The following is a 56,021-nucleotide window of genomic DNA, read 5'->3' as shown; positions in this document are numbered from 1 at the left end:
CGTCCGGCGTCGGAGGTGACGCCGTCAGCGGGTCTCCGGCCTTCGGCAACCGGAGGTGTGTCCGTGCAGCTCATCCACGGACTGCACTGCTATTCATCATTGAGCTGTGGTCGAGCGCGCGGGCGCCCTCACTTCATCGTGTGCAGAATGGTGAGGAGCTCAGCCCTGGCGCTGCTTGTGGCGCGGATTCTTGCAGATCACACGGATCACGCCGTTGCGGCGGATCACTTTGCAGTCAGTGCAGATCTGCTTCACGCTGGGGTGAACCTTCATGACTTTCCTCTTTACTTGTAGCGGTAGACGATACGTCCACGGTTGAGGTCATACGGGCTCATCTCCACCACGACCCGGTCCTCGGGAAGGATCCGGATGTAGTGCTGGCGCATCTTGCCCGAGATCGTGGCAAGCACCACGTGGTCGTTCTCCAGACGCACACGGAACATCGCGTTGGGAAGGGCCTCGGTCACCCGGCCCTCCACCTCGATCACACCTTCTTTTTTACCCATATGCTCCACACCGTTCGCGACTCCCCCGTCTGGTGCCCGCGCGAGGCCGACGGCGCCCGCATATCTGACCGAGGACGGCGCGACGCACCGTCTGGCCCGTGATCATGAGGAATGATGCCGCCGCGCACATGTGCGGGCCGGGAGAATCTGGTTCTGTTTCTGACAGACGCCGCTGAGCCTCGCCGACCTGAGGACCGGGAGCGCATGACGCCCGCCGGTCTGCGGGCACGGCTGAACCACAGAGACAACCAGCAGTCAATCCTACCTGACGCGGGTCGGCCCGGCAATTCAATGGAATCTGAGGGCCTCTGCCACGTGCCCAGCTGATGTCTCGGGTGCCAGGAAGCAGGGCCGGATCAGCTGAGGGGAACGGGGGTGATGCCCAGCGGCTCCAGTTCGGAGGCGCCGCCGTCGGCAGCGGTGAGGACCCAGATCCCGCCCTCATGCCGGGCCACCGAGTGCTCCCACTGGCTGGCACGGCTGCCGTCGTCGGTCACCACGGTCCAGTCGTCGTCGAGCACCCGGGTCTCGATTCCCCCACGGGTCAGCATCGGTTCGATGGCCAGCGCGAGCCCGGGCCTGATCTTCGTGCCCTTCATACCGGTGGCATAGTTGAAGACATCGGGCGGCAGATGCATGGCGGAACCGATCCCGTGGCCGACGTAGTCCTCCAGGATGCCGAGCCGCTCCCCCGGCTGGGAGACCACGTACTCCTCGACGGCCTCCCCGATCTCCCCCACATGTCGGGCGACGGCGAACGCTGCGATCCCCCGCCACATCGCCTGGCGAGTGATCTCCGAAAGGCGCTCGTCCCCGGCGTCGGCGGTGCCCTCGGCAGAGGAGCCCAGGATCACGGTGCGCGCCGAGTCGGAATGCCAGCCATCGATGATGCAGCCGCCGTCGATCTTCAGCACATCCCCGGGCTGCAGGACTCGGCCACCGGGTATCCCGTGCACCACCTCGTCATTGACCGAGGCACAGATGTGCGCGGGGAACCCGTGGTAGTTCAGGAAGTTGGGCTTCGCCTCGTGGGCGGCCAGCACCTCGGCGAAGATCGCATCCAGCTCCGCCGTGGTCCGCCCCGGCTCTGCGGCAGCGACGGCGGCATCGAGCGCCTCACACAGCACGGATCCGGCGGCGTCCATCGACGCGAGCTGCTCCGGGGTCTTCAGCTCCACCCGGGGACGCGAAAACATCAGGAGCGGATCGCTTCCATGATGCGGCTGTTGACCTCATCGATGGCGCCGAGGCCGTCCACCTGACGCAGCAGCCCACGGGAGTCGTACGCGGAGATCATCGGCGCGGTCTCGGTCTGGAAGAGCTCGAGACGACGGCGGATGGCGTCCTCATCGGCGTCGTCCTCACGGCCTTCGATCTCGGCACGCCTCTTCAGCCGCTGGGTCAGCTCCTCGCGGTCGGCGGTGAGCTCCAGGACGACGTCGAGCTCCACGCCCAGGCGAGAGAGCATCTCGTCCAGGGCGGTGACCTGGGTGCGGTTGCGTGGGTAGCCGTCCAGCAGGAAGCCCTCCTGCGCGTCCTCCCAGGAGAGGCGGTCCTCCACCATGCGGTTGGTCACCGAGTCCGGGACCAGCTCACCGGCGTCGACGTACTTCTGAGCCTCCTGGCCCAGCTCCGTCTGGCCCTTGATGTTGGCACGGAAGATGTCACCGGTGGAGATGGCCACGATGCCAAGCTCCTCGGAGATCCTCTTCGACTGGGTTCCCTTGCCCGACCCCGCGGGTCCGACGATCAGCATTCTCGTCATCGCAGCAGCCCTTCGTAGTTCCTCTGTTCCATCTGAGCGTTGATCTGCTTCACGGTGGTCAGACCCACACCCACCATGATGAGGATGGAGGTTCCACCGAACGGGAAGTTCTGGTTGGCCCCGATCAGCACGAAGGCGATGAGCGGGATCAGGGCGATGAAGCCCAGGTACAGCGAACCAGGGAAGGTGATGCGCGAGATCACGTAGGCCAGATAGCCCTCCGTGGGCCGACCGGCCCGGATGCCCGGGATGAAGCCGCCGTACTTGCGCATGTTCTCGGCAACCTCGTTCGGGTTGAACGTGATCGTCACGTAGAAGTAGGTGAAGCCGATGGTCAGCAGGAAGAAGACCGCCATGTAGACGGGGTGGGTGCCGCCGGAGAAGTAGGTCTGCACCAGGTTCGAGAACCAGCCGGGCTCCTCCCCCGGAGCAGGCTGGTTGAACTGCAGATACACCGAGGGGAGCATCAGCACCGAGGAGGAGAAGATGACCGGGATGACGCCGGCCATGTTGACCTTGATCGGGATGTAGGTCGAGGTGCCGCCCACGGTGCGGCGGCCGACCTGACGCTTGGCGTACTGGACCGGCACGCGGCGCTGGGACTGCTCGACGAAGACGACCGCCGTGATGGTCACCAGTCCGATCAGCATCACGATGGCGAACGTCCGCCAGCCCTGGACGGTCCAGATCTCGCCCATCGCGCCCGGGAAGCCGGCGGCGATGGAGACGAAGATGAGGATCGACATGCCGTTGCCGACACCGCGCTCGGTGATCTGCTCACCGAGCCACATGATCAGGGCCACGCCGGAGGTCATCACCAGGATCATCAGGACGATCACCCACAGGGAGTCGTCCGGGATGATCGGGATGTCGCATCCGAGCAGAGCGCCGGAACGCGCCGTGGCAACCAGCGTGGTGGCATTGAGCGTGGCGAGACCGATGGTCAGATAGCGGGTGTACTGGGTCAGCTTCGCCTGGCCCTGCGCACCTTCGCGCTGGAGGTTCTCGAACCGTGGGATGACCACCCGCAGCAGCTGCACGATGATGGCCGCAGTAATGTAGGGCATGATGCCCAGCGCGAAGACTGACACCTGAAGCATCGCACCGCCGGAGAACATGTTCACGAAGGAGTACACGCCTCCTTCGGTGGTGCCCAGCTCAAGGCACTGCTGGACGGCGCCGTAGTCCACCCCGGGGGCCGGGACGAAGGCTCCGATGCGGTAGATCGTGATGATCCCGATCGTGAACCAGATCTTACGGCGCAGGTCGGGCGTCTTGAACACCCTGGCTAGTGCGCTGAACAAGCGTCCTCCTGTGGATGGTGCCTCGGCATGGCGACAGTGCGAAGCCACCGGGGTCCGGCGGCCACACAAGTAGCCATACTAACGTCACATGCGGGGCCTGCGAGAATCCTGCCCGAACCTCAGCCCGTCACCGGGCGCTCCCGGGCGGCTTCAGCGAGGCAGAACGATGCAGGGGCTGACGATGCACGACGGCCCCCGTCGCACGCGACGGGGGCCGTCATACATCAGCGTCGAGCCGTTCAGCCCTGAGCCGGACGAAGGTCCAGCTTCTCGACCGAACCTCCGGCCGTGGTGATCTTCTCCTCGGCGGAGGCGGAGAAGGCGTGAGCCTTCACCTGCACCGCGGCGGAGATCTCACCGGAGCCGAGGACCTTCACGGGGCGGCCCTTCTTGGCCGCACCCTTGGAGATGAGGATCTCCGGAGTCACCTCGCCGCCCTCGGGGAAGAGCTCCCCGAGGGTGGACAGGTTCACCGGAGAGAACTCGACCCGGTTGGGGTTCTTGAATCCGCGCAGCTTCGGAAGGCGCATGTGCAGCGGAAGCTGCCCACCCTCGAAGCCGGCACGGACCTGATAACGGGCCTTGGTGCCCTTGGTGCCGCGACCTGCCGTCTTGCCCTTGGAGGCCTCACCACGACCCACACGAGTGCGGGCCTTCTTGGAGCCGGGGGCCGGACGCAGGTCGTGGACCTTGAGGACGTCGGACCCGGCAGCGTTGTTCTCTGCCATCACTTGGCCTCCTCGACATTCACGAGATGCTTCACACTGTTCAGCATGCCCACGGTGACGGCGTCGGCGTCTCGGACCACAGTGTGGCCGATCCGCTTCAGGCCCAGCGAACGCACGGTGTCACGGTGCTTCGGCGTGGCGCCGATGGTGGACTTCTTCTGGGTGATCTCCAGCTTACGGTCGCCGGGGACCAGGTTCTTGGCGGTGGTGTAGTTGACAGTCACCCTCATGCACCTGCCTTCTGCGCACGGGCCTCGCGGTCCGCCTCCATGGTGCGGAGCATCGGGGCCGGTGCAACCTCGTCGAGGGCCTTGCCGCGGCGTGCCGCCACGGCCTGGGGCTCCTCGAGCTGCTTCAGCGCGTCGATAGTGCCGTGCACGATGTTGATCGCGTTCACCGAGCCCATGGACTTGGTGAGCACGTCGTGGATGCCTGCGCACTCCAGCACGGCACGGACCGGACCACCGGCGATCACACCGGTACCCGGGGATGCCGGACGCAGCAGCACGACGCCGGCTGCGTCCTCACCGGTGACCAGGTGCGGGATGGTGGAGCCGACGCGCGGAACGCGGAAGAAGTTCTTCTTGGCCTCCTCCACGCCCTTCTGGATCGCGGCGGGCACCTCCTTGGCCTTGCCGTAGCCGACGCCGACCATGCCGTCACCGTCGCCGACGACGACCAGGGCGGTGAAGCTGAAGCGACGACCACCCTTGACGACCTTGGAGACGCGGTTGATGGTCACGACGCGCTCGAGGAACTTGTCCCGATCATCGTCGCGGGCGCCGCGGCCTCGGCCCTCGCCGCGACCACGCCCACGGCCACCACGGCCGCCGCGCTCGTCACGACCGCCTCGACCGGAGCCCTTGTCAGCGGCCTGCTGGGTCTCGCCGGCCTGCGGCTGCTGAGCAGCCTGGGCGGCGTTCTCGTTGGCCTCAGTCACAGATGAGTCCTTCACAGTGTTGTCGGTGTTCTCACTCACAGCTTCAGACCACCCTCCCGAGCCCCGTCAGCGACGGCGGCCACGCGACCGTGGTACTTGTTGCCGCCGCGGTCGAAGACCACAGCGCCGATGCCGGCGGCCTGGGCGCGCTCGGCGATCAGCTCGCCGACCTTCTTCGCCTTGGCGGTCTTGTCACCGTCGAAGCTGCGCAGGTCCGCCTCCATCGTCGTGGCGGAGACCAGCGTGCGGCTGCGGGCGTCGTCGACGACCTGAGCCACCATGTGGCGGGCGGAACGGGTGACCACCAGGCGCGGACGCTCGGCGGACCCGCTGATCTTCTTGCGCAGGCGGAGGTGGCGACGGCCGCGGGCAGCGGACTTCGACTTGCCCTTGATACCAATAGCCATGCGTTACTTACCTGCCTTTCCGGCCTTGCGGCGAATCTGCTCGCCCTCGTAGCGCACGCCTTTGCCCTTGTACGGGTCAGGCTTGCGCAGCTTGCGGATGTTGGCGGCGACTTCGCCGACCTGCTGCTTGTCGATGCCGGAGACCGCGAGCTTGGTGGCACCCTCGACCTGGAAGGTGATGCCCACGGGGGCCGTCACCTGGATCGGGTGCGAGTAGCCCAGGGCGAACTCGAGGTCCGAGCCCTTGGCCTGCACCCGGTAGCCGGTGCCGACGATCTCAAGCTTCTTGATGTAGCCCTCGGTCACACCGATGATCATGTTGTTGATCAAAGTGCGGGTCAGGCCGTGCAGCGAGCGGGATTCGCGCTCATCGTCGGGGCGGGTCACCGTGATGGTGCCCTCCTCAACGGTGACGCCGATGCCCTCGGAGAGGGTGCGGTGGAGCTCGCCCTTGGAGCCCTTCACGGAGATCTCACGGCCATCGAGGGAGACCTCGACGCCGGCAGGGATGGTGATCGGAAGACGACCGATGCGTGACATTGTGCTTCGACTCCTTCCGGTTACCAGACGTAGGCGAGGACTTCCCCGCCGACGCCCTTCTTGGCAGCCTGCCGGTCCGTGAGCAGACCGGAAGAGGTGGACAGGATCGCGATGCCCAGACCGCCCAGCACGTGCGGGAGGTTGTTGGACTTCGCATACACCCGGAGGCCGGGCTTGGAGATGCGGCGCAGGCCGGCGATCGAACGCTCACGGTTCGGGCCGAACTTGAGGTCGATGGCCAGGGTCTTTCCGACCTCGGCCTCCTCCTCGCGCCATTCGGTGATGTAACCCTCGGCCTTGAGGATGTCGGCCACCCGCACCTTCAGCTTGGAGCTGGGCATGGAGACCTGGTCGTGGTAGGCCGAGTTCGCGTTGCGCAGACGCGTCAGCATGTCTGCGACTGGATCAGTCATTGTCATGTGGGGCGTGTGCCCTTCCTCACCGCGGTTTCCGATCTCCGAAGGAACTCGTCGAACCCGGACCGGCCGGGTGCGATGGAACCTCTGGTGAAAGGACCTGCGGCGTAGTGTTTACTGTTCGGTCTTGAAGGGGAAGCCGAGCGCCTTCAGCAGCGCGCGACCCTCGTCATCGGTCTTGGCGGTGGTCACCACAGTGATGTCCATGCCTCGGGCGCGATCGATCGAGTCCTGATCGATCTCGTGGAACACCGCCTGCTCGGTCAGGCCGAACGTGTAGTTGCCGTTGCCGTCGAACTGCTTGGGGCTCAGGCCGCGGAAGTCACGGATGCGCGGCAGCGCCAGCGTGACGAGGCGGTCGATGAACTCCCACATGCGGTCCCCGCGCAGCGTGGTGTGTGTGCCGATCGGCTGGCCCTCACGCAGCTTGAACTGCGCGATGGACTTGCGGGCGCGAGTGACCTTCGGCTTCTGGCCGGTGATGTTGGTCAGGTCACGCACGGCACCGTCGATGAGCTTGGAGTCGCGTGCGGCTTCGCCGACACCCATGTTGACCACGACCTTGACCAGGCCGGGGACCTCCATGACGTTGCCGTAGCCGAACTCGACCTGCAGCGCGTCGCGGATCTCGGAGCGGTACTTGTTCTTCAGACGGGGGGTGATCTTCTTGGTCACGCTCTGCACCTCGGTCATCACAGGTCCTTTCCGGAGGCCTTGGCGTAGCGGACCCGCACAGTCTTGGTGCGGCCGTCACGCTCGACGGTCTCCTCCCGGTAGCCGACGCGGGTGGTCTTGCCCGTCTCCGGGTCCACCAGGGCGACGTTGGAGATGTGGATGGCGGCCTCGGACTCGACGATGCCGCCCTCGGTGTTGCCGAACTGGCCGGCACGGAGGTGACGCTTCATCCGGTTGACGCCCTCGACGACGACGCGCTCCTTCGCAGGGTGCACCTCGAGGACCTTGCCCTGCTTACCGCGGTCCTTGCCGCTGAGCACCTGGACGAGGTCGTCCTTCTTGATCTTTGCCATGGGTCAGAGCACCTCCGGCGCGAGAGAGACGATCTTCATGAACTTCTTGTCGCGCAGTTCACGACCCACCGGCCCGAAGATTCGGGTGCCGCGGGGCTCCGGAGTCTCACCCTTGAGGATGACGGCAGCATTCTCATCGAAGCTGATGTAGGAGCCGTCGTTGCGGCGGGTCTTCTTCTTGGAACGGACGAGCACAGCCTTGACGACGTCGCCCTTCTTGACGTTGCCGCCGGGGATGGCGTCCTTGACGGTGGCGACGAATGTGTCGCCGATGCCTGCGTAGCGGCGTCCGGAACCGCCGAGCACACGGATGACCAAGAGTTCCTTGGCACCGGTGTTGTCAGCGATCTTCAGCCGCGATTCCTGCTGGATCACGTGGATATCTCCTGTCGTCTCGCCGGTTCTCGTCGTCCATCCGACGAGCCTTGCGGAACTTCTTCGGGAACACTCCCCCGCCGCTTACCCCCGTGGTCTGTCGCGTCGAGCGCGACCTGTCACTGTCCACGGGGCCGAGGCGGCTCTGGGGGACATGCGCTTTCCTCGACTCCCCCGGCCGGATGGCCGGCGATGAGAGCCCGCGGGATGGATGGTCCCGCTATAAGGGCGCACAAGCTCAATATCATACCTGAAAACAGTTCGGGACCCAACTCACCGCGGTGAGTCGGGTCCCGAACGGTATGACGGCCCGAGGGCCGAGGCCCCCGCGCGGCCTTCCTGCGAGGGAAGGCGGGACGGAAAGTCGATCAGCTGCTGATCACTTGGCCTTCTCGATGATCCGCACCAGACGCCAGCGCTTGGTCGCCGAGAGCGGACGGGTCTCCGAGATCTGCACGGTGTCGCCGATGCCGGCCTCACCGTTCTCGTCGTGGGCCTTGAACTTCGAGTGCCGCTTCATGACCTTCCCGTACAGGGAGTGCTTCCGGCGGTCCTCGACCTCGACCACGATGGTCTTGTCCATCTTGTCGGACACGACGACACCGCGCAGGTTCTTGCGGTAGTTGCGCTCAGTGCCCTGTGCTTCTGTGGTGTTCTCGCTCATGATCAGTCCTCAGCCTTCTCTTCAGTGGACTCCGCCTCCGCGCCGACCACCTCGCGGATGCCCAGCTCACGCTCCCGAAGGACGGTGTAGATCCGGGCGATGTCGCGCTTGACGGCCTTCAGGCGGCTGGAGTTCTCCAGCTGACCGGTGGCGGACTGGAAGCGCAGGTTGAACAGCTCCTCCTTGGCGCTGCGCAGCTGCACAGCCAGCGAAGCGTCGTCCATGGTCGAGAGCTTCTCAACCGTCAGATCCTTCGATCCAACTGCCATCGTCACTCACCACTCTCTCGGCTGATCACGCGTGCCTTCATCGGCAGCTTGTGGATTGCCAGACGCAGGGCCTCTTTGGCCACCTCGTCGCTGACACCGGACAGCTCGAACATCACACGTCCGGGCTTGACATTGGCGACCCACCACTCGGGCGAACCCTTACCGGAGCCCATGCGGACCTCGGCAGGCTTCTTGGTGATCGGCTGGTCCGGGTAGATGTTGATCCACACCTTTCCGCCTCGCTTGATGTAGCGGGTCATCGCGATACGTGCCGACTCGATCTGGCGGTTGGTCACGTAGGCGTGGCTCAGGGCCTGGATGCCGTACTCGCCGAAAGCGAGTTCGGTGCCGCCCTTGGCCTGGCCGCGGCGCTTGGGCTTGTGCGGCTTGCGGTACTTGACTCGACGGGGCATCAGCATCAGCTCTGTCCTCCTTCTGCTGAAGACTCGGCAGTCTGGCCCTGCTGGTCACGGCTGCGACCGCCACGACGACGACGCTCACCGCCACCGGGGCCACCGCCACCGGGGCCTCCACGACCGCCGCGACCGCCCCGGCCCGAAGGCTGGGAGGCCTGCTGGGCCGCGAGCTCCTTGGCGGTCAGGTCACCCTTGTAGACCCAGACCTTGACGCCGATGCGACCGAAGGTGGTCTTGGCCTCGTGCCTGCCGAAGTCGATGTTGGCGCGCAGGGTGTGCAGGGGCACACGACCTTCGCGGTAGAACTCCGAACGCGACATCTCCGCACCGCCCAGACGGCCGGCGCACTGGATGCGGATGCCCTTGGCACCGGCACGCATGGCCGAGGAGATGGCCTTCTTCATCGCGCGGCGGAACGCCACACGCGAAGCAAGCTGCTCCGCCACACCCTGGGCGACCAGCTGAGCGTCAGTCTCGGGGTTCTTGACCTCGAGGATGTTCAGCTGGATCTGCTTCCCGCTGAGCTTCTCGAGCTCACCACGGATGCGGTCGGCCTCGGCACCCCGCCGGCCGATCACGATGCCCGGACGCGCAGTGTGGATGTCCACACGGACGCGGTCACGGGTGCGCTCGATCTCGACCTTGGAGATGCCGGCACGCTCGACGCTCTTGTTCAGCAGCTCCCGGATCTGGACATCTTCCTTCACGAAGTCCTTGTACCGCTGACCAGGCTTGCTGGAGTCGGCGTACCAGTGGGAGACGTGGTCAGTGGTGATGCCCAGACGGAAACCGTTGGGGTTGATCTTCTGTCCCACTACTGATCCCCACCTTTCTCTTCCGGACCGACCACGACGCTGACGTGGCTGGTGCGCTTGTTGATGCGGTAGGCCCGACCCTGGGCACGCGGACGGAACCGCTTCATGGTCGGTCCCTCGTCCACACGGGCCTCGGTGACGTAGTAGTCGTCCTCGTTGAAGGCGACACCGGCCTTGTCGGCGTGCTGGCGGGCGTTCGCCAGCGCGGACGCCACCACCTTGTACACCGGCTCAGAGGCAGCCTGCGGGGCGAACTGGAGAATCGCCAGCGCCTCGTTGGCCTGCTTGCCGCGGACAAGGTCGACGACGCGCCGGGCCTTCATAGGCGTCACACGCAGGTAGCGCGCAATTGCCTTGGCTTCCATTGCTTTCCTTCTCTCGTCTCTCGATAGAAGAGGCTCACGTTCACTCATCCCGATCAGGGGATCAGCGACGCTTGCCCTTCTTGTCGTCCTTCACATGGCCGCGGTACGTGCGGGTCAGAGCAAATTCGCCGAGCTTGTGCCCGACCATCGACTCGGTGATGAAGACCGGAATGTGCTTGCGCCCGTCATGCACGGCGATCGTGTGACCGAGCATGTCCGGGATGATCATGGAACGGCGGGACCAGGTCTTGATGACGTTCTTGGTGCCCTTTTCGTTCTCAGCGACCACCTTCAGATACAGGTGCTGATCAACGAAGGGGCCCTTCTTCAAGCTGCGTGGCATGTCTCCAGGCTCCTATCGCTTGTTCTTGTTACGACGGCGACGCACGATGAGCTTGTCGCTCTCCTTGTTGGGACGACGCGTGCGACCCTCGGGCTTACCGTTCGGGTTCACCGGGTGGCGACCGCCGGACGTCTTGCCCTCACCACCACCGTGCGGGTGGTCGACCGGGTTCATGACCACACCGCGGACGGTCGGGCGGACGCCCTTCCACCGGTTGCGGCCGGCCTTGCCCCAGTTGATGTTGGACTGCTCGGCGTTGCCGACCTGTCCGACAGTCGCACGGCAGCGGACGTCGACGTTGCGCACCTCGCCGGAGGGCAGTCGCAGCTGGGCGTACCGGCCCTCTCGGGCAACCAGCTGGATGGTGGCGCCGGCGGACCGGCCGAGCTTGGCACCGCCGCCGGGACGCAGCTCCACAGCGTGGATCACGGTACCCAGGGGGATGTTGCGCAGCGGCAGGTTGTTGCCAGGCTTGATGTCCGCGTTCGGGCCGGACTCGATGGCGGCGCCCTGCTCCAGCTTGGCCGGAGCCAGGATGTAGCGCTTGGTGCCGTCGGCGAAGTGCAGGAGCGCGATGCGGGCAGTGCGGTTCGGGTCGTACTCGATGTGCGCGACCTTGGCCGGGACGCCGTCCTTGTCCGCACGACGGAAGTCGATCAGACGGTACTGACGCTTGTGACCTCCACCCTTGTGACGAGTGGTGATCTTGCCCGAGCTGTTGCGGCCGCCGGTCTTGGACAGCGGGCGCAGCAGGGACTTCTCCGGGGTGTCCCGGGTGATCTCTGCGAAGTCGGCCACCGACGAGCCACGCTGGCCCGGGGTGGTCGGCTTGAGGTTACGGATAGCCATGTTCTACTTCCTCGATTAAGTGGTCTCCGCCGGGCTCAGCCCTGCGGACCTCCGAAGATGTCAATGTTCCCCTCTTTGAGGGACACGATCGCGCGCTTGGTCGCGTTGCGCTGGCCCCAGCCGAAGCGCGTGCGCTTCCGCTTGCCGGCGCGGTTGATCGTGTTCACGGAGTCGACCTTCACCGAGAAGATCTTCTCCACGGCGTACTTGATCTCCGACTTGGTGGCCTTCACATCGACGAGGAAGGTGTACTTCCCCTCATCGATCAGACCGTAGGACTTCTCCGAGACGACCGGTGCGATGACCACGTCCCGGGGGTCTTTCTCAGTCAGGACGCTCACTTGGACTCCTCCTTCTGGGCGCCCGCCTGCTGCGCGAGGAAGGCGTCGTAGCCGGCCTGGGTGAACACGACGTCATCGGAGACGACGACGTCGTAGGTGTTCAGCTGGTCCGAGTACAGCGTGTGGACCTGGGGCAGGTTGCGGGTCGACAGCGCCGCGACGTCGTCGCTGCGGTCGATCACGACCAGCCAGTTGCGGTTCTGACCGTCCAAGGCGGCCAGCGCCTCGCGGGCGGCCTTGGTGGACGGAGTCTCGGTGACCAGCGCGTCCACGACGTGGATCCGACCATTGCGCGCCCGGTTGGAGAGGACGCCGCGCAGTGCGGCGGCCTTCATCTTCTTCGGGGTGCGCTGCGCGTAGCTGCGCGGAGTCGGGCCGTGGACGATGCCGCCGCCGATCATGTGGGGAGCGATCATCGAGCCCTGACGGGCACGACCGGTCCCCTTCTGACGGAACGGCTTCGCGGTGGTGCCAGAGACTTCGGCGCGAGTCTTGACCTTGTGCGTGCCCTGACGGGCTGCGGCCTGCTGCGCGACGACGACCTGGTGGATCAACGAGACGTTGGTCTTGGCGTCGAAGACCTCGGCAGGGAGGTCGACGGAAACCTTGTTGGCCATGTGGATCATGCTCCCTTCACTGCCGTGCGGACCAGGACGACCTGGCCGCGGGCACCGGGCACGGCACCCTTGATGAGCAGCAGGTTCTTCTCGGCGTCCACCGCGTGGACGGTGAGGTTGTGCGTGGTGTGGCGCTCGTTGCCCATGCGACCGGCCATGCGCAGACCCTTGAAGACGCGGCCCGGAGTGGCGGCGCCACCGATGGAGCCCGGCTTGCGGTGGTTCTTGTGCGAACCGTGGGACGCACCGACACCGGCGAAGCCGTGACGCTTCATGACGCCGGCAAAGCCCTTGCCCTTGGTCTTGCCGATGACGTCGACCTTCTGGCCGGCGTCGAAGGCCTCGACGGACAGGTCCTGGCCGAGCTCGTAAGACGAGGAGTCGGTGGTGCGAATCTCGACGAGGTGACGACGCGGTGTCACACCGGCCTTGGCGAAGTGACCCGCCAGCGGCTTGGTGACCTTGCGCGGGTCGATCTGGCCGTAGCCGATCTGCACTGCGTTGTATCCGTCGGTCTCGTCGGTGCGGACCTGCGTGATGACATTGGAGTCGGCCTGGACGACAGTGACCGGGATGAGGTTGTTGTCCTCGTCCCAGACCTGGGTCATGCCGAGCTTCGTGCCCAGCAGCCCCTTGACGTTCAGTTCGACGCGGGAAATATTGGTCATAGTTCTCTCAGCACCTCCCTGCTTCAGAGCTTGATCTCGATATTGACGTCTGCAGGCAGGTCGAGACGCATCAACGAGTCAACCGCCTTGGGAGTGGGGTCGACGATGTCGATGAGGCGCTTGTGGGTGCGCATCTCGAAGTGCTCGCGGCTGTCCTTGTACTTGTGGGGAGAACGGATCACGGCGTACACGTTCTTCTCCGTGGGCAGCGGCACCGGGCCCACCACCGTCGCACCTGCGCGCGTGACCGTGTCAACGATCTTCCGGGCTGAGGTGTCGATGACCTCGTGGTCATACGACTTCAGCCGGATGCGGATTTTCTGTCCCGCCATGGCGTCTGCCTCTTTCTGGTCAGTGCTTCTTCGTCTGGTCTTCTCGCAGTCCACCGCTGCGGCAGAGCATGACGCTCCCAGAAAAGGCATCGCCCGCTCCTGTCTCAGACAGGCTCCGGCGGCACTCCCCTTCTGCAGTTGTGGACTGCGCATCAGGCAAAGCCGTGATGCACATCCCGGTCAGGCCGAACCCGTCGAGGAGACGGGCTGCTCGGCCTGTCGGGCTCCGACCCCCGCGGTCGGGCGTGTCGCTTTGATGGGCGGAGAACTCCGCACACAGCAGTACACACCGCGTGGGTCGGGCTGGACTACGAACAGATTGACAGCTCGACGGCACCCTGGGGCGCCGGGACTCGGGCTCCTCCTCCAGGCATGACCTGCGGCACTGCCGCTTGTCTGGACCTTCGGAGGGCGCACTCGTCCGTGAGCAACTTGTCCATCCTGACAGAAAAACCCTCGACACGCAAAACGAGAGCCCCCGACGTCCCTGGGGACGTCGGGGGCTCTCGTGCTCCCTCAGCATGCCGCCCGGTCGAGACCGGGTGCAGCCTGAGGATCAGCGGAGGTGATCAGCTCACTTCAGGATCTTGGTCACACGACCCGAACCCACGGTGCGGCCACCCTCACGGATGGCGAAGCCGAGGCCGTCCTCCATGGCGATGGGCTGGATCAGCTCGACGGACATCTCGGTGTTGTCACCGGGCATGACCATCTCGGTGCCCTCCGGCAGGGAGATCACACCGGTCACGTCAGTCGTACGGAAGTAGAACTGCGGACGGTAGTTGGTGTAGAAGGGGTTGTGGCGGCCGCCCTCATCCTTGGACAGGATGTAGACGTTCGCCTCGAAGTCGGTGTGCGGAGTGATCGAGCCGGGAGCAGCCACGACCTGGCCGCGCTCGACGTCGTCACGCTTCAGACCGCGGAGCAGCAGACCACAGTTCTCGCCGGCCCAGGCCTCGTCGAGCTGCTTGTGGAACATCTCGATTCCGGTGACCGTGGTCTTCTGCTTGTCACGGATGCCGACGATCTCGATCTCCGAGTTGATCTTCAGCGTGCCGCGCTCGGCACGGCCGGTGACCACGGTGCCACGACCGGTGATGGTGAAGACGTCCTCGATGGGCATCAGGAACGGCTTGTCCTTGTCACGCTCCGGCTCCGGGATGAACTCGTCGACGGCCTCCATGAGCTCCTCGACGGTCTTGACCCACTCGGCGTCGCCCTCGAGGGCCTTCAGGCCGGAGGTGCGGATGACCGGTGCGTTGTCGCCGTCGAAGTCCTGGTCGGACAGCAGCTCGCGGACCTCCATCTCGACCAGGTCCAGGAGCTCCTCGTCCTCGACCATGTCAGCCTTGTTGAGGGCGACCAGCAGTGCGGGGACGCCGACCTGGCGGGCCAGGAGGACGTGCTCACGGGTCTGCGCCATCGGGCCGTCGGTGGCGGCGACCACGAGGATCGCGCCGTCCATCTGAGCGGCACCGGTGATCATGTTCTTCACGTAGTCGGCGTGACCGGGAGCGTCGACGTGCGCGTAGTGACGCTTCTCAGTCTGGTACTCGACGTGCGAGACGTTGATCGTGATGCCGCGCTCGCGCTCCTCCGGAGCGTTGTCGATCGAGGCGAAGTCACGCTGCTCGTTCAGGTCCGGGTACTTGTCACCAAGCACCTTGGAGATGGCGGCAGTCAGCGTGGTCTTGCCGTGGTCGACGTGACCGATGGTGCCGATGTTGAGGTGCGGCTTGGTCCGCTCGAACTTTGCCTTGGCCACAGGTTCCTCCTATAGAACTTGTTAAGGTCAGAAGACTTGCTATCAGCCGCACATGGAACGAGGCTGAAACTCTCGCAAGTCTACTGGGGCGCATCGTATTTGGTGAAATTCTCCGGATGCCTGACGGGCCGGGCTGGCCTGCTCCCGTGAGGCCGCTGCGACGGCGGGACGAATCCGGAGCTCGTCCCGCCCCCGGCCCGATCCCCCGGCGGCCTGGACGGCCGCCGGGTTCACGGGCGGTGAGCTTCACGAGCGAGGGGTCACCTCACTCGCCGCGGTTCTTCTCGATGATCTCCTCGGACACGGCCTTCGGCACCTCTGCGTAGGAGTCGAAGGACATGGTGAAGACGGCACGGCCCTGGGTGCGTGAGCGCAGCTCGCCGATGTAGCCGAACATCTCGGACAGCGGCACCAGTGCCTTGATGACCTTCACGCCCGCCGCGTCGTCCATGGACTGGATCTGACCGCGGCGGGAGTTCAGGTCGCCGATGACGTCGCCCATGTACTCCTCGGGAGTACGGACCTCGACGGCCATCATCGGCTCGAGCAGCACCGGGTTGGCGCGGCGTGCACCTTCCTTGAAGACCTGGGAGCCGGCGAGCTTGAACGCCATCTCCGAGGAGTCGACGTCGTGGTAGGCGCCGTCCACCAGCTCCGCCTTGACACCGACCATCGGGTAGCCGGCGAGGATGCCGAGGCCCATCGCGTCCTGGATGCCTGCATCCACGGACGGGATGTACTCGCGCGGGATGCGACCACCGGTGACCAGGTTGGCGAACTCGTAGAGCTCGCCCTCCGAGGTGTCCAGCGGCTCGAAGTTGACGAGCACCTTGGCGAACTGACCCGAACCACCGGTCTGCTTCTTGTGGGTGTAGTCGACCTTCTCCACACGCTTCTTGATGGTCTCGCGGTAAGCCACCTGGGGCTTGCCCACGTTGGCCTCGACCTTGAACTCGCGCTTCATACGGTCCACCAGGATGTCCAGGTGGAGCTCGCCCATTCCACCGATCTCGGTCTGGCCGGTCTCGTCGTTCTGGTTCACGGTGAAGGTCGGGTCCTCGGCGGCCAGCTTCTGGATGGCCGTGGAGAGCTTCTCCTGGTCACCCTTCGACTTCGGCTCGATGGCCACGGAGATCACCGGCTCCGGGAAGGTCATCGACTCGAGCACGATCTGATCGTTCGGGTCGCAGAGCGTGTCGCCGGTGGTGGTGTCCTTGAGCCCGATGACCGCGTAGATGTGCCCGGCCTGGATCTCCTCGACCGGGTTCTCCTTGTTCGCGTGCATCTGGAAGAGCTTGCCGATGCGCTCCTTCTTGCCCTTCGTGGAGTTCACGATCTGAGCGCCGGCGGCCAGCTTGCCCGAGTAGACGCGGATGAACGTGAGCTGCCCGAAGAACGGGTGCGCCGCGATCTTGAAGGCCAGAGCGGAGAACGGCTCGTCCTTGCGCGGACGGCGCGTCAGGACCACGTCCTCGTTGTTCGGCTTGTGCCCCTCCATCGCCTCGACGTCTGCCGGAGTGGGCAGGTAGTCGATGACGGCGTCGAGCATAGGCTGCACACCGCGGTTCTTGAACGCGGAGCCGCAGAACACCGGGTAGGCGGCGCCGGCCACGGTGAGCTTGCGGATGCCTTCCTTGAGCTCGTCGATGGAGATCTCTTCACCGTCGAGATACTTGGTCATCAGCTCGTCGTCGGCCTCGGCGACCTGCTCGATGAGCTCGCTGCGGTACTGCTCAGCGCGCTCCTGGAGGTCCTCGGGGATCTCGTGGGTCTCGTACTCGGCACCCATGGTGACGTCACCCTTGGCATCGCCGGGCCAGACCAGAGCCTTCATCTGCAGCAGGTCGACGACGCCGACGAAGTCGCTCTCGGAGCCGATCGGCAGCTGCATCACCAGCGGAGTCGCGCCGAGGCGAGACTTGATGGTGTCGACGGTGAAGTAGAAGTCTGCGCCGAGCTTGTCCATCTTGTTGACGAAGCAGATGCGCGGCACGTTGTACTTGTCGGCCTGGCGCCAGACGGTCTCGGACTGCGGCTCGACGCCCTCCTTGCCGTCGAAGACGGCGACGGCGCCATCGAGCACACGCAGGGCACGCTCCACCTCGACGGTGAAGTCCACGTGGCCGGGGGTGTCGATGATGTTGATCTGGTTGTCGCCCCAGAAACAGGTCACCGCGGCGGAGGTGATCGTGATGCCGCGCTCTTTCTCCTGCTCCATCCAGTCCGTCGTGGACGCGCCGTCGTGAGTCTCACCGATCTTGTGGTTCATGCCGGTGTAGAACAGGATGCGTTCGGTCGTGGTGGTCTTACCGGCATCGATGTGCGCCATGATGCCGATGTTGCGGACCTTCTTCAGGTCAGTGAGCACGTCTTGTGCCACGGTGGATCCCCTTGTCCTCTCAGATCTCTCGATAAGCAGATCTCTCTCAAAAAGGCGGAGCCGTCAGCGGGGCTTCCGACTCCGATCAGCCTACGCGGGCCGCCCACGCCGGTGAAGCCTCGTCCCGCAGGACGATCTCATGACCGGACGCGGACGGGATACGTCGCGCAGGCAGGCGCTCACCAGCGGTAGTGGGCGAAGGCCTTGTTGGACTCTGCCATCTTGTGCGTGTCCTCACGGCGCTTCACTGCGGCACCGAGGCCGTTGGAGGCGTCGAGGATCTCGTTCATGAGACGCTCGGTCATCGTCTTCTCGCGACGATCCTTGGCATAGCCGACCAGCCAGCGCAGCGCCAGCGCGGTGGCACGGCCCGGCTTGACCTCCACCGGCACCTGGTAGGTGGCGCCGCCGACGCGGCGGGAGCGGACCTCCAGTGCCGGACGGACGTTGTCCATGGCCTTCTTGAGGACGCCCACGGCATCCTCGCCGGACTTCTTGTTGACGCCCTCGAGAGCGCCGTAGACGATGCGCTCCGCGGTGGACTTCTTGCCGTCGACGAGCACCTTGTTGATCAGCTGGGTGACCAGCGGGGAGCCGTGGACGGGGTCCTGGACGAGAGGGCGCTTGGGAGCGGGACCCTTACGAGGCATTACTTCTTCTCCTTCTTCGCGCCGTAGCGGCTGCGGGCCTGGCCGCGGCCCTTGACACCCTGGGTGTCGAGGGCGCCGCGGACGATCTTGTAGCGGACACCGGGGAGGTCCTTCACACGACCGCCGCGCACGAGCACGATCGAGTGCTCCTGCAGGTTGTGCCCCTCACCAGGGATGTAGGCGGTGACCTCGACGCCGCCGTTCAGGCGCACACGGGCGACCTTCCGGAGTGCAGAGTTCGGCTTCTTCGGGGTCGTGGTGTACACACGGGTGCAGACACCGCGACGCATCGGGCTTCCCTGCAGGGCAGGGGTCTTGTTCTTGGCAACCTTGGGAGTGCGCCCCTTGCGCACCAGCTGCTGAATAGTAGGCACTATGCGTTCTCCATACGTGGTTTTGGGCTTGACGCTCCGCGGACTCACCGCAGACCGGTCGAGCTGAGGGATGCTGAAGATCCCGCGTACGATCGGTTCTGACACGATCCGCGGGAAAGGCCCCTGGGCGTGCAAATATGTGGCATTCGTTGCGCAACCTCCCCGCAACCCGGACCAAGTCCCTCTGCCACACAGAAACAATCAAGGCAACGATACCAGCTGCCGCACGAAGTGGCTAAACGGGGCAGCCCAGGAGGCTGCGCCCCGCCCGGCCGGCACCCCAGGCGATCAACCCTCACCCACGTCCTCCTCGCCTTCCTCGCCGACCTCGTGATCCACGTCGTCCTCGCCGCGATCCGCAGGCTCGACGGTGATCACCACGCGTCGGTTCTCCGCCCGGCCACCCTCGGTCCCATTGTCCGCCCGGGGCACGTCCTCGCCGAAGCCCTGCGCGGACACCAGGTCCGAATCCATACCGCCGTGATCGGTCAGCCAGTCCACCACCGACTCGGCCCGCAGCTCCGAGAGCTGCTGATTGTCCTCATGGTCGACGGTGGCGACGTCGTCGGTGTGCCCCTCCACACGGACCACGTAGTCGTCGTTGCGGTCTGCGATCTCCGAGGCGATGGCCTCCAGATCAGCCTCGGCGCCGGCGCGGACCTCATGGTCGTCCGGATCGAAGAGCACATCGCCCTCGGTGATGTAGGAGACCTGCTCCTCACCCTCGGTGCGCTCGGTGTGCTCGGCGTCATCGAGCCGATAGGTCTCGAGCTTCTCGGTGGGGATCGAGACCGTGGGGATACTCAGGGTCTCAGCGGTGACGGTCGGCAGCGTCATCGTCGGGGAGCTCCAGCCGTCGCCGGAGCTTCCCCAACGCGTCTCTGACCACTGGGTCTCGGCCCACTGGTGCTCCGACCACCGATGCTCCGACCACCGATAGGCGGCCCAGACGTGGTCCCCGGGCTCGAGGTCGTCCTCGTCGGCCTGGCAGACCTCCTCGGCGACGACGCCCTCGATCTCGACGGCCGGCATCTCGACGGCCGGCTGCACGACCTCCTCCAGCACGGTGCCGTCGGGCAGCCGCACCTCAGGAAGCACGCGCTCCGGCAGCGTGACCGCGGGGACATAGGCGGCGGAGAGTTCGACCCGGGGCAGGCATGCGCCGGGAGCCGTGTGCGCCACGAGACAGCCGGCCTGCCCCACACGCTCCGGGATCAGCACGCCGGGGGCCCCGGGAATCTCAACCTCCTGACCGTCGACGTTGAGGGTCTGGGACGGCACCGGGTCATGTTCGACCTCCTCGACGACCACATCCTCGAGCATCGTGACCGTCCGCCCCTCCCCGGGCTCACAGCCTTCGATATCGATCGGGTCGCCCACGTCGGCGACCAGCAGCTCCGCCTCCTCGGCGCCTCCCCCCTCGCCGTCGACGCCGTCGTGGACGTCATCACCACCCGACTCCCCACCCCCACCCTCCTGCGGACGGGCCTCCGGCTCGCCCTCGACGCCCTGTCCAGCGGACCCTCCCACATCCTGCGTGGCGTCCTGCCGCTCGGCGGGCCGCTCCTCCTGCTGCCCGGTCGACACGCAGCCGGTGAGCAGGGTCAGCACCGCCATGACGGCGAGGCCCCGCCCCACCACAGCCGTCCTTTTCACGTCCCACATGATGCTCCGCTCCCCCTCTGCTCGACCGACGATCCGCAGGAATCCCTGACTGGATTCACTTTTGCAAATCATAGCACCGGAGTTGCTCCCGCAAAACCCCGGCGCTCACGCACGTCATGACGAGCTCTCATGGCCAGACCCTCATCTCTCGTGCGATCCGCCGCTGCCACCCTCCCGCGCTTCATCCATGACCTCTTCCGGAATCTCCCCCGGAACCTCCTGAGCACGTGAGCGACGACGCGCGCGGCGCCGGCGCACCAACCAGCGCACGACCACTGCCACGATGATCAGCACCGGCAGCCAGGGAAGCATCGCCCCGATGACCACCAGCACACCGTCGGCCGCGGCCACGAGGCCGGCCCAGCCCGACTGCAGCCCTCCGAGGAACCCCTCGGCGCGCACCACCGCAGCACGGCCGTCGAGGAACTCGAGCTGCAGGGTGGACATCTCCACCTGATCGCTGAGCCCTTGCCGCTGGGCGACCAGCGCCTCCAGCGAGGCCTGACGCTCACTGAGGCTCGACTCCGCTTGGAGCAGGTCCTCACTGGTGGTGGCCTGCTCCATGATCTCCAGCAGGCGCTCCACCGAGGTCTCCAGCGCCTCGATACGGGCATCCAGGTCCCGCGCGGTGCCCGTGACATCCTGGGCGCGCTCACTGAGGTCCTGCACATCCCCCAGCTCGGCGAGATCCTCGAGGACCTGCCACAGATGCTGGGCCGGGATCCGCAGTGTCAGCGTGGCACTGCCGAGGCGACCGTCGTCGTCGACCTGCTCCCGGCGAGACTCCACGTGCCCTCCCTGGCCTTCGACCTGGGCGATCACGTCGTCGACGGCCTCACGGACCTCGCGGACCTCCACCAGGGCAGAGGCGGTGGTGACGACCTCCCGACCCTCGACGTCGACATCAGCCGGGGGTCCATTCTCACCCGGCGCCGCCGGCGCTGCGCCCTCCACGCCCGCGCGGTCCCCCGCCTCGTGGTCACCTGACTCGTGGTCACCTGACTCGTGGTCGACCATGCCGTGCTCATCACCGCCGTCCGCGCAGCCCGCCAGCAGAAGTGCCGCCAGCATCGCTCCAGCGATCCAGCGCAGCCGCTGCACCCATGCCTCCATGGTCATCCCCTCCGGTCACCGCTCCAGATATTTGCTTTTGTGAAGCCATGATCGCAGGAAGGATCACCGAGGACAATCCCTGACGGCGATCTCCCTCCTCCCGGACCTGCCCTCGCAGGTCCGCCCGGGACGCACGAGAGCCCGGACCCCCATGGGATCCGGGCTCTCGTCTCACTGCTTCAGGCTCCAGGCGTCGGAACCGTCAGCCGCCGCAGGTCAGCGGAAGTCGACCTCGGTGTTGTAGTCATCCAGCGGGATGGCGTGGAACTCGCCCTCGCCCTCCGCACCGGCGTAGTCGAAGCTGGAGCCGTAGAGGCTCGGCCCGGTGAACAGGTTCGCCTTGGCTTCCTCCGTGGGCTCCACCGAGGACTGCGTGTAGCGGTCCAGACCGGTGCCGGCCGGGATGAGCTTACCGATGATCACGTTCTCCTTCAGGCCCAGCAGCGGGTCAGACTTGCCCTCCATCGCCGCCTGGGTCAGGACACGGGTGGTCTCCTGGAAGGATGCCGCCGACAGCCACGAGTCCGTGGCCAGCGACGCCTTCGTGATGCCCATCAGCTCGTCACGACCGGAGGCCGGCTGCTGACCCTCGGCGACGGCCTTCCGGTTCTCCCGCTGGAAGCGGAACCGGTCGGTCAGCTCACCGGGCAGCAGCGCGGTGCCGCCGGACTCGATGACGGTGATGCGGCGCAGCATCTGCCGGACGATGACCTCCACGTGCTTGTCGTGGATGCCCACACCCTGTGACTGGTAGACGTCCTGCACCTCGGAGACCAGGAACTTCTGCGCAGCCCGCGGGCCGAGCACACGAAGCACCTGCTTGGGGTCCACCGCGCCGGCCACCAGCTGCTGGCCGACCTCGACACGTTCCCCGTCCTCCACCAGCAGACGCGCACGGCGCAGCACCGGATAGGCCTGCTCCTCCGTGCCGTCGTCCGGGGTCAGCACCAGACGCAGCTGCTTCTCGGCGTCCTCGATGCTGACCCGCCCGGCAGTCTCCGCGATCGGTGCGACACCCTTGGGCGTACGGGCCTCGAAGAGCTCCTGGATTCGGGGCAGGCCCTGGGTGATGTCATCTGCGGACGCGATACCACCGGTGTGGAAGGTACGCATCGTCAGCTGCGTGCCAGGCTCACCGATCGACTGGGCCGCGATGATGCCCACGGCCTCACCGATGTCCACCGTCTTGCCGGTGGCCAGCGAGCGGCCGTAGCAGAGCGAGCAGGTGCCCACCGCCGACTCACAGGTCAGCACGGAGCGGACCTTGATCTCCGTGATGCCCGCCTCGAACAGCTTCCCGATGAGCACATCGCCGATGTCGGTGCCGGCCTCGGCCAGCACCGAGCCCTCGGTGTCCGCGACGTCGACTGCCAGAGTCCGTGCATAGGCGGAGTTCTCGACGGCCTCGTGCAGCCGCAGCTCCCCGTTCTCATCGGGCAGCGCGATCGGCACCGTGAGGCCGCGCGAGGTGCCGCAGTCCTCCTCGCGGACGATGACGTCCTGCGACACGTCCACCAGACGACGGGTCAGGTAGCCCGAGTTCGCCGTCTTCAGCGCCGTGTCGGCCAGACCCTTGCGGGCACCGTGGGTCGCGATGAAGTACTCGAGGACCGAGAGGCCTTCGCGGTACGAGGACTTGATCGGACGCGGGATGATGTCACCACGCGGGTTGGTCACCAGACCACGGATGCCGGCGATCTGCCGGACCTGCAGCCAGTTGCCTCGAGCACCTGAGGTCACCATCCGGTTGATGTTGTTCAGCGAGTCCATGCCGCTCTTCATCGCGGCGGCGACCTCGTCGGTCGCCTTGGACCAGATCTCCACCAGCTCGGCGTGACGCTCGTCGTCACCGATCAGACCCATGTCATGCTGCGACTGGACCTTCGCGGCCTGATCCTCGTAGGCGTCCATGATGGACTGCTTGTCCATGTCGGAGGTGATGTCCGAGATGGCCACGGTGACGCCGGAACGCGTCGACCAGTAGAAGCCGGCGTCCTTGAGGTTGTCCAGGGTCCGCGCCGTGGTGACGGTCGGGTACCGCTCAGCGAGATCGTTGATCAGCGAAGAGAGCTGACCCTTGTCCGCCACAGTGTCCTGCCACGGGTAGTCCGCCGGGAGGAGCTCGTTGAAGAGCACCTTGCCCAGAGTGGTCCCGATGGTGGCCGGCTGGCCCTCCTCCCAGCCCTCAGGTGCGGGGACCTCGGCCGAGGGGACGAAGCCCTCCACCGTGATCTTCACCGGAGCGTTGAGATGCAGCTCCTTGAGGTCCAGGGCCATCTGCGCCTCGCCCAGGGACGCGAACGCCCGTCCGGCACCGGCCTCGTCCTCGCGGACGGTGGTCAGGTGGTGCAGGCCGATGATCATGTCCTGCGAGGGCAGGGCCACCGGACGGCCGTCCGAAGGCTTCAGGATGTTGTTCGAGGACAGCATCAGGATGCGGGCCTCAGCCTGCGCCTCCGGGCTCAGCGGCAGGTGCACTGCCATCTGGTCACCGTCGAAGTCCGCGTTGAACGCGGCACAGACCAGCGGGTGCAGCTGCAGGGCCTTGCCCTCGACCAGCTGTGGCTCGAAGGCCTGGATGCCCAGACGGTGCAGCGTGGGAGCACGGTTCAGCAGCACGGGGTGCTCGGTGATGATCTCCTCGAGAACGTCCCACACCTGGGAGCGCTGGCGCTCCACCATCCGCTTCGCGGACTTGATGTTCTGGGCGTGGTTGAGGTCCACCAGGCGCTTCATCACGAACGGCTTGAACAGCTCCAGAGCCATCTGCTTGGGCAGACCGCACTCGTGCAGCTGCAGCTGCGGGCCCACCACGATGACCGAACGGCCCGAGTAGTCCACACGCTTGCCGAGCAGGTTCTGACGGAAGCGGCCCTGCTTGCCCTTGAGCATGTCGGACAGTGACTTCAGCGGACGGTTGCCCGGCCCGGTGACCGGACGCCCGCGACGGCCGTTGTCGAACAGCGAGTCCACAGCCTCCTGGAGCATGCGCTTCTCGTTGTTGACGATGATCTCGGGGGCACCGAGATCCAGCAGACGCTTCAGGCGGTTGTTGCGGTTGATCACGCGACGGTACAGGTCGTTGAGGTCGGAGGTCGCGAAGCGGCCGCCGTCCAGCTGGACCATCGGGCGGATCTCCGGCGGGATCACCGGCACGGCGTCGAGCACCATGCCGCGCGGGGTGTTGCCGGTGCCCAGGAACGCGTTGAGGACCTTCAGACGCTTCAGGGCGCGGGTCTTCCGCTGTCCCTTGCCGGTGCTGATGGTCTCACGCAGCTTCTCGGCCTCGGCCTCCATGTCGAAGGTCTCCAGGCGACGCTGGATCGCCTCGGCCCCCATGAAGCCCTCGAAGTACTGGCCGTAACGGGCACGCAGCTCGCGGAACAGCGCCTCATCGCCTTCGAGATCGGAGACCTTGAGGTTCTTGAAGCGGTCCCAGACCTTCTCGAGCTGCTCGATCTGGGCGTCGGCGCGCTTCCGGATCTGAGCCATCTGCTTGTCGGCGCCGTCGCGGGCCTTCTTCTTCTCAGCGGCCTTGGCACCCTCGCCCTCCAGACGCTCGAGGTCGTCCTCGAGGTCCTTCGCGACGGCGGCGATGTCGGAGTCGCGCTGATCGGCCAGGTGCTTGATCTCCTGGTCGTACTCGGCCTGCAGGTTAGGCAGGTCGTCATGACGGCGGTCGGCGTCCACGGTGGTGATCATGTAGGCAGCGAAGTAGATGACCTTCTCGAGGTCCTTCGGCGCCAGGTCCAGCAGGTAGCCCAGGCGGGACGGCACACCCTTGAAGTACCAGATGTGGGTCACCGGGGCGGCCAGCTGGATGTGGCCCATGCGGTCACGGCGGACCTTGGCACGGGTCACCTCGACGCCGCAGCGCTCACAGATGATCCCCTTGAAGCGCACGCGCTTGTACTTGCCGCAGTAGCACTCCCAGTCGCGGGAGGGACCGAAGATCTTCTCACAGAAGAGCCCGTCCTTCTCCGGCTTCAGGGTTCGGTAGTTGATGGTCTCCGGCTTCTTGACCTCACCGTGGGACCAGCTGCGGATGTCATCGCCGGTGGCCAGCGCGATGCGCATGGTGCCGAATGAGGATTCGTTGGACATAGTCCTGTATCTCTCTTTTCTCTCTCAAGATTCGTGACGAGATGACTGCTGCTGTCGCCGTCGGTCACCCGACGGCGACAGCGCGGATGAGGTTCAGACCTCTTCGACCGAGCTGGGCTCCGCACGGGAGAGGTCGATACCCAGCTCCTCGGCGGCGCTGAACCCGGATTCCTCCGCGTCACGCATCTCGATCGCGCTGCCGTCCGCGGAGAGGACCTCCACGTTGAGGCAGAGCGACTGCATCTCCTTGATCAGGACCTTGAACGACTCCGGAACGCCAGGCTCCGGGATGTTCTCGCCCTTGACGATGGCCTCGTAGACCTTCACTCGGCCGTGGATGTCATCGGACTTGATCGTCAGCAGCTCCTGCAGCGTGTAGGCCGAGCCGTACGCCTCCAGGGCCCAGACCTCCATCTCACCGAACCGCTGACCGCCGAACTGCGCCTTACCACCCAGCGGCTGCTGGGTGATCATCGAGTACGGACCCGTCGAACGCGCGTGGATCTTGTCGTCGACGAGGTGGTGCAGCTTCAGGATGTACATGTAGCCGACCGAGATGCCGTCCGGGAACGGCTCGCCGGAGCGACCGTCGAACAGCAGGGCCTTGCCGTCGGAGCCGACCAGACGCTCACCGTCGCGGGTGACGTTGGTGGAGGCGAGGATGCCGGTGAGCTCCTCGGCCTCGGCACCGTCGAACACCGGGGTCGCGACCTTGGTGGGGCCGGTCTCACGGGGCAGGTTCGGCAGGTTCTTCAACCAGTCCGGCTCGCCCTCGATCGTCCAGCCCTGCTTCGCCGCCCATCCCAGGTGCAGCTCCATGACCTGACCGATGTTCATACGGCCGGGCACACCCATCGGGTTCAGCACGACGTCGACCGGGGTGCCGTCCGCCAGGAACGGCATGTCCTCGACCGGGAGGATCTTGGAGATCACACCCTTGTTGCCGTGGCGTCCGGCGAGCTTGTCACCGTCGGTGATCTTGCGCTTCTGGGCCACGTACACGCGCACCAGCTGGTTCACGCCCGGGGGCAGCTCGTCGCCGTCTTCGGCGTCGAAGATGCGGACCCCGATCACGGTGCCTGACTCGCCGTGAGGCACCTTCAGAGAGGTGTCACGGACTTCGCGGGACTTCTCGCCGAAGATGGCGCGCAGCAGACGCTCCTCCGGAGTCAGCTCGGTCTCACCCTTCGGGGTGACGCGGCCGACCAGGATGTCCCCGGACTCGACCTCGGCACCGATGTGGATGATGCCGCGCTCGTCCAGCTGGGCGAGCATCTCGTCGGAGACGTTCGGAATGTCCCGGGTGATCTCCTCCGCGCCCAGCTTGGTGTCACGGGCGTCGACCTCGTGCTCCTCGATGTGGATCGAGGTGAGCACGTCGTCCTGCACCATGCGCTGGGACAGGATGATCGCGTCCTCGAAGTTGTGACCCTCCCAGGACATGAAGGCGACCAGCAGGTTCTTGCCGAGCGCGATCTCGCCGAACTCGGTCGAGGGGCCGTCCGCGATGAGCGACTGACGCTCCACGCGATCACCTTCGGTGACCCGAACCCGCTGGTTGTAGGTGTTGCCCTGGTTCGAGCGCTCGAACTTCATGATCGGGTAGTGCGTGATGGAACCGTCGTCGTTCATGACGGAGACCAGGTCCGCGGCCACCTTCGTGACCACGCCGGCCTGCTCGGCGGTGACCGAGTCTCCGGCGTCGATGGCGGCGTACTTCTCCATGCCGGTGCCGACCACGGGGGACTCGGACTCCAGCAGCGGCACAGCCTGACGCTGCATGTTCGCGCCCATGAGCGCACGGTTCGCGTCGTCGTGCTCGAGGAACGGGATCAGCGCCGTCGCCACCGACACCATCTGGCGCGGGGAGACGTCCATGTAGTCGATGTCCTCGGAGCCGACCAGCACGGGCTCACCGGCGCCGCCGCGCTGACGGCAGAGGACATGCTCCTCAGCGAAGGAGCCGTCCTCGGTCAGCGGCGCGTTGGCCTGGGCGATCTGTGCGACCAGCTCGTCATCAGCGGTCAGGTAGTCGACCTCTGCGGTGACCTTGCCGTCGACGACCCTGCGGTACGGGGTCTCGATGAAGCCGAAGCTGTTGATCCGGCCATAGGTCGCCAGCGAGCCGATCAGACCGATGTTCGGACCTTCAGGGGTCTCGATCGGGCACATGCGGCCGTAGTGCGACGGGTGGACGTCTCGGACCTCCATGCCGGCGCGGTCACGGGACAGACCGCCCGGGCCCAGCGCGGAGAGCCGACGCTTGTGCGTCAGTCCGGCCAGCGGGTTGTTCTGGTCCATGAACTGCGACAGCTGCGAGGTGCCGAAGAACTCCTTGATGGAGGCCACGACCGGACGGATGTTGATCAGCGTCTGCGGCGTGATGGCCTCGACGTCCTGAGTGGTCATCCGCTCGCGGACCACACGCTCCATGCGGGACAGGCCGGTGCGGACCTGGTTCTCGATGAGCTCGCCCACCGCACGGATGCGGCGGTTGCCGAAGTGGTCGATGTCGTCGACCGTGACCGGCAGCGCGACCTCCTCACCGTCGCGCAGGCCCTTGATGGACTCCCGGCCCGCGTGCAGCGCACACAGGTAGTGGATCATCGCGACGATGTCCTCCTCGGTGAGGACCGAGGCGTCGGAGTCGGTGAAGTCCTTGTCCACACCCAGCTTGCGGTTGAGCTTGTAGCGGCCCACCTTGGCGAGGTCATAGCGCTTCGGGGTGAAGTACAGGCCCTTCAGCAGCCCCTCGGCGGCCTCCACTGTCGGCGGCTCTCCCGGACGCAGCTTGCGGTAGATGTCCAGCAGGGCGTCGTCCTGGGTCTCGAACGCGTCCTTCTCCAGGGTGGCGCGGATGGAGTCGAAGTCGCCGAACTCCTCGATGATGCGGGACTCGGTCCAGCCCAGCGCCTTCAGCAGCGCGGTCACCGGCTGCTTGCGCTTGCGGTCCAGACGCACGCCGACCTGGTCGCGCTTGTCGATCTCCAGCTCGAACCAGGCACCGCGGGACGGGATGACCTTCGCGGTGTAGATGTCCTTGTCGCTCGTCTTGTCCGGCGTGCGCTCGAAGTAGGCGCCCGGGGAGCGGACCAGCTGCGAGACCACGACGCGCTCGGTCCCGTTGATGACGAAGGTGCCGCGATCGGTCATCAGCGGGAAGTCGCCCATGAACACCGTCTGCTGCTTGATCTCGCCGGTGTTGTGGTTCATGAACTCCGCCTTGACGTACAGCGGAGCCGCGTAGGTGGTGTCGCGCTCCTTGCACTCGGCGGTCGGCATCTTGGGGTCGGCGAACTCCGGCTCCGAGAAGCTCAGGGACATGGTGCCCTGGAAGTCCTCGATCGGTGACATCTCCTCGAAGATGTCAGCCAGCCCGGAGGTGTCGGAGACACCCTTGATGCCCTTCTGGCGGGCGTCCTCCACGCGAGCGGCCCAGCGCTCGTTGCCCACCAGGCGGTCGAAGGAATCGATCTGCAGAGCCAGCAGCTCCGGAACATCGAGAGGCTCGTGAATCTTTGCGAATGAGAGTCGGCCGGCGTATTCAGCGGTCCGGGCCGAGGCAGCGGTTTGAATTGAGGTGCTCGAGGCGACCAAGAGGGATCCTTCCACAGACCTTCGTAGCTTCCTTGGCACGCCTCCCCGTCCCCGCGGACGCGGACGGGTCTGTCCGATCCGACACCGAAGCAGACGTCAGACGGTTCAGTCGTGAGGAGGAGACGATGCAGATGCCCACCGCTATTTGAAGGCACGCGCATAGAGGGGAGGCGCAAAAGTACAGCATAAACGACGAGTGTGCAGACGCGCAACGCCGCATCGCGTCGCGGAGGTCACACACGCCAGCGATGATCAGTCAGGACGCCCGACGCCGGACCGGCGGGGCTGATTCCGAGCGACGAGTCTAGCATCGGCATCGCCGTCCCGCATGATCCGCGCCACGCCACGGAGACTCAGGGCCTCAGTGCCTCCAGATGCCGGACGATCATGCCCGCCATGTCCACTTGAGGATCATAGAGCCACTGCGCCTGCAGCCCGTCGGCGAGCGCCATGAGCGTCCGCGCAGTGACCTCCGGATCAAGGTCGACACGCATCCGTCCGGCGTCCTGCTCCGCGCGCACCGCCCGTGACAGCTCCGCACGGACGCGACCCTGACGCTCCCGGAAGTACTCATGAGCGGCATGCGAAGCATCGGCCGCCTCGGCCTGCAGCCGCGTGTAGAGATGCACCAGGCCCGGCACCTGCGCGTTGTGCTCGATGATCTCCACGAACCGATCCGCGCTGAGCCCGCCGGGCCCGCCCTCGTCCTCCGCGGACCGGCCGGCGTCGACTTCGTCACGAGTGCGGAGCACCTCGATGAACAGCTCCTCCTTGGTGCCGAAGTGGTGCAGCAGCCCGGCCTGACTCAGCCCGACCGCCTCGGCGAGCTCGCGCACCGAGGCGCTGGAGTATCCGCTGCGCGCGATCACCTCCAGAGCCATGCGCAGGATCTCGCGACGCCTGGCCAGCCCTTTGGCATAGGCCCCTCGTCTTCCCATGCCGGTGAGTCTAGGGGTCGCCCGCTGATCCTTGCACCACGAAAACCGAGTGTCGTACAGTTTTCATGGTGAGCGAGAGCACATGAGCGTTCCTCCGCCCCGACCCGTCCCCCGCAGGCCACCCCTGACCGGCACACCAGGAGATCCCCCCATGACCACCAGCTCGACCCCCACAGACCTGCGCGCGGGCACAGCCGCCGACGTCGTCGCCGGCCTCACGCTCGAGCAGAAGGCCGACCTCGTCGTGGGCGCCACTTTCTGGACCACGGCAGCCGTGGACGAGGCCGGCATACCGGCGATCATGGTCACCGACGGCCCCCACGGGCTGCGCAAGCAGGCCGGTGCGGCCGACCACCTCGGCCTGGAGAACAGCGTGCCGGCCACCTGCTTCCCTCCCGCTGTCGCCCTGGGCTCCTCCTTCGACACCGAGCTGGCTGAGCGCGTGGGCGCCGCCATCGGCCTGGAGGCTCGCGCCGAGGACGTCAGCGTGGTGCTCGGACCGGGGATGAACATCAAGCGCTCCCCGCTGTGCGGCCGCAACTTCGAGTACTTCTCCGAGGACCCACTGGTCTCCGGCGAGCTCGCCGCCGCCGTCACCCGGGGCATCCAGTCCCGTGGCGTCGGCGCCTCGCTGAAGCACTTCGCTGCGAACAACCAGGAGCACGACCGCATGCGGACCTCCAGCGACATCGACCCCCGACCGCTGCGCGAGATCTACCTGCGCGGCTTCGAACGCGCCGTCAAGGCCACCCAGCCGTGGACGATCATGAGCTCGTACAACAAGATCAACGGCACCTACGCCTCCCAGGACCCCTGGCTGCTCACCGAGGTGCTCCGTGACCAGTGGGGCTTCGAAGGACTCGTCGTCTCGGACTGGTTCGGCGTCGCGGACCGGCCCGCGGCCCTGCGCGCCGGACTGGACCTGGAGATGCCCACCAACGGCGGTGTCAGCCAGGAGCGGGTGCTCTCCGCCGTGGGAGCTGGCGAACTCGCCGAGGACACGCTCAACGCCTGTGCGGCCCGCGTAGTCGAGCTGGTGCAGAAGTCCCTGCGCGGCGCCGAGACCGAGGTCGAGGCCTGGGACCCGGAGGTTCACCACGGCCTGGCCCGTGAGGCGGCTGCTCGCTCGGCCGTGCTGTTGAAGAACGACGACGCGCTGCTCCCGCTGAATCCCCGGAACTCGGTGGCCGTGATCGGCGAGTTCGCCCGCACCCCGCGCTATCAGGGCGCCGGCAGCTCCCAGATCAGCCCCACCCGCGTGGACGACGCCCTGACGGCCCTCACCGAAGCCTCCTCGGGCGAGGTGCGATTCTCCCCCGGCTTCCGCCTCGAGGGAGTCGAGGAGACTGCAGGGGCCCAGGACGCGGAGCTGCGCGCCGAGGCCGTGCAGGCCGCCCGGGACGCCGACGTCGCCGTCATCTTCCTCGGCCTCCCCGCCGCCGCGGAATCCGAGGGCTTCGACCGGGAGCACATCGACCTGCCCGCCGAGCAGCTGGCCCTGGTCGACGCCGTACTGGAGGCCAACCCGCGCACTGTCGTGGTGCTCTCCCACGGCGGTGTGGTGGCCCTGCCCTTCGCCGAGGAGGTCCCCGCGATCCTGGAGGGCTGGCTGCTCGGACAGGCCGGCGGCTCCGCCACAGCAGACCTGCTCTACGGCACCGCGAACCCCTCCGGCCGACTCACCGAGACCATCCCGGTGCGGCTGGCAGACTCCCCCGCCTATCTGGACTTCCCCGGCGAGCACGGGCACGTCCGCTACGGCGAGGGCATCTTCGTGGGCTACCGCTGGTACGACGCCCGCCAGCTGGAGGTGGCCTTCCCCTTCGGGCACGGGCTGAGCTACACCAGCTTCGCGCACTCCGCTCTGCAGGTGAGCTCCGACGACGCGGGCCTGCACCTGCAGGTCACCGTCACCAACACCGGCGACCGCCCCGGGCGGGAGATCGTGCAGGCCTACGTGGGCCGTCCCGGCTCTGCGGTGGCCCGCGCCCCGAGAGAGCTCAAGGCCTTCGCCGCGGTGGCGCTGGACGCCGGAGAGTCACACACGGTGGAGCTGACCGTGGCACGGGAGGACCTCGCCCACTGGGATGTCCGGCTGGACGACTGGGTGGTCGAGGGCGGGGAGCACGTCGTCGCCGTCGGCGCCTCCTCCCGTGACCTGCGCCAGGAGACCACCGTGGAGGTGTCCGGCGACGAGGTCGCCGTCCCGCTCAGCACGGAGTCCACCCTCGGCGACGCGCTCACACACCCGGTGACCGGCCCGCTCATCCATGACTCGCTGCAGCAGGCCGTGCAAGTCGGCGAGGACGACGTGTTCAGCGCAGAGGGGCTGCTGAGGATGCTCGAGTCCTTCCCCCTGGGCAGGATCAGCGGCTTCGCCGGGGCCGGCCTGGACCGCGAGAAGGTCGCGCAGCTGATCGCCATGACGCAGCAGGGGTGAGCGGATCAGACGCCGGGACGAACCCCACCAGCTGCTGAGCCGACCACCGCCCTGAGGCCGGACCGAACCCCGGCGGCTAGACGATCCGGCGCTGCTCCGCCCAACGGGTCAGCTCGTGCCGGGAGGAGAGCTGCAGCTTCCGCAGCACCTTCGAGACGTGGGACTCCACCGTCTTGACCGAGATGAACAGGTCCGAGGCGATCTCCCGATACGTGTAGCCGCGGGCGATCAGCCGCATCACCTCCACCTCACGGGCGGAGAGCAGGTCCAGCTCTTCGTCTCGGACGTCCTGGGCCGCCGAGGACGTCCCGAACGCGTCCAGCACGAATCCAGCGAGCCGTGGGGAGAACACGGCGTCTCCTGTGGAGACCACTCCGACCGCGTCCACCAGTTCATCTGAGCTGATGGTCTTGGTGACATAGCCTCGGGCCCCGGCGCGGATCACCGAGACCACGTCCTCGGCCTGGTCGGAGACGCTGATCGCCAGGAACTGGACCTCTTCGAGCAGGTCCCGGCAGGCCCTGACCACCTCCGCTCCCCCGCCTCCGGTGCCTCCGGGCAGGTGCACGTCCAGCAGCACCACCTCCGGCCGGTGCTCACGGACCGCGAGGATCGCGGAGTCGACGTCATGGGCCTCCCCGACGACGGCGACCCGCCCGTCCAGCTCCGCACGGAGACCGGAACGGAAGATCGCGTGGTCATCGACGATCACCACCCTGTTGCGGGTCTGCCCGGCGGACGCGGCTGCCTGCTCACTCATGACCGTTCTCCTCCTCGCCGGCGGCATCCACAGGCATGAACAGCTGCACCTCGGTGCCCCGACCGTTCGAGCGGATGCGCGCCTCGCCGCCGGCCCGGCGCATCCTGCCGATGATGGACTCGCGCACGCCCAGCCGATCCTCCTCGATGCCGTCGAGTTCGAACCCTGGGCCCCGGTCGCGGACGAACACCGCATCCTGGGTGGCATCGGACTCCACATACACCGACGCCGGGCCGGCATGCTTGAGCGAATTGACGATGGCCTCGCGGGCGGCACCCACGAGCGCCCGATGGTCCTGACGCCTGGACTCGCCGACGGCGACGACCTCCACCGTGCCGTCGTGCATCTCCTCCAGCTCCGCCGCCGTGGCGCTGAGCCGATCCTTCAGAGTGCCGGACTCGTGTTCCTGCTGACGGTACAGCCAGCCGCGCAGCTGTCGCTCTTGGCTGCGCGCCAGGCGCTCCACCGCCGCCGGATCCTGGCGCTGCTTCTGGATCATCGCCAGGGTCTGCAGCACGGAGTCGTGCAGGTGGGCCGCGATGTCGGCGCGCTCCGCCTCTGCGGCCGCGCGCGTGCGCTCCGTGCTGGCGGTGCGGTAGAGCCGGATGAGCCAGGGGGCGATCACCAGGGCGATACCGGCCAGCAGCATCATCGCCACGATCAGGCCCAGCAGCAGGTCTCCACCGGGCAGGATCCCACCGGCTATGACCAGCAGCGCCACCACCACCAGACCGGCCCCGCCGACGATCTGCCCCAGCGTGCCATGGTCGGTCCCGCCGCGGCCGGTCTTGTCCACCTGGGACCAGGCCAGCAGGACTCCGACCACGAGCACCGCGGGTGGTCCGAAGAGCCGCCAGTTCAGCGGCACCCCCGCCAGGGAGAGGGCCAACAGCGCGGCCGCACCGAGCAGCAGCCCGCCGAGCAGCACCTCTGGGGAGCTGGTGAGGCTGTCGAGAATCCGCCGGATCCGCGCCCCTGGGTCCTCCCCGGCAGAGGACGTCGGCTCACCGGAGCCCTCGCTCGGATCCCCGCCGCCGCCTTCGACCGCCGGCCCCGACAGGCCACGCACTCCGGCCGAAGCCTCGGGCTCCTGCTCGGACGGCACGAAGATCCATAGCCAGCAGTAGAGCAGGATCCCCACACCGCCAGCGATGGCCAGACCGATCATCACGGCGCGCACCACCGGCAGAGAGACCCCAAGGTGCCGGGAGACTCCCAGGCAGACCCCCGCCACCGGAGTTCCCACACCCCTGCGCAGAGGGGGTCGCTCCGTCTCGGTCACCATGGCTCCATCCTGCCACGCCCGCCTGCCCTGATCGCCGGTGCTGCCCGGAATTCCGGGCTTCTGAGGGAAGGATCAGGGTCGAATCAGGGTGAACCCCCATAGCGCGCACCCGGCCTAGAGGAGGAAGCTGGAGCCATGGATGACTCGACCACTCCCCGTGATGAGGAGGCCCGGCCACGGCCGGACGCTCCCGGCCCCCGGCCTGAGGCCGGCCACCAGTTTTTCGACTGGATCCGTTCCACCGGCCTCCACCGCCCGGACACCGGGTGGATCGGCGGCGTGATGGCCCTGCTGGCGGAGAAGCTCCGCTGGGACGCCGCCCTGGTGCGCGGTCTGGGCGTCGTCGCCGTCGTGCTCTTCTTCTCCCCGACGATCCTGCTCTACGGGCTGGCCTGGATCCTGGTCCCGGACCGCGAGGGCCGGATCCCTGTGCAGCAGGCGCTGCGCGGCGACTTCACCGCCGGCCTCTTCGGCGGCGCCACGCTGGCCGTGGTGGGCGCGCTGAACGTCTTCACCCCGCTGAGCATCGCCGGACCGTTCGCCATCCTGGTAAACCTGCTGGTGATCGGCGTGGTGGTGTGGATCGTGGTGGCCCTGGTCCGCGGTCATCAGCGGCGCACCGGCGACGCGCCCGGGGCCGGAGAGTCACAGCGGCCCAAGGACGACGACGCCCGTCAGCAGCACCGTCAGGCCGCTCGCGACGCCCGGCACGAAGCCCGTCGGGAGGCCCGTCAGGCGCGGCACGACGCTCGCCGGGAGGCCCGCACGCAGCACGCAGGGCGAGAGGAGCCCGCCCAGGGAAAAGCACCGGCCGGGAGCTCGTCATCCGTCCGTGATGACGGCCGCCCGGCCTGGTATCCCAAGGAGTCTGCAGACTCGGAGAGCACTCGCCCCGCCACCTCTCCTGACGCTCAGGACGACACCGGCTCCTGCCGATCCACTGCAGTGATGCCGACCCTCGCGCAGCGGGAGGAGGCCAGGCGCCGACGCATGGTCTCCTTCGGGCTGCTGCTAGCCGCGGCCTCCGGCGTCCTGCTGGCAGTGGCGGTGCTGGGCATCCCCGGCACGTCGGCGCTGCTGGTCGGCCTGGTGGGCCTGGTCTCCGTGCTGGCGCTGCTGCACATGGTGGCGGCCCTGCGCGGCAGGCGCGGCCGCGGATTCCTGCTGACCGTAACCACGCTGGCCATGCTGGCCACCTTCTTCCTGCACCAGAACCCAGGCAGCACCCCCACTCTCCACGGCTCCAACGTGGCGTTCGGACAGTACACCAGCCAAGACGAGTCGATGAACTCGGCGTTCGCCAACTCCACCATGGACCTGCGCCACCTGACCGTCGGAGAACCCGGCCAGACCGAGGTCGTCCATGCGGAGCTCAACAGCGCGTTCGCCCGGGTCACAGTGGTGATCCCCGACGACGCGGCCCTGACCGTGGAGTCCCGACAGGCGCTCGGCCGCCTGGACATCCACACCCAGGACGAGCAGCGCAGCGCCCGAGGGATGGACCTCACCGAACACACCGTCGGCGACGCCGATGCGGACCTGCAGATCCGACTGACGGCCAACACCGCCTTCAACCGGGTCACCATCTATGACGCCACGACCTACGCCGAGGAGTCCGTCGGCGCCCCGGCATCCGAGGGCGGCGACCTCGAGGGGGCCGGTCAGGACTCCGTCGACCTCGCCGGCTACCCGGTCCCCGGCACCGCCCCGACCACTTTGGAAGGATCCCCCCGATGACCACCGGACCCCGGGAGCGCGATCAGCACACTCCCTCCGCCGCCCCCTCCCCCACGGGCGCCTCGGCAGGCTCGCCCACCCGTCCTGCGGCCCCGCCCCCGGAGCCCGAGGATGTGGACGCCCTGCTGGCGGACTCGCTGAAGGCGCAGAGCGAGCAGGAGTTCGCCTGGAGGGAGCCGGAACGCCGCCCCCGATGGTACGAGCGGGCCGAGATGGAGCGGAACAGCACCTCGACCTCCGCCTCCCCAGGAGCCGGTGTGGCTGCTCCAGCCTCACACCGGTCTCGGCGGACCGGCGGACGGATGAGGGTCGGGCAGTTCATCGTCGGCGCGATCTGCCTGATGCTCGCCCTCTGGTGTCTGGCGAGCCTCGTGCTGGGCGTGGTCTTCGACCCGCTGCTGGTCGCCCTCGCGGTCTGCGCCGTGGCCGGCCTCGCACTGGTCGGCGCCGGACTGCGCCCCAAGCCCGGCACGCGGATATAGGCCATCCCGGAGGCCCTGACAGCCGTGTGGCTCCGCGGTCTACGCTCTGACGTCGCCCTCACCTCGGCTCACACGTCAGCCGCGTCGGCCTCCTCAGCCTCTTCAGCTTCCTGGGCCTCATCGTCGCTGGAGAACTCGTAGCCCCCGCGGGAGACCTGCATCCAATGGTCACCGGCGACGCAGGTGATCGCCTCCTCGTCGACGGTGCAGGAGATGCCCTCGACCTCGAGGACCTCACCGTAGTCCAGGGTCGGCACCTCGGAGGACTCGAACTCCGGGTACACCGGACCGTCATAGCCGAAGAGCCCGGCCTCGGTCTCCAGCAGCGTGGGGTGCCGATCACGCCCCTGGTCGTCAGGCTCGGGCTCCGCGTCCTCATCGAACGCCATAGAGCACACGACCGCCGGGGTCGCAGCCTCGCCGGAGCGTCCCAGGCTGCACATGTGCCGGCCGCTGGGGGTCTCGAACTGCCAGGCGCGGGCACCCGTGGCCTGACTCTGCTCGTCCAGCGGCACCTCGAAGGCATCCGGATCCACACGATCCCCGCTGAGCTCGCCGTCGAGGTGCTCATCGACCGGGGCATCATCCTCGCCGTCCTCCGGCTCCTCGGCGTCGTCCTCGGTCTGGCCGTCCTCGGTCTGGCCGTCCTCGTCCTGGGTGTCCTCGTCCTGGCCGCCTTCGTCCTGGGCCGCGGGAGTCTCGTCGACCTCACCTTCCGAGTCCTCCGCCACGGCGCAGGAGGTCAGCACCAGGGCGCCGACCCCCATCGCGCCCAGCAGTGCACGCGTCGTCCTGGTCACCATCATCACGTCACCGTCCTTGTCGTCATCGGTCTTCTGGATGATGCTACTGATCCTGGCGGACGGAGACGATGCAGACACCCCGGAACTGGCGCTCAGGTCGGCTCCGTCGATGGTCAACCGGTTCATCTACGGGCCGGCCCGAAGGTGATTCGCCCGCGGGAATGCGTGAGCACAGGCTTGACTAATGGTGACTAAACCGGTCATTTTGTGATCCGAGTCTCAGGGGCTCGCCCTGCGAAGAGAGGACATCACCATGACCGACAATCCATTCTCCCGCCGGAACGCGCTGCGCGCCGCCGGTGCCATGGCGGCCGGCGGGCTGCTGGCCGCCTCTGCGGCGGCCTCCGCTTCGGCCGCCGGGGTGAACCATCCAGGAGGGCGCGGTCAGGGGGCGGGCAGAGCTCGCGGTCGAGGCCGTCCGCCGGGCGGGGTGAAGACCGGACCAGGGATGGTCTGCTACGTGGAGGTCAACGACCACAGCATGACCAACCTCGGGAAGTACAGACTGGCCGAGAGCGGCGCCGACGTGTTCGACATCGGCATCATCTTCGCCTCCAACATCAACTCCGACGGCGACAGGGCCGTGCTGCACCACAACGAGCAGGTCACCGCCGTGCTGGAGAATGTCTCCACCGAGGTCCGTCCGCTGCAGAGACGAGGGATGAAGATCCTGCTGTCGATCCTCGGCAACCACCAGGGTGTCGGACCCGCGAACTTCCAGACCTATGAGGAGGCCGTCGCCTTCGCCGCCCAGCTCGCGGACACGGTCCACACCTACGGCCTGGACGGCATCGACTTCGACGACGAGTGGGCCCGCTACGACCTCGGCCACCCGCCCAACGACTGGTCCTTCCCGTACCTGGTCCACGCCCTGCGCGCCCGCATGCCGGGGAAGATCATCTCCCTGTACTGGTACGGCCCCATCACCGAGACGCTGGAGTACGACGGCATCCATGTCGGCGAGCTCATCGACTACAGCTGGAACTCGATGTACGGCACGTGGCTCATCCCCGAGGTCCCCGGGCTCTCTCCCGAGGAGCTCGCACCGGCAGCGGTGAACATCTCCGCCACGGATGACGCCACGGATCACGCCACCGCAGCCTCCCTCGCGAACCGCACCGTCGCGGAAGGGTACGGCCTCTACAACACCTACGACCTGCAGGCGGACGATGCCTCCGCCTCGCTGACTGCGGTGACCACCGTGCTCAACGGCGAGGCCACGGTCTACTCCGGACGTCCAGGTTGAGAAACCCTCCCCGACACAGAAGAATCCCCGGGAGCGTGTCCTCAGACACGCTCCCGGGGATTCTTCTGCGCAGATGGTCCAGAGGACCTGCGAGAAGCGACCTTCAGGCCGCGATCATCACTTGACGGTGACGGTGGCGCCGGCGCCCTCCAGGGCCTCCTTGGCCTTCTCAGCGGCGTCCTTGTCGACACCCTCGACGACTGCCTTGGGGGCGCCGTCGACCAGCTCCTTGGCCTCCTTCAGGCCGAGGGAGGTCAGACCGCGCACCTCCTTGATGACGCCGATCTTCTTGTCACCAGCAGCCTCGAGGATGACGTCGAACTCGGTCTGCTCCTCAGCAGCCTCGTCCTCGCCGCCGCCAGCCGGGGCGGCACCTGCGACGGCCACCGGGGCGGCGGCGGTCACGTCAAAGGTGTCCTCGAAGACCTTCACGAACTCGGAGAGCTCGATGAGGGACATGTCCTTGAACTGCTCGATCAGCTCGTCGTTGCTCAGCTTCGCCATGGTGGGCGCTCCTTCTTATGTCTCGACGTGCTCCGCCGCGGGTTCGCGACGTGCGCACATGCGGATCTTGGTGGTCACCGCCGCTCCGAAGAGCGACGTGGGGAGGGGCCCGGTACGCCACCGGGCTCTCACCCTCGTGTCACTCGGCTCAGGCAGCCTCTTCCTGCTTGGCCCGCAGTGCGTCGACTGCGCGTGCGATCTTGGAGATCGGGGCCTGGAAGGTGGAGGCAGCCTTGGACTGGGCGCCGATGAAGGCACCTGCCAGCTTGCCGAGCAGAACCTCACGGGATTCAAGATCCGCGAGCTTCTTCATACCCTCCTCATCGAGAGCGGCGCCATCCATGTAGCCGCCCTTGACGATGAGCTGAGGGTTGTTCTTGGCAAAGTCACGCAGCGCCTTGGCGACGTCCACGGGGTCACCGTGGACGAAGGCGATCGCAGACGGACCGGACATCTTGCCCTCAAAGGCGTCGACGCCGGCCTCCTTGGCCGCAATCTCGGTGAGCGTGTTCTTCACCACGGCGTAGTTCGCGTTCTCCCGCACGGACCGCCGCAGAGTCTGCAGCTGGCCCACGGAGAGGCCGCGGTATTCCGTGAGCACTGCGGCGCTGGAGCTGCGGAACTGGTCCACGAGCTCGGCAACGGCGGCAGCCTTCTCAGGATTCGCCATGGCACTCCTTCCGATCAATCGAGCCGGTCAGTCCCACCGGAAACCGTCGGGGCATGAAAAAAGCCCCAGTGCGCAGGCACGGGGCTCGTCAGGCCTCCAGATAGGATTCACTGTGCGGACACAGTACTCCGAGTGGAGGACGGCTCAAGGTGCACCTGCGCAGGTCGCCCGGACGGGCCTTTACAGTTGCGTCGCACCTCGGGCATCATGCCCGACGACCGCGGAGTTCAGTGCCACTGATCTCCGCACGACGACAACGACCGGCGGTCTTTGGTCATCGTTTATCTTACACAGCGCCTCGCGGAGGTGCAAAAACGGCGCAAAAGCACGGAGCCCTGACGCACGTCGCCGCCGACCTCCGCGACCTCGGGCAGCACCTGGACCCCGTGGCCGATCTGTGTCATGGCACACATGCGCCAGGTCGATGTCCTTCACCGAGGGCCCTTCTGCGGCGAGCATGGTGACCACTCGTCACTCGACCAGGAGGACACCGTGATTCCCCAGTCCATGACCACCCGTGCAGCGGCCGTCGCCGCCGCAGGAGCGCTGACGCTGAGCCTCGCCCCTGCGGCGAGCGCCGCCCCGGAGGGAGGGGCCACCGTCTCAGCCTCGTCCCAATCCTCCCACGCGGACGCCGGAGAGCTCGGCGCCCACCTGCTCGACCAGGACCTGACGTGGGAGGACTGCACCTTCCCCGATCTTGAACCGCAGACCCAGGCCGCACTGCAGGAGATCGAAGGGCTCGCCTGTGCGGATGTCACCGTCCCCCGCGACTGGCACGATCCCACCGACGGCGAGATCATCACTGTCCGGCTCTCCGTGACGGACACGGCCGACCCCGAGCGCTCCCAGGGGATCGCCCTGGTGAATCCGGGCGGGCCCGGCGGCTCCGGCCTCCCGTGGGGCGCCGCCATGGCCATGCGATCCCCCAATCTGGCCGAGGAGTTCAACTTCGTCGGCTTCGACCCGCGCGGGGTGGGCCAGTCCACGCAACTGAGCTGTGAGTACCAGCCGGACGCCTCCCATGACGCCTGGGAGGACGGCGCCGCGGCCGTGGCCGGGTGCCTGGACAACCCGCTCACGCCGTTCATCACCACGGAGCAGACCGCCTACGACATGGACTTCCTCCGGGCTCTGCTGAACGAGGACCGCATCAGCTACGTGGGCTACTCCTACGGCACCTGGCTGGGCAGCTGGTACCAGACGCTCTTCCCGAGCCATTCCCACCGATTCCTGCTGGACTCGGCCACGGATCTGACCCGGAAGTCCCTGCAGGAGACCTGGGACCTGCAGCCCCGCAGCCGCGACCGTCAGTTCCAGGACATGCTGCTGCCCTACATGGCCCGCAACCACGAGACCTACCAGCTCAGCGAGGACCCCCTGGAGATCCGTCGCGCCTGGGAGCAGGCCGGCGGCACCCGAGACCCGCTCGGGGCACTCATCACCGCGCAGATCGTCATCCCGGCCATGTACTCCACCGCTGGCTACCCCGGCGCCGCGGACGCCGTCGCCACCTTCATCGCCCTCGACGCTCCGGAGGCCGACGGCGCCGAGGAACTGTCGGCTCAGCTAGAGGACTTCATCGCCGCCTCCGACGGTGTGGCCGTCGACGCCGGCGAGGCCTCGATCGTGCAGGCCCATCTCTTCGAGAAGGCACGCGAGGAGGTCCAGCGCCTCGTCGAGGTCGACCAGGCCGCCGAGACCGGGGAGACCGTCACCTTCGCCGGCACGTTCAACGCGATCCGCTGCCAGGACGGCCAGTGGAACCGGTCCCGGGGCTACTGGGACGCCTGGGTCGCCGACCTGAACACCAAGGCCCCCTACATCGGCCCGTTCATGGGTGCTCCGCTGTGTGCCCACTGGCCCGCGGTGACTGAGAAGCCGAAGCCGCACCAGCGGACCCACCCCGAGACGCTGATCCTGCAGTCTGAGTTCGACGCCGCCACCCCGTACGAGGCTGGCGAGCGCTCGGCGAAGATCATGCCGAACACGTCGCTGATCAGCGTCAACAATGAGGGCACCCACGGCCTGTTCCCCTACGGCACCACCTGCGTGGACGACCCGGTGGAGGCTTTCTTCCTGGATGGCGCCCTGCCGAAGAACGTGGCCTGCGGGGCGCTGCCGCTGCCCGGAGAGGACCAGGCGTACCAGGTCGGCGGTGACATCCACGAGGCCCAGCAGACGGTGAAGGTCAAGATGCGCACCGATGCGGTCAAGGAGGCCAACCGGATGGTCCGCGAGATGCTGATGGAGCAGCACCACGGGGAGTGATCCTCAGACGATCCAGCCCCGGCGCGCGGCCTGCACCCCCAGTTGGAAGCGGGTCCGCGCGCCGGAGTGCTCCAACAGCTGCTGCACCTTCCGGGAGAGGGTCCGGCGACTGATCCCCAGCTCGCGGGACATATGCTCATCGGTCAGACCGGAGGCCATGAGTCGCAGCAGCCGTCGGGTGTGACCGTCGACGTCGTCGAGGCGGGGGATGTCCTCGGCCACGCCCAGGGGCACCGAGGTCGCCCAGATCGAGTCGAACAGGCCGATCAGTGCGGCCAGCAGCGGCGAGGGGTGCACCAGCACCCCGGTGACACGCTCCTCCTCGTTGAGCACGATCAGCCCGAGATCCTCGTCCATGATGCGCAGCCGCATCGGCACGGCCGCGTGGACCCGGGCATCCTCACCCAGGTCCATCGCCTCACCGATCGCCCGCCGGATGTGCGGCGCTGAGGCGGCGTCGCCCCCGTAGACGGTCCGGTACCGGATTCCACGGGGCAGCATCTCTCGCTGGATCGGGCACATCGTCCCCGCGGTGGAAGGCGAATACGGGCCACGATCCAGAGATCTGACCTGATGGCGGACCGCCAGCTGGGAGGAGTCCGCCACCTGCGTGACCGCACTGCGGCCATGGAGCACCTCCACGATCTCCGTGCCGGCCGCACGGGGCCGGTCCCACAGCGTCCCGAGCCGATGCTCCAGATGCAGCACCGCCTCCGCCTGCCTCCGGTGCCGACGCGCCGCGGCCCGCAGGACCTGCCGCGGGTCGTTGAGCAGCCAGACGCCGGCCTCCGCCGTCTCCCCCAGGAGGCCGGCCGCGGCCAGCTCGGAACGCACCTCCGGGGGTGGGCTCACCCGTCGGGTCCCCTGCCCCAGCATCTCCAGATAGGCCTGCCCCGCGGCGGTGGACAGACCCATCTGGTGCAGCTCCTGGGCCTCCACCGCCCGCTGAGCAGCCCTGTTGCTCGTGCCGTCCATGCCGTGGCGCTCCTCTCCGTCCCCTCGGCGAGCTCTCCGAACACGTTACCCGAGCGTCACTGCGACGTATGTCATAGATCTGGAACATCGCTGAAGTACGCTCGGACCCCATGAGGAGGTCGGTCCCACCGGCCGGAGAGGGGCAGATGTGCTCGACGAGCTGGAACTCCGCATCACCGAGGCCCTGCAGTGCGACCCGCGTGCCAGCTGGCGGCGGATCGCGCGGGTGCTGGGTGAGCACGAGCGGCTGATCGCCCGCCGTGGAACCGCGCTGCTGGAGTCCCGCCGCGTCGTCGTCGCCGGGATCCGGCCCGAGGGGCAGAGCACAGTGGTGCGCGGGATCTGCCACCCCGGCGCCCGGCTCACCACGGCCGAGGCACTGGCGATGCGCCCCGACTCCACCTTCACCTACGTACTCAGCGGCGCCTTCGACGTGGTCGCCGAGGTCTTCCGCAGCCCGCGCTCGCCCTCCTACTCCCTGGACGCCTCGATCACCCCTGGGCTCTCCCGGGCCGAGACGCTGCCCATCCTGCGGTACTTCCGCACCATCCGCGGCTGGCGGCTGGGCGCGCTGACCGACGCTGAGATCCGGGCGCTGACCTCCGGTCCCGCTGATGTCTTCCCCGACGGTTCCTGCCACGGGCCCGAGACTGACGTGGACCGTGTCATCCTCGACGCCCTCACCGTGGACGGCCGGATGAGCCACGAAGAGATGGCCCGTCGCGCCGGGGTCTCTGAGTCCACGGTCCGACGCCGGTTCGATCTGCTCCTGGAGGACGGCCGGGTGAACATCCGTGCCCTGGTGGAGCCCGGCGCGGCGGGCCTCCACACCGAGGCGCTGCTGTGGATGCGTGTGCCCCCGCACCGGATCGAGCAGGTGGCCACCGAGATCGCGGCGGATCGCCGGGCTCGCTATGTGGCCGCCGTGGCCGGGGCGTGCCAGGTGGTGGCTGACATCACCGTCACTGATCCGCCCGCGCTGTACCGCTTCCTCACCGAAAGTCCCTGGGCACGGCACGTGGGCGCCCTCGACGTCTCCATGGTGGCCGGTGCCCGCAAGAGGGGCGGTCAGCTCCTCAGGATGCCCGGGGCCACCGAGGACCAACCTGTGGCCCTCTCGTAGGCCCACCCGCACTGCAGGAGCCAGGGGTCGCGCAGATGGTCCGCGCTGAGCTGGACTCCGGTCGGCAGGCCCTCGGCGTCGAAGCCGGCAGGCAGCGCCAGTGTGGGGATCCCGACGGCGGAGAGGATGCTCGCCGAGCGCATCCAGTCCAGGTAGTCCTCCATGGGGCGACCGTCGACCTCCTCGGGCCATCGCAGCGAGACGTCGAAGGGGGCCAGCTGCGCACCGGGGCTGAGCAGGAGGTCGACCTGCTCGAAGCATGATCTCGTGGCCGTGCGCAGCCCGGCGAGCAGCCGTCGGGCTTCGAGGATCTGCTCGACTGTCAGGGCCAGTCCCTGCTCCACGTTCCAGATGACCTCGGGCTTGATCCGCTCCCGGTGGTCCCTCACCAGAGCGCCCAGCGCCCCGGCGAAGTCCAGGGCGCGGGTGACGCGGAAGACCTCGTCGGCGCCCGTGAAGTCATGACGGGACTCGACGACCTCCGCACCGAGCTCCTCGAAGGCGGCGGCGGCCCGCTGCAGAGCCTCACGCATCGCGTGCTCCACCGGCACGTCGAGCCCGTGGTCCAAAGTCACCCCCACCCGCACGCCGGCCAGGTCTCGGGCGCGCGGCTCCCGGCCGGTCAGGAGGAACGCCTCGGGCGGCAGGAACGGCGTCCCAGGAACATCCGAGGTCCCCGCGACGACGGCCCGCATGAACAGTGCGATGTCCTCCACGGTGCGGGCCATCGGTCCGCTGCGCCCCAACCAAGCCTCGACGTTGCCCGGTGAAGCTCCCGGCATCAGCCCATGGGACGGGCGGAATCCCACGATGTTGCACCAGCAGGCGGGGTTGCGCAGAGAGCCGCCCATGTCACTGCCCTCCCCCAGCGGCTGGATCCGGGAGGCCACGGCGGCGGCCACCCCTCCCGAGGAGCCGCCGGCGCTGCGCGTGGTGTCGTAGGGGTTCCCTGTGGTCCCGAAGACGTCGTTGAACGTGTGGGACCCGGCGGCGAACTCCGGCACGTTGGTCTTCCCGGTGGAGACGACACCGGCGCGGCGCAGCCGGGCGATCAACGGGTCGTCGACCTCCGGGACGTGGTCGGCGAAGAGCGGGGAGCCCTGTGTAGTGCGCATCCCGGCGACGTCGTGGGTGTCCTTGTGGGTCATCGGCAGGCCGTGGAGCAGCCCCGCAGGCTCTCCCTTGGAGCGCCTGGCGTCCGCGGCGCGAGCCTCCTGGAGCGCCCGTTCGGGCTCCAGGGCCACCACGGCGTTGAGGTGCGGGTTCACCTCCTCGATCTGCGCCAGATGCGCCCGGGTCAGCTCGACGGAGCTGAGCTCGCCGCGCCCCATCAGCTCCACCAGCCGGGCGGCCCCGTGCTCCAGCAGATCCTCCATATGCCCTCCATCCGTCCAGGTGGTGCCCAGCCTGCCTGCTGAGGTGAGCGATGGACCAGGACTGGCGGAATGCGACATCGGCACCGTCCCATTCCGTGAATCCTTGAATCGCCGCCCCGAACTTCCAAGACTCGACCACACGTTTCACCGAGGGAGGCATCTGGATGAGCACCGCGAGCTCCAATGACATCTGGGCGGTGGCCCAGTCGCCCTGGCTGTGGGTCTGCGCCCTGGTGGTCTTCGCCGTAATCGGCGTGCAGTCCTGGATCTACATCCGTGCGGCCAGGGCCGCCGGAGAGGACGTCGGCATCAGTCGCCGAGACCTGAACCGGGCTTTCCGCTCCGGGGCGGCCGCCTCGGTGGGGCCCTCTCTGGCAGTGGTGCTGGTGGCCATCGCCCTGCTGACGCTCTTCGGCACCCCTGCGGTGCTGATGCGCATCGGGCTGGTGGGTTCGGCAGCCACGGAGACGGCCTCGGCCACCATCGCCGCCAGCAGCATGGGTGCCGATCTGGGCGGGCCCGCTTGGACCCAGGAGGTGTTCGTGGTGGCGTTCTTCGCGATGTGCGTCTCCGGCGGAGCCTGGATGCTGTTCACGCTGATCTTCACTCCGATCCTCAAGCGCGGCAGCCGCCGGATCGCCCGGGTGAATCCCCGGGCGATGGCGATCATCCCCGGCTCGGCCCTCCTGGCCGCATTCATGGCGCTGACCATCACCGAACTGCCCAAGTCCGGGATCCACGTGATCGCCGTCCTCGTCTCAGGTGCCAGCATGGCCGCGATGATGTGGCTCGCCCGGCGCTTCGACCTCGGCTGGCTCAAGGAGTGGGCGCTGGGCCTGGCCATCATCATCGCCCTGGCCGTCATCTACGTGGTCCACCACGGGTACCTGGGCTGATCCGCGCCGCATCGGGACAGGGAGATCAGGAGACCGAGAGGGAGACCATGAACACCGCAGATCTGGCCATGAGCCGCTTCGAACACACCACCGCCCGCTGGGGCCGCGCCACGATGGGCGCCGTCCTGATGGTGTCGCTGGCCGCACCGCTGATCCTGCTCGCCGTCGGGGACTTCGACATCACCTTCAGCCAGCTCCTGACCGCGTATCTGGCCGTGGCCGCCGTCTACCTGGTGCTGGCGATGGTCGAGCCCATCACCTACTTCCCCATCCTGGGGCAGGCCGCCATGTATCAGGCCTTCATGATCGGCAACATCGCCAACAAGCTCCTGCCGGCTGCGATCGTCGCGCAGAACCGCCTGAACGTGCGGCCCGGCAGCCGCAAGGGCGACCTCGTCGCGGTGATGGCCATCTGCGGCGCGGCGGTGGTGCACATCGTCTCGCTGCTGCTGTTCGTCGGGGTGCTGGGCACCTGGCTGCTGAGCGTGGTGCCCGAGCCGGTCATCGAGATCGCCCAGCTCTACATCCTGCCCGCGATCCTCGGCGCTGTCGTCGTCCAGGCCGTCGTCACGGTCCGCCAGGCTCGCAGCACCGGCTTCGCCCTGGTGATGTCGCTGCTGGTGATCCTTGTGCTGGTGCCCCTGGCCCCCGCCATCGGACCCTTCGGCATCGCGCTGGCAGTGCTGCTGACCGTCCTGGCCTCGTGGTTCTTCCGTGGGCCGGCCGGCCCACATGAGGAGGACGGAGACGCCGCCGGCGACCGGCCCGTCGTCCCCGGCGCCGCGGAGTCTGCGGAGTCCGGTGAGCACCGCCCCCCGAGATCCTGAGCGACAGACCACAATCCCACCTGGCACCACCTGAGGAGAGACCACCCCATGACACAGACCCATGCCCTGCCCGGCTTCGCCCTCGATCCTGCGGAGCAGGAGCAGATGCATCAGCTCTACCGGACACTGCACGCCGAGCCGGAGCTCAGCATGCAGGAGCACCGCACCGCCGAGCGCATCGAGGGCATCCTCGACGAGCTCGGCGTGGAGCACTTCCGCTGCGGCGGCACCGGAGTGGTGGGCCTGTTGCGCAACGGGCCGGGGCCCGTCGTCGCCTTCCGCGCCGACACCGACGGGCTGCCCATCGCGGAGCAGACCGGGCTGGCCTACGCCTCCACTGCTCGAGGCAGACTGGAGGACGGCACCGACGTGCCGGTGATGCACGGCTGCGGGCACGACACCCACGTGACCTCGTTGGTCACCGCCACCCGGCTGCTGCTCAGGGAACGCCAGCGCTGGTCCGGCACAGTGGTGCTGATCTTCCAGCCCGGGGAGGAGACCGCGGCCGGGGCGCGGGCGATGGTCACCGACGGTCTCTGGGACCGGGCGCCCCGCCCCGAGGTCGTGCTCGGCCAGCACGTCTCCCCTGACAAGGCCGGCACGGCGCGGCTCAGCCTGGGCCCGGCGATGGCCATGGCCGACTCACTGCGGGTGCGCGTCCCGGGGCGGCAGACCCATGGCTCACAGCCGCAGAACGGACGGGACCCCATCGTGGCCGCCGCGGCGATGGTCACCAGACTGCAGACCATCGTCTCCCGCGAACTGGCGCCCCAGGAACCCGCCGTCGTCACCGTCGGCACCTTCCACGCGGGTCTCAAGGAGAACATCATCCCAGCCGAGGCTGAGTTCACCGTCAACATCCGCACCCTCACGCCGGAGGTGCGCGAAAAGGTGTTGGCCGCGGTCCGACGGATCATCCGGGCCGAGGCCGCCGGAGCGGACCTCGAGGAGCCGGAGATCCGCGAGATCTATGACTTCCCGCTCAACCACAACCACGAGGCGACGGCCCAGACGGTCCTTGAGGCGTTGCGCGGATCCCTCGGGGAGGAGCAGGTGACCGAGTCCGGACCGCAGATGGGCTCGGAGGACTTCGGCTGGTTGGGAGCATCCATCGGGGTGCCCACCGTGTTCTGGTTCTTCGGCGGCACCGCCGACGGCGATCCGGAGGGCCCGGTGAACCACTCCCCGCACTTCGGACCGGTCATGGAGCCCACGCTGAGCACCGGAGTCACAGCCGCACTCGCCAGCCTGCTGCATTGGGTGGGTCAGACCGACTGATTCCTCCCTCGGACAGAGACAGAGAGGACCCCGATGCACCTGGTGCATCGGGGTCCTCTCTGTCTCTGTCCGCGACGTCAGGACGCCGGCGTCTCAGCTCATGCTGATGTCGGCTCAGGCGTCGAGGACGACCTTCGTGACGTTGGGGTCGACCTGGATTCCCGGACCGAAGGTGGTCGAGACGGTCGCCTTCTGGATGTAGCGGCCCTTCGACGCCGACGGCTTCAGACGAAGGATCTCGTCCAGTGCGGCGGCGTAGTTCTCGGCCAGCTGCTTCACGTCGAAGTTGGTCCGGCCGATGATGAAGTGCAGGTTGGCGTGCTTGTCGACACGGAAGTCGATCTTGCCGCCCTTGATCTCGGAGACAGCCTTGGCGACGTCAGGCGTCACGGTGCCCGTCTTCGGGTTCGGCATGAGGTTGCGCGGGCCCAGGATCTTGCCGAGGCGTCCGACCTTGCCCATCATGTCCGGCGAGGCCACGGCGGCGTCGAAGTCGGTCCAGCCGTCGGCGACCTTGGCGATCAGCTCGTCGGCGCCGACGTGGTCCGCACCGGCCTCTTCAGCCTTGGCGGCGTTGTCACCCTGGGTGAAGACCACCACGCGGGCGGTCTTACCGGTGCCGTGCGGCAGGTTGACGGTGCCGCGGACCATCTGGTCGGCCTTGCGGGGGTCGACGCTCAGACGGAAGACGACCTCGACGGTCGTGTCCTTCTTCGACGGGTTGGTCGACTTGGCGAGGGCCACGGCCTCCGCCGGGAGGTACTGGCTGTCCTCACCGATCTTCTCGAGAGATGCCTTGTATGCTTTGCTGCGCTGTGCCATCTGCGGTGTTCTCCTTAGCAGGTGTGGTGTGTCGGACCGCGCTCGGCCCTTCCCACGATGTTCTGTTCAGCCGGGAGGCTGTGTTCAGCCGTCGACGGTGATGCCCATGGAGCGGGCGGTGCCGGCGACGATCTTGGAGGCCGCCGCCAGGTCGTTGGCGTTGAGGTCCTCCATCTTGGTCTGGGCGATCTCCTCGACCTGAGCCTGGGAGAGCTTGCCGACCTTCTCGGTGTGCGGCACGCCGGAGCCCTTCGCCACACCAGCGGCCTTCTTGATGAGCTCGGCGGCCGGCGGGGTCTTGGTGATGAAGGTGAAGGAGCGGTCCTCGTAGACCGTGATCTCCACAGGAATCACATTGCCGCGCTGCGACTCGGTCGCCGCGTTGTAGGCCTTGCAGAACTCCATGATGTTGACACCGTGCTGACCGAGGGCAGGTCCGATCGGCGGGGCCGGGTTGGCGGCGCCTGCCTGGATCTGCAGCTTGATCAGGCCGGCGACTTTCTTCTTCGGGGCCATGTTGAAGCGTCCTTACATGTCGTGCGGTTGCCCTGCTGCCACAGGAGCGTGGACAGAGGGTTGTGGTCACCATGGCGGCGATGACCGGATCGACGCCGCGGGCCAAAGCAACTCGCGACGTCGACAGGCTGTGAAGTTGTGGGATCCCTGCCACGTCGCAGGGAGCACGGAACCTCAGTAGATCTTGTCGACCTGGTTGAAGTTCAGCGTCACCGGAGTCTCGCGCTCGAAGATCGAGACGAGCACCACCAGCTGGCGGCTGTCCGGGTGGATCTCGGAGATCGAAGCCGGCAGCGTGGCGAACGGACCGTCGTTGACGGTGACCGACTCGCCGACCTCGAAGTCCACGGTGACCTCTTCGGCCTGGGCGGCGGCGCCGCCGGCTGCCTGCTCCCCGCCGTCGACCTTCCGCGGAGCGTCGGGCTTGCCCAGTCGGTGCTCGGCGAGCATGTCGAAGACCTCATCGGGGGTCAGCGGGTGCGGGTCGTGGGCGTTGCCCACGAATCCGGTGACACCGGGAGTGTGGCGGACCACGCCCCAGGAGGCGTCGGTGAGCTCCATGCGGACGACCACGTAGCCCGGAATGCGGACTCGGTTGACGACCTTGCGCTGGGTGCTCTTGATCTCGACGACCTCTTCCATGGGGACGTCGATCTCGTAGATGAAGTCCTCCATGTCCTGGGTCTGGATGCGGGTCTCCAGGTTGGACTTCACACGCTTCTCATAGCCGGCGTAGGTGTGGACCACGTACCAGTCACCCAGCTGACGGCGCAGCTTGCCGCGCAGCTCGTCGGCACGCTCCTCGTAGGACTTCTCCTCCTCGGGGACGTCCTCGGTCGCGGTGGCCTCGTCCTCTGCGGAGGAGGCGTCAGCATCGGCCGGCTCAGCATCGACAGCCGCAGAGTCGGCCTCATCGGCGTCTCCCGCCTCGGGCTCAGTCTCCTCCGCGGGGGCCTGCTCGGTCTGCTCGGCACCCTCTTCGGCAGGAGCCTCGGCGCCCGCCTCCTCGACGGCCTGGGCCGCCGCGTCCTCGGCGTCAGCCTCGGTGTGCTGCGAAAGTTCCTGATCAGACACTGTTCTCCTGCTTTCCGTGGTGCTGGCCGGGCCCCGCTCTGGGACGGGCTCCGCGGCCGCTTCGTCTCTCACTTCATCGCTCGTCCTGCCGACGACGGCGACGTCGACGGCTCATTCGCCGGCGCCGTCACCCTCGACTGCGAGGGCCGAGGGCGCCTCCGTGGAGCCGTCCCCGAAGATCAACTCCGCCCCGTTGCTGAACATCCAGTCCAGCCCGGAGACGATCAGGATCACGATGATCACGAAGACCAGGACGACCAGCGTGTAGTTGGTCAGTTCGCGACGGGTCGGAACGACGACCTTCTTGAGCTCGTCGACGACCTGGCGCAGGAACAGCCACACCTTCCCGAAGGGACCTCGCGGATCGCCTCCGTCAGGCGTCGACCCTTGCACGTCAGTGGAAGGCGTCTGGGACACGGAGGGCTCCATCTGGTCGAGGGGACGTCGTGTGATGCTGTGTGCCTGAGATGCCGTCGCGACGACGCTCAGCGCAGGGCAGACAGGACTCGAACCTGCAACCTACGGTTTTGGAGACCGTTGCGCTACCAATTGCGCCACTGCCCTTGGGGTCACCTGAGACCTGACCGACCTATTCTCGCACCGAAGCGCTCCGCCGCAAACTGCGGATCGGATCCCTCCAGGCGGGCATGGCCATGCCAGGTGCACAAGACACCGATGGACAAGTCTACGGGCAGCCGCCGTGGACGGCAAACCGAGCCGGACTTCCCTCGACGGCCGGCGGAGCCCTCCCGGTAATGTGGTGCCCGCAGGTGCGCCTGCCACCCCCGGTCAGTGTCCACACCGTCCACGCTCGCGACAGACAAGGAATCCCCATGACTGCCCCGTCCTCCCGCATCTCCGCCCGCATCGGCGCCATCGCGGAGTCCGCGACCCTCGCCGTCGACGCCAAGGCGAAGGCCCTGAAGGCCGCCGGCGAGGACGTCATCGGCTTCGGGGCCGGCGAACCGGACTTCCCCACTCCGGACTACATCGTCTCCGCGGCCGTGGAGGCGGCCTCCGAGCCTCGCTTCCACCGCTACTCGCCCGCCGCCGGCCTGCCCGAGCTGCGCCAGGCCCTGGCCGAGAAGACCACCCGGGACTCCGGGTTCGCCGTCGAGCCGAGCCAGGTGCTGGTCACCAACGGCGGCAAGCAGGCCGTCTACAACACCTTCGCGACGCTGCTCGACCCGGGCGACGAGGTCATCCTCCCCACCCCGTACTGGACGACCTACCCGGAGGCCATCGCACTGGCCGGCGGGGTGACCCGAGAGGTCTTCGCCGGCCCTGAACAGGGCTACCGGGTCACCGTGGAGCAGCTGGAGGCCGCACTGACGGAACGCACCAAGGTGCTGCTGTTCGTCTCGCCGTCCAACCCCACCGGCGCCGTCCACTCCCCCGAGGCCACCGCCGAGATCGGGCGCTGGGCAGCCGAGAAGGGCCTGTGGGTCGTCACCGACGAGATCTACGAGCACCTGACCTACGACGGCGTCCCCTTCACCTCGATCGCCTCGCTCCCCGAGCTGGCCGACCAGGTGGTGGTGCTCAACGGCGTGGCCAAGACCTACGCGATGACCGGCTGGCGCGTGGGATGGATGGTCGGCCCCACCGACATCATCAAGGCCGCCGCGAACCTGCAGTCCCACGCGACCTCCAACGTCGCCAACGTCTCCCAGATGGCGGCGCTGGCCGCCGTGACCGGACCGCTGGACGCCGTCGAGGAGATGAAGACCGCCTTCGACCGGCGCCGCCGCGCCATGGTGGACGGGCTGAACGCGATCGCCGGATTCTCCTGCCCCACCCCTGAGGGCGCGTTCTACGCCTATGTGGACGTCCGCGGGGCGCTGGCCGGCGGGGAGCGGCCCGCCGAGATCGCCGGACGCACCCCAGAGACCTCCGCCGAGCTGGCCGAGCTGATCCTGGAGGAGGCGAAGGTCGCCGTCGTGCCGGGCGAGGCCTTCGGCCCCAGCGGCTACCTGCGGCTGTCCTACGCACTCGGTGACGAGGACCTCGCCCGCGGCCTGACGCGGATCCAGGAGCTGCTGGGCACCGCCTGAGGCCCGCGGCGCGAGCGTCGCGCACGTCGCACCCCTAGACTGGACGCATCCACCTGTCGAGGGCGCCAGGTCGTTCACCCATGATCCGACAGGAAAGGGACGAGCTGCACCATGCGCATCGGACTCCTCACCTCCGGCGGCGACTGCCCCGGTCTCAACGCCGTCATCCGCTCCGCCGTGCTGCACGGCATCAAGAGTTACGGCGACGAGTTCGTCGGCTTCCGCAGCGGCTGGCGCGGCCTCATCGAGGGCGACTACATGGAGCTCAGCCGCCAGGACGTGCGTGGCCTCGCGCGCGAAGGCGGCACCATCCTCGGCACCTCACGCACCCACCCCTACAACCACCCCAAGGGCGGTCCGGAGAACATCCGGAAGGCGATGCGCCGGCACGACATCGACGCCGTCATCGCCATCGGCGGGGAGGGCACGTTGGCCGGCGCCCGACGCCTGGCCGTCGACGGCATCCCGGTGGTGGGCGTGCCCAAGACGATCGACAACGACCTGAAGGCCACCGACTACACCTTCGGCTTCGACACCGCGATCTCCATCGCCACCGACGCCATGGACCGGCTGCGCACCACCGGCGAGTCCCACCACCGCTGCATGGTCGCCGAGGTCATGGGCCGTCACGTCGGCTGGATCGCCCTGCACTCAGGCATGGCGGCCGGTGCGCACGCGATCCTCATCCCGGAGCAGAAGGTCAGCCTGGATCAGATCAACGAGTGGGTCGAGCAGGTCCACTCGCGCGGTCGCTCCCCACTGGTCGTGGTCGCCGAGGGGTTCATCCCCGAGGGCGCGGAGGAGGCCGTGGCCGGCAAGGGCCAGGAGGCTGACGGGCGTCCCCGTCTGGGAGGGATCGGCGAGTGGCTGACCCACCAGATCGAGGAGAGGACCGGGATCGAGACCCGCAACACCACGCTGGGACACATCCAGCGCGGCGGGAACCCGACCGGCTACGACCGCGTGCTCGCGACCCGCTTCGGCATCAAGGCGCTGGACCTGGTCCACGAGCAGGCCTGGGGGCACATGGCCTCGCTGCGCGGCACGGAGATCGTCAAGGTGGACCTGGCAGAGGCACTGGACGGCCTCAAGGAGGTTCCGCTGCCCCGCTACGAAGAGGCCAAGATCCTCTTCGGGCGCTGAACCGCGCCGCGCACCGGCGCGTAGAGTGGCCTCCATGTCGCTGACCGAACAGACCCGGCAGATCGTCAAGCTGGCCTGGTCCCGCATGCTGCGCCTGGAGGACACCGCCCTGGATCTCGGAGACCCCTCCGTGCGGGTGGAGGCGGTGGAGGACGACGCCGCGGCGGTGACGTTCGTGCGGCTCTTCGACCGCACGGTGATCTTCGGGCCCTCCGAGGTGGTGGGCGATGCCCGACGTCTCGACGACGACCTCCTGGCCCAGGAACGCACGCTGCTGGACCTGGCGCGAGCCCACCACGGCGGGGCGCGGGCGCTCGGCGCGGCTCAGCTCTTCTACTGCGAGGAGCCGCCGCAGGTCAGCCCGCCGGCCGGCGTCGCCGTCTCCTTCGAGCCCGAGCATGTCGCCGAGCTGATGGCCGCCTGTCCCGCCGACGACGTGGCCGGCTCCGGGCTGGCCGACGCCGTCTGGGCGGCCACGCTGGTGGCTGACCGGGCGTCCCCGCAGGATCCGCAGATCGCCGAGGAGCAGGTGCTCTCCGCCGCGGGCCGTGAGGTGTGGCAGCAGATGATCGCTCAGCTGGGCGTGCTCTCCCATCCCGAGCACCGCGGTCGCGGGCACGGTCGCTGCATCGCCGCGGTGGCCATGGAGGAGGCGTTCGTGGACGGGCTGATCCCGCAGTGGCGAGCCGCCCTGGAGAATCCATCCTCCCGCCGAGCGGCGATCAGGCTGGGCTTCACGCTCGCGGGCTCACAGACCACCGTCGTGCTGGAATGAACGCCGCGCTCAGCGCGGGCCGCGGAGGAAGTCACCCTGCGGACGGCCGACCGTCTTGCCGGCGTCGGGACGCACGATGACCTCCTGGGCCGCGGCGTAGAAGCTCTCCGCCTCGGCGTCACGCACCACCAGTCGCGCCTCCGGTCCCACGCGGCGCTTCAGCAGGGCCAGCGCGATCGGACCCATCTCGTGATGCCGGGCCACCGAGGTCACGGTCCCGACCGCCCGCTCGCGCTCCATCGACTCTCGCGTGGCGGCGTCGACGTCTGCGGGGGCGAGCACCTCTGAGCCGACCGTCGGCAGGGTGTGCTCGCTGCCGTCGAGGTGCAGGAACACGAGCCGGCGCGGGGGGTGGCCGAGGTTGTGCACGCGGGCGACGGTCTCCTGGCCGCGGTAGCAGCCCTTCGACAGGTGCACGGCCGTGCGGATCAGGTCGAGCTCATGCGGGATGGTCTTCTCGTCCACCTCGTGGGCGAGCCGGGGCCGCCACGCGGCGATGCGCAGCGCCTCGGCGGCGAACGTGCCGGCTGGCCGCCACCCCTGCTCCTCCAGGGAGGCGACGACCTCCATCAGTCGGGGCCGCTCCACCAGGGTCAGGTGCCAGGACCAGTCCACGGCGGGGTGTTCCTCCTCGGCCACAGCGGCGTAGCTGACCGCGCCCTCGCACAGCCGCGGCCAGGGGTCCTCCCA

General features: G+C 67.5%; 58 protein-coding genes and 1 tRNA gene (1 of these 59 running past the window's edge). 12 read left to right on the top strand and 47 right to left on the bottom strand.

The window, feature by feature from the left end; all coding sequences use genetic code 11:
* Window positions 1-159 precede the first annotated feature (159 nt).
* The 34 genes from rpmJ to ODE13_RS03050 all read right to left on the bottom strand — a co-directional run bounded on the left by rpmJ (window position 160) and on the right by ODE13_RS03050 (window position 30,274).
* Window positions 160-273, bottom strand: a complete 114-nt coding sequence (gene rpmJ, locus ODE13_RS03215) for a 50S ribosomal protein L36 (RefSeq protein ID WP_179540871.1) — start codon at window positions 271-273, stop codon at window positions 160-162.
* Window positions 274-284: 11 nt separating this feature from the next.
* On the bottom strand, window positions 285-506 hold the full coding sequence (gene infA, locus ODE13_RS03210) for a translation initiation factor IF-1 (RefSeq protein WP_070162529.1): 222 nt from the start codon (window positions 504-506) through the stop codon (window positions 285-287).
* A gap of 356 nt (window positions 507-862) precedes the next feature.
* Entirely contained in the window at window positions 863-1,702 is an 840-nt protein-coding gene (gene map, locus ODE13_RS03205) for a type I methionyl aminopeptidase (protein WP_416210532.1), read from the bottom strand.
* Window positions 1,702-2,271: an adenylate kinase gene (locus tag ODE13_RS03200; protein WP_179540872.1), complete on the bottom strand. Its 570-nt coding sequence runs from the start codon at window positions 2,269-2,271 to the stop codon at window positions 1,702-1,704. The genes map and ODE13_RS03200 overlap by 1 nt, the downstream gene beginning before the upstream one ends.
* Window positions 2,268-3,575: a preprotein translocase subunit SecY gene (gene secY / locus ODE13_RS03195; RefSeq protein ID WP_179540873.1), complete on the bottom strand. Its 1,308-nt coding sequence runs from the start codon at window positions 3,573-3,575 to the stop codon at window positions 2,268-2,270. Before secY ends, ODE13_RS03200 begins: the two co-directional genes overlap by 4 nt.
* 239 nt (window positions 3,576-3,814) lie before the next feature.
* A complete protein-coding gene (gene rplO / locus ODE13_RS03190; RefSeq protein WP_179540874.1) occupies window positions 3,815-4,303 on the bottom strand; it encodes a 50S ribosomal protein L15 in 489 nt (162 codons plus the stop codon).
* Window positions 4,303-4,533, bottom strand: a complete 231-nt coding sequence (gene rpmD, locus ODE13_RS03185; RefSeq protein ID WP_179540875.1) for a 50S ribosomal protein L30 — start codon at window positions 4,531-4,533, stop codon at window positions 4,303-4,305. Before rpmD ends, rplO begins: the two co-directional genes overlap by 1 nt.
* A complete protein-coding gene (gene rpsE / locus ODE13_RS03180) occupies window positions 4,530-5,243 on the bottom strand; it encodes a 30S ribosomal protein S5 (RefSeq protein WP_378937580.1) in 714 nt (237 codons plus the stop codon). Before rpsE ends, rpmD begins: the two co-directional genes overlap by 4 nt.
* A gap of 35 nt (window positions 5,244-5,278) precedes the next feature.
* On the bottom strand, window positions 5,279-5,650 hold the full coding sequence (rplR, locus tag ODE13_RS03175) for a 50S ribosomal protein L18 (protein WP_179540877.1): 372 nt from the start codon (window positions 5,648-5,650) through the stop codon (window positions 5,279-5,281).
* 3 nt (window positions 5,651-5,653) lie between these two features.
* Complete coding sequence (rplF, locus tag ODE13_RS03170) at window positions 5,654-6,190, bottom strand: 50S ribosomal protein L6 (RefSeq protein WP_179540878.1); 537 nt, start codon at window positions 6,188-6,190, stop codon at window positions 5,654-5,656.
* Window positions 6,191-6,210: 20 nt separating this feature from the next.
* Window positions 6,211-6,609 (bottom strand): 30S ribosomal protein S8, encoded by a 399-nt coding sequence (gene rpsH, locus ODE13_RS03165; RefSeq protein WP_179540879.1) that lies wholly within the window; start codon window positions 6,607-6,609, stop codon window positions 6,211-6,213.
* A 111-nt stretch (window positions 6,610-6,720) separates the two neighbouring features.
* Window positions 6,721-7,299 (bottom strand): 50S ribosomal protein L5, encoded by a 579-nt coding sequence (gene rplE, locus ODE13_RS03160; RefSeq protein WP_322477951.1) that lies wholly within the window; start codon window positions 7,297-7,299, stop codon window positions 6,721-6,723.
* Window positions 7,299-7,634, bottom strand: coding sequence for a 50S ribosomal protein L24 (gene rplX, locus ODE13_RS03155; RefSeq protein ID WP_179540881.1), 336 nt, complete (start codon window positions 7,632-7,634; stop codon window positions 7,299-7,301). Before rplX ends, rplE begins: the two co-directional genes overlap by 1 nt.
* A 3-nt stretch (window positions 7,635-7,637) precedes the next feature.
* On the bottom strand, window positions 7,638-8,009 hold the full coding sequence (gene rplN, locus ODE13_RS03150) for a 50S ribosomal protein L14 (protein ID WP_179540882.1): 372 nt from the start codon (window positions 8,007-8,009) through the stop codon (window positions 7,638-7,640).
* A 379-nt stretch (window positions 8,010-8,388) separates the two neighbouring features.
* Entirely contained in the window at window positions 8,389-8,673 is a 285-nt protein-coding gene (gene rpsQ / locus ODE13_RS03145; RefSeq protein WP_179540883.1) for a 30S ribosomal protein S17, read from the bottom strand.
* Between the two features lie 2 nt (window positions 8,674-8,675).
* Window positions 8,676-8,942: a 50S ribosomal protein L29 gene (gene rpmC, locus ODE13_RS03140; protein WP_179540884.1), complete on the bottom strand. Its 267-nt coding sequence runs from the start codon at window positions 8,940-8,942 to the stop codon at window positions 8,676-8,678.
* Window positions 8,943-8,944: 2 nt separating this feature from the next.
* Window positions 8,945-9,361, bottom strand: coding sequence for a 50S ribosomal protein L16 (gene rplP, locus ODE13_RS03135; RefSeq protein ID WP_179540885.1), 417 nt, complete (start codon window positions 9,359-9,361; stop codon window positions 8,945-8,947).
* Window positions 9,361-10,173 (bottom strand): 30S ribosomal protein S3, encoded by an 813-nt coding sequence (gene rpsC, locus ODE13_RS03130; protein ID WP_179540886.1) that lies wholly within the window; start codon window positions 10,171-10,173, stop codon window positions 9,361-9,363. Before rpsC ends, rplP begins: the two co-directional genes overlap by 1 nt.
* Window positions 10,173-10,538 (bottom strand): 50S ribosomal protein L22, encoded by a 366-nt coding sequence (rplV, locus tag ODE13_RS03125; RefSeq protein ID WP_322477950.1) that lies wholly within the window; start codon window positions 10,536-10,538, stop codon window positions 10,173-10,175. The genes rpsC and rplV overlap by 1 nt, the downstream gene beginning before the upstream one ends.
* Window positions 10,539-10,599: 61 nt before the next feature.
* Window positions 10,600-10,881: a 30S ribosomal protein S19 gene (gene rpsS / locus ODE13_RS03120; RefSeq protein ID WP_179540888.1), complete on the bottom strand. Its 282-nt coding sequence runs from the start codon at window positions 10,879-10,881 to the stop codon at window positions 10,600-10,602.
* Between the two features lie 12 nt (window positions 10,882-10,893).
* Complete coding sequence (gene rplB, locus ODE13_RS03115; RefSeq protein WP_322477949.1) at window positions 10,894-11,730, bottom strand: 50S ribosomal protein L2; 837 nt, start codon at window positions 11,728-11,730, stop codon at window positions 10,894-10,896.
* 35 nt (window positions 11,731-11,765) lie between these two features.
* Complete coding sequence (gene rplW / locus ODE13_RS03110) at window positions 11,766-12,071, bottom strand: 50S ribosomal protein L23 (protein WP_179540890.1); 306 nt, start codon at window positions 12,069-12,071, stop codon at window positions 11,766-11,768.
* Window positions 12,068-12,688 (bottom strand): 50S ribosomal protein L4, encoded by a 621-nt coding sequence (gene rplD / locus ODE13_RS03105; protein WP_179540891.1) that lies wholly within the window; start codon window positions 12,686-12,688, stop codon window positions 12,068-12,070. Before rplD ends, rplW begins: the two co-directional genes overlap by 4 nt.
* A 5-nt stretch (window positions 12,689-12,693) precedes the next feature.
* Complete coding sequence (gene rplC, locus ODE13_RS03100; RefSeq protein ID WP_179540892.1) at window positions 12,694-13,356, bottom strand: 50S ribosomal protein L3; 663 nt, start codon at window positions 13,354-13,356, stop codon at window positions 12,694-12,696.
* Between the two features lie 23 nt (window positions 13,357-13,379).
* Window positions 13,380-13,688 carry a 30S ribosomal protein S10 gene (gene rpsJ / locus ODE13_RS03095; RefSeq protein WP_022871716.1) on the bottom strand — a complete coding sequence of 103 codons (309 nt, stop codon included), beginning with the start codon at window positions 13,686-13,688 and terminating at the stop codon, window positions 13,380-13,382.
* A gap of 574 nt (window positions 13,689-14,262) precedes the next feature.
* Window positions 14,263-15,453 (bottom strand): elongation factor Tu, encoded by a 1,191-nt coding sequence (tuf, locus tag ODE13_RS03090; protein ID WP_179540893.1) that lies wholly within the window; start codon window positions 15,451-15,453, stop codon window positions 14,263-14,265.
* A 265-nt stretch (window positions 15,454-15,718) separates the two neighbouring features.
* A complete protein-coding gene (gene fusA / locus ODE13_RS03085) occupies window positions 15,719-17,833 on the bottom strand; it encodes an elongation factor G (protein ID WP_179540894.1) in 2,115 nt (704 codons plus the stop codon).
* A 179-nt stretch (window positions 17,834-18,012) separates the two neighbouring features.
* Window positions 18,013-18,483: a 30S ribosomal protein S7 gene (gene rpsG / locus ODE13_RS03080; protein WP_179540895.1), complete on the bottom strand. Its 471-nt coding sequence runs from the start codon at window positions 18,481-18,483 to the stop codon at window positions 18,013-18,015.
* Window positions 18,483-18,857, bottom strand: coding sequence for a 30S ribosomal protein S12 (rpsL, locus tag ODE13_RS03075; protein ID WP_070161800.1), 375 nt, complete (start codon window positions 18,855-18,857; stop codon window positions 18,483-18,485). Before rpsL ends, rpsG begins: the two co-directional genes overlap by 1 nt.
* 288 nt (window positions 18,858-19,145) lie before the next feature.
* A complete protein-coding gene (locus ODE13_RS03070) occupies window positions 19,146-20,513 on the bottom strand; it encodes an OmpA family protein (RefSeq protein WP_322477948.1) in 1,368 nt (455 codons plus the stop codon).
* Between the two features lie 150 nt (window positions 20,514-20,663).
* Window positions 20,664-21,635: a DUF4349 domain-containing protein gene (locus ODE13_RS03065; protein ID WP_322477947.1), complete on the bottom strand. Its 972-nt coding sequence runs from the start codon at window positions 21,633-21,635 to the stop codon at window positions 20,664-20,666.
* Window positions 21,636-21,851: 216 nt separating this feature from the next.
* Complete coding sequence (locus ODE13_RS03060; RefSeq protein ID WP_179540898.1) at window positions 21,852-25,739, bottom strand: DNA-directed RNA polymerase subunit beta'; 3,888 nt, start codon at window positions 25,737-25,739, stop codon at window positions 21,852-21,854.
* A 93-nt stretch (window positions 25,740-25,832) separates the two neighbouring features.
* Complete coding sequence (locus ODE13_RS03055) at window positions 25,833-29,336, bottom strand: DNA-directed RNA polymerase subunit beta (protein ID WP_416210531.1); 3,504 nt, start codon at window positions 29,334-29,336, stop codon at window positions 25,833-25,835.
* 353 nt (window positions 29,337-29,689) lie between these two features.
* Window positions 29,690-30,274: a TetR/AcrR family transcriptional regulator gene (locus tag ODE13_RS03050; protein WP_322477946.1), complete on the bottom strand. Its 585-nt coding sequence runs from the start codon at window positions 30,272-30,274 to the stop codon at window positions 29,690-29,692.
* 151 nt (window positions 30,275-30,425) lie between these two features.
* On the opposite strand from ODE13_RS03050, the gene ODE13_RS03045 reads away from it, so the two are divergent.
* A complete protein-coding gene (locus ODE13_RS03045) occupies window positions 30,426-32,714 on the top strand; it encodes a glycoside hydrolase family 3 C-terminal domain-containing protein (protein WP_322477945.1) in 2,289 nt (762 codons plus the stop codon).
* 76 nt (window positions 32,715-32,790) lie between these two features.
* Here the strand turns inward: ODE13_RS03045 and ODE13_RS03040 are convergent, their stop codons facing one another.
* A complete protein-coding gene (locus tag ODE13_RS03040) occupies window positions 32,791-33,474 on the bottom strand; it encodes a response regulator transcription factor (protein ID WP_322477944.1) in 684 nt (227 codons plus the stop codon).
* Complete coding sequence (locus ODE13_RS03035) at window positions 33,467-34,759, bottom strand: PspC domain-containing protein (RefSeq protein ID WP_322477943.1); 1,293 nt, start codon at window positions 34,757-34,759, stop codon at window positions 33,467-33,469. The genes ODE13_RS03040 and ODE13_RS03035 overlap by 8 nt, the downstream gene beginning before the upstream one ends.
* Window positions 34,760-34,894: 135 nt before the next feature.
* On the opposite strand from ODE13_RS03035, the gene ODE13_RS03030 reads away from it, so the two are divergent.
* Window positions 34,895-36,496: a PspC domain-containing protein gene (locus ODE13_RS03030; RefSeq protein ID WP_322477942.1), complete on the top strand. Its 1,602-nt coding sequence runs from the start codon at window positions 34,895-34,897 to the stop codon at window positions 36,494-36,496.
* Complete coding sequence (locus tag ODE13_RS03025) at window positions 36,493-36,978, top strand: phage holin family protein (protein WP_322477941.1); 486 nt, start codon at window positions 36,493-36,495, stop codon at window positions 36,976-36,978. The genes ODE13_RS03030 and ODE13_RS03025 overlap by 4 nt, the downstream gene beginning before the upstream one ends.
* A 68-nt stretch (window positions 36,979-37,046) precedes the next feature.
* Here the strand turns inward: ODE13_RS03025 and ODE13_RS03020 are convergent, their stop codons facing one another.
* Complete coding sequence (locus tag ODE13_RS03020; protein WP_322477940.1) at window positions 37,047-37,784, bottom strand: hypothetical protein; 738 nt, start codon at window positions 37,782-37,784, stop codon at window positions 37,047-37,049.
* Window positions 37,785-38,034: 250 nt separating this feature from the next.
* Here ODE13_RS03020 and ODE13_RS03015 point away from each other — a divergent pair, with 250 nt between their 5' ends.
* Window positions 38,035-39,027: an endo-beta-N-acetylglucosaminidase H gene (locus ODE13_RS03015; RefSeq protein WP_322477939.1), complete on the top strand. Its 993-nt coding sequence runs from the start codon at window positions 38,035-38,037 to the stop codon at window positions 39,025-39,027.
* 117 nt (window positions 39,028-39,144) lie between these two features.
* Here the strand turns inward: ODE13_RS03015 and rplL are convergent, their stop codons facing one another.
* Window positions 39,145-39,531 (bottom strand): 50S ribosomal protein L7/L12, encoded by a 387-nt coding sequence (rplL, locus tag ODE13_RS03010; RefSeq protein ID WP_179540907.1) that lies wholly within the window; start codon window positions 39,529-39,531, stop codon window positions 39,145-39,147.
* 148 nt (window positions 39,532-39,679) lie between these two features.
* Window positions 39,680-40,201 (bottom strand): 50S ribosomal protein L10, encoded by a 522-nt coding sequence (gene rplJ, locus ODE13_RS03005; RefSeq protein ID WP_179540908.1) that lies wholly within the window; start codon window positions 40,199-40,201, stop codon window positions 39,680-39,682.
* 492 nt (window positions 40,202-40,693) lie between these two features.
* Here rplJ and ODE13_RS03000 point away from each other — a divergent pair, with 492 nt between their 5' ends.
* Complete coding sequence (locus ODE13_RS03000) at window positions 40,694-42,472, top strand: alpha/beta hydrolase (RefSeq protein WP_322477938.1); 1,779 nt, start codon at window positions 40,694-40,696, stop codon at window positions 42,470-42,472.
* Window positions 42,473-42,475: 3 nt separating this feature from the next.
* Here ODE13_RS03000 and ODE13_RS02995 read toward each other — a convergent pair whose 3' ends face one another.
* Entirely contained in the window at window positions 42,476-43,447 is a 972-nt protein-coding gene (locus tag ODE13_RS02995) for a hypothetical protein (RefSeq protein ID WP_322477937.1), read from the bottom strand.
* Window positions 43,448-43,595: 148 nt separating this feature from the next.
* Here ODE13_RS02995 and ODE13_RS02990 point away from each other — a divergent pair, with 148 nt between their 5' ends.
* Window positions 43,596-44,570, top strand: a complete 975-nt coding sequence (locus tag ODE13_RS02990) for an AsnC family transcriptional regulator (RefSeq protein WP_322477936.1) — start codon at window positions 43,596-43,598, stop codon at window positions 44,568-44,570.
* On the opposite strand, the gene ODE13_RS02985 is transcribed toward ODE13_RS02990, so the two are convergent.
* Entirely contained in the window at window positions 44,516-45,946 is a 1,431-nt protein-coding gene (locus ODE13_RS02985) for an amidase (protein WP_322477935.1), read from the bottom strand. The two genes, ODE13_RS02990 and ODE13_RS02985, sit on opposite strands and share 55 nt — an antisense overlap.
* 164 nt (window positions 45,947-46,110) lie before the next feature.
* Here ODE13_RS02985 and ODE13_RS02980 point away from each other — a divergent pair, with 164 nt between their 5' ends.
* Genes ODE13_RS02980 through ODE13_RS02970 form a run of 3 tightly spaced genes read left to right on the top strand, consistent with a single transcriptional unit; the run spans window position 46,111 to window position 48,947 of the window.
* Complete coding sequence (locus ODE13_RS02980; protein WP_322477934.1) at window positions 46,111-46,842, top strand: DUF5058 family protein; 732 nt, start codon at window positions 46,111-46,113, stop codon at window positions 46,840-46,842.
* Window positions 46,843-46,889: 47 nt separating this feature from the next.
* On the top strand, window positions 46,890-47,669 hold the full coding sequence (locus ODE13_RS02975; RefSeq protein WP_322477933.1) for a hypothetical protein: 780 nt from the start codon (window positions 46,890-46,892) through the stop codon (window positions 47,667-47,669).
* 48 nt (window positions 47,670-47,717) lie between these two features.
* Window positions 47,718-48,947, top strand: a complete 1,230-nt coding sequence (locus ODE13_RS02970) for an amidohydrolase (protein WP_322477932.1) — start codon at window positions 47,718-47,720, stop codon at window positions 48,945-48,947.
* A 114-nt stretch (window positions 48,948-49,061) separates the two neighbouring features.
* On the opposite strand, the gene rplA is transcribed toward ODE13_RS02970, so the two are convergent.
* The 5 genes from rplA to ODE13_RS02945 all read right to left on the bottom strand — a co-directional run bounded on the left by rplA (window position 49,062) and on the right by ODE13_RS02945 (window position 51,923).
* On the bottom strand, window positions 49,062-49,769 hold the full coding sequence (gene rplA / locus ODE13_RS02965; protein WP_179540915.1) for a 50S ribosomal protein L1: 708 nt from the start codon (window positions 49,767-49,769) through the stop codon (window positions 49,062-49,064).
* Between the two features lie 84 nt (window positions 49,770-49,853).
* Entirely contained in the window at window positions 49,854-50,285 is a 432-nt protein-coding gene (gene rplK, locus ODE13_RS02960) for a 50S ribosomal protein L11 (RefSeq protein ID WP_179540916.1), read from the bottom strand.
* Between the two features lie 174 nt (window positions 50,286-50,459).
* Window positions 50,460-51,359, bottom strand: a complete 900-nt coding sequence (gene nusG, locus ODE13_RS02955) for a transcription termination/antitermination protein NusG (RefSeq protein WP_322477931.1) — start codon at window positions 51,357-51,359, stop codon at window positions 50,460-50,462.
* 111 nt (window positions 51,360-51,470) lie between these two features.
* Window positions 51,471-51,776, bottom strand: coding sequence for a preprotein translocase subunit SecE (gene secE / locus ODE13_RS02950; protein ID WP_322477930.1), 306 nt, complete (start codon window positions 51,774-51,776; stop codon window positions 51,471-51,473).
* A 74-nt stretch (window positions 51,777-51,850) separates the two neighbouring features.
* A tRNA-Trp gene (locus tag ODE13_RS02945) sits at window positions 51,851-51,923 on the bottom strand.
* A 269-nt stretch (window positions 51,924-52,192) separates the two neighbouring features.
* On the opposite strand from ODE13_RS02945, the gene ODE13_RS02940 reads away from it, so the two are divergent.
* The 3 genes from ODE13_RS02940 to ODE13_RS02930 all read left to right on the top strand — a co-directional run bounded on the left by ODE13_RS02940 (window position 52,193) and on the right by ODE13_RS02930 (window position 55,331).
* Complete coding sequence (locus ODE13_RS02940) at window positions 52,193-53,413, top strand: pyridoxal phosphate-dependent aminotransferase (protein ID WP_322477929.1); 1,221 nt, start codon at window positions 52,193-52,195, stop codon at window positions 53,411-53,413.
* A 111-nt stretch (window positions 53,414-53,524) separates the two neighbouring features.
* Window positions 53,525-54,556 (top strand): 6-phosphofructokinase, encoded by a 1,032-nt coding sequence (locus ODE13_RS02935; protein WP_179540920.1) that lies wholly within the window; start codon window positions 53,525-53,527, stop codon window positions 54,554-54,556.
* A 34-nt stretch (window positions 54,557-54,590) separates the two neighbouring features.
* The gene (locus ODE13_RS02930; protein ID WP_322477928.1) at window positions 54,591-55,331 is read left to right on the top strand and encodes a GNAT family N-acetyltransferase; all 741 of its coding nucleotides are present in this window, start codon (window positions 54,591-54,593) and stop codon (window positions 55,329-55,331) included.
* Window positions 55,332-55,340: 9 nt separating this feature from the next.
* Here ODE13_RS02930 and ODE13_RS02925 read toward each other — a convergent pair whose 3' ends face one another.
* Window positions 55,341-56,021, bottom strand: the 3' portion of a protein-coding gene (locus ODE13_RS02925) for a folate-binding protein (RefSeq protein WP_322478347.1). 459 nt of this gene lie beyond the right edge of the window; 681 of the gene's 1,140 nt are visible here — the last part of the coding sequence; its start codon lies off the right edge, out of view; its stop codon occupies window positions 55,341-55,343.

This window comes from Nesterenkonia sp. HG001, assembly GCF_034438835.1.
GTDB classification, from domain to species: Bacteria; Actinomycetota; Actinomycetes; order Actinomycetales; family Micrococcaceae; genus Nesterenkonia; species Nesterenkonia xinjiangensis.
This window is presented reverse-complemented; position numbering and strand designations above follow the sequence as displayed.

What these genes read in the sequence shown, in the direction of transcription:
- rpmJ (WP_179540871.1), bottom strand. Translation starts at nt 273, where the DNA reads ATGAAGGTTCACCCCAGCGTGAAGCAGATCTGCACTGACTGCAAAGTG.
- infA (WP_070162529.1), bottom strand. Translation starts at nt 506, where the DNA reads ATGGGTAAAAAAGAAGGTGTGATCGAGGTGGAGGGCCGGGTGACCGAG.
- map (WP_416210532.1), bottom strand. Translation starts at nt 1,702, where the DNA reads ATGTTTTCGCGTCCCCGGGTGGAGCTGAAGACCCCGGAGCAGCTCGCG.
- ODE13_RS03200 (WP_179540872.1), bottom strand. Translation starts at nt 2,271, where the DNA reads ATGACGAGAATGCTGATCGTCGGACCCGCGGGGTCGGGCAAGGGAACC.
- rplO (WP_179540874.1), bottom strand. Translation starts at nt 4,303, where the DNA reads ATGGCAGAGAACAACGCTGCCGGGTCCGACGTCCTCAAGGTCCACGAC.
- rpmD (WP_179540875.1), bottom strand. Translation starts at nt 4,533, where the DNA reads ATGAGGGTGACTGTCAACTACACCACCGCCAAGAACCTGGTCCCCGGC.
- rplR (WP_179540877.1), bottom strand. Translation starts at nt 5,650, where the DNA reads ATGGCTATTGGTATCAAGGGCAAGTCGAAGTCCGCTGCCCGCGGCCGT.
- rplF (WP_179540878.1), bottom strand. Translation starts at nt 6,190, where the DNA reads ATGTCACGCATCGGTCGTCTTCCGATCACCATCCCTGCCGGCGTCGAG.
- rpsH (WP_179540879.1), bottom strand. Translation starts at nt 6,609, where the DNA reads ATGACAATGACTGATCCAGTCGCAGACATGCTGACGCGTCTGCGCAAC.
- rplE (WP_322477951.1), bottom strand. Translation starts at nt 7,299, where the DNA reads ATGACCGAGGTGCAGAGCGTGACCAAGAAGATCACCCCCCGTCTGAAG.
- rplX (WP_179540881.1), bottom strand. Translation starts at nt 7,634, where the DNA reads ATGGCAAAGATCAAGAAGGACGACCTCGTCCAGGTGCTCAGCGGCAAG.
- rpsQ (WP_179540883.1), bottom strand. Translation starts at nt 8,673, where the DNA reads ATGAGCGAGAACACCACAGAAGCACAGGGCACTGAGCGCAACTACCGC.
- rpmC (WP_179540884.1), bottom strand. Translation starts at nt 8,942, where the DNA reads ATGGCAGTTGGATCGAAGGATCTGACGGTTGAGAAGCTCTCGACCATG.
- rplP (WP_179540885.1), bottom strand. Translation starts at nt 9,361, where the DNA reads ATGCTGATGCCCCGTCGAGTCAAGTACCGCAAGCCGCACAAGCCCAAG.
- rplV (WP_322477950.1), bottom strand. Translation starts at nt 10,538, where the DNA reads ATGGAAGCCAAGGCAATTGCGCGCTACCTGCGTGTGACGCCTATGAAG.
- rpsS (WP_179540888.1), bottom strand. Translation starts at nt 10,881, where the DNA reads ATGCCACGCAGCTTGAAGAAGGGCCCCTTCGTTGATCAGCACCTGTAT.
- rplB (WP_322477949.1), bottom strand. Translation starts at nt 11,730, where the DNA reads ATGGCTATCCGTAACCTCAAGCCGACCACCCCGGGCCAGCGTGGCTCG.
- rplD (WP_179540891.1), bottom strand. Translation starts at nt 12,688, where the DNA reads ATGGCCAACAAGGTTTCCGTCGACCTCCCTGCCGAGGTCTTCGACGCC.
- rplC (WP_179540892.1), bottom strand. Translation starts at nt 13,356, where the DNA reads ATGACCAATATTTCCCGCGTCGAACTGAACGTCAAGGGGCTGCTGGGC.
- rpsJ (WP_022871716.1), bottom strand. Translation starts at nt 13,688, where the DNA reads ATGGCGGGACAGAAAATCCGCATCCGGCTGAAGTCGTATGACCACGAG.
- rpsG (WP_179540895.1), bottom strand. Translation starts at nt 18,483, where the DNA reads ATGCCTCGTAAGGGTCCCGCTCCCAAGCGCCCTCTCGTCCAGGACCCC.
- ODE13_RS03065 (WP_322477947.1), bottom strand. Translation starts at nt 21,635, where the DNA reads ATGGAGGCATGGGTGCAGCGGCTGCGCTGGATCGCTGGAGCGATGCTG.
- ODE13_RS03060 (WP_179540898.1), bottom strand. Translation starts at nt 25,739, where the DNA reads ATGTCCAACGAATCCTCATTCGGCACCATGCGCATCGCGCTGGCCACC.
- ODE13_RS03050 (WP_322477946.1), bottom strand. Translation starts at nt 30,274, where the DNA reads ATGGGAAGACGAGGGGCCTATGCCAAAGGGCTGGCCAGGCGTCGCGAG.
- ODE13_RS03045 (WP_322477945.1), top strand. Translation starts at nt 30,426, where the DNA reads ATGACCACCAGCTCGACCCCCACAGACCTGCGCGCGGGCACAGCCGCC.
- ODE13_RS03040 (WP_322477944.1), bottom strand. Translation starts at nt 33,474, where the DNA reads ATGAGTGAGCAGGCAGCCGCGTCCGCCGGGCAGACCCGCAACAGGGTG.
- ODE13_RS03035 (WP_322477943.1), bottom strand. Translation starts at nt 34,759, where the DNA reads ATGGTGACCGAGACGGAGCGACCCCCTCTGCGCAGGGGTGTGGGAACT.
- ODE13_RS03030 (WP_322477942.1), top strand. Translation starts at nt 34,895, where the DNA reads ATGGATGACTCGACCACTCCCCGTGATGAGGAGGCCCGGCCACGGCCG.
- ODE13_RS03025 (WP_322477941.1), top strand. Translation starts at nt 36,493, where the DNA reads ATGACCACCGGACCCCGGGAGCGCGATCAGCACACTCCCTCCGCCGCC.
- ODE13_RS03020 (WP_322477940.1), bottom strand. Translation starts at nt 37,784, where the DNA reads ATGATGGTGACCAGGACGACGCGTGCACTGCTGGGCGCGATGGGGGTC.
- ODE13_RS03015 (WP_322477939.1), top strand. Translation starts at nt 38,035, where the DNA reads ATGACCGACAATCCATTCTCCCGCCGGAACGCGCTGCGCGCCGCCGGT.
- rplL (WP_179540907.1), bottom strand. Translation starts at nt 39,531, where the DNA reads ATGGCGAAGCTGAGCAACGACGAGCTGATCGAGCAGTTCAAGGACATG.
- rplJ (WP_179540908.1), bottom strand. Translation starts at nt 40,201, where the DNA reads ATGGCGAATCCTGAGAAGGCTGCCGCCGTTGCCGAGCTCGTGGACCAG.
- ODE13_RS02995 (WP_322477937.1), bottom strand. Translation starts at nt 43,447, where the DNA reads ATGGACGGCACGAGCAACAGGGCTGCTCAGCGGGCGGTGGAGGCCCAG.
- ODE13_RS02985 (WP_322477935.1), bottom strand. Translation starts at nt 45,946, where the DNA reads ATGGAGGATCTGCTGGAGCACGGGGCCGCCCGGCTGGTGGAGCTGATG.
- ODE13_RS02980 (WP_322477934.1), top strand. Translation starts at nt 46,111, where the DNA reads ATGAGCACCGCGAGCTCCAATGACATCTGGGCGGTGGCCCAGTCGCCC.
- ODE13_RS02975 (WP_322477933.1), top strand. Translation starts at nt 46,890, where the DNA reads ATGAACACCGCAGATCTGGCCATGAGCCGCTTCGAACACACCACCGCC.
- ODE13_RS02970 (WP_322477932.1), top strand. Translation starts at nt 47,718, where the DNA reads ATGACACAGACCCATGCCCTGCCCGGCTTCGCCCTCGATCCTGCGGAG.
- rplA (WP_179540915.1), bottom strand. Translation starts at nt 49,769, where the DNA reads ATGGCACAGCGCAGCAAAGCATACAAGGCATCTCTCGAGAAGATCGGT.
- rplK (WP_179540916.1), bottom strand. Translation starts at nt 50,285, where the DNA reads ATGGCCCCGAAGAAGAAAGTCGCCGGCCTGATCAAGCTGCAGATCCAG.
- ODE13_RS02940 (WP_322477929.1), top strand. Translation starts at nt 52,193, where the DNA reads ATGACTGCCCCGTCCTCCCGCATCTCCGCCCGCATCGGCGCCATCGCG.
- ODE13_RS02935 (WP_179540920.1), top strand. Translation starts at nt 53,525, where the DNA reads ATGCGCATCGGACTCCTCACCTCCGGCGGCGACTGCCCCGGTCTCAAC.
- ODE13_RS02930 (WP_322477928.1), top strand. Translation starts at nt 54,591, where the DNA reads ATGTCGCTGACCGAACAGACCCGGCAGATCGTCAAGCTGGCCTGGTCC.